This window comes from Natribacillus halophilus, from assembly GCF_900100185.1.
Lineage (GTDB): Bacteria > Bacillota > Bacilli > Bacillales > Marinococcaceae > Natribacillus > Natribacillus halophilus.
The window spans coordinates 1-51,350 of record NZ_FNEN01000011.1 but is presented as its reverse complement, the minus strand read 5'-3'; the positions used below and the strand labels follow the sequence as shown (position 1 = coordinate 51,350).

Genomic DNA, 51,350 nt, shown 5'->3' with positions numbered 1-51,350 from the left:
AGGCGGAGATGGTCCCGGCGGAGGAGACGGCCCCGGAGGTGACGGATCCGACTCAGGATCCGGTCCTGAAGGCGATGGATCTGAAGCTGGAGCCGGAACGGGATATGATGATCCATACGGTAACAACCCTTACGCAGATGGGTATTCAGAATATGAGGATCGTTATGGAACAGATATTGAAGCAACGGGTGAAATAGACAATTCTCCAGCATCTGATTTACTATCATTGCCGGGTGAGTATTGGGATATAGTGAGCCCAGGAGAAGAGGGTGACGTAATGTCCACGCCTAGTACTGTAATGGGGTCTGCAGAAGAAGGATTAAGTTTGGCTGATGATGGATTGACTCTTGGCGGTGTATTTAATGATAGAATCGGATCATTAAGTACTAATTTACGAGGTGCGGGTATAATTGGAGCAGGTTTAACTAGTGCTAGCCATATTTGGGACTATACTTTAGGAGATAGTGCCGGTGATGGGGGTACAGCCTTTGCCTCTGAAATGATTACTGATGTAGGAATAATTGGAGGAGGTACTACTGCGGCAAGCATTGGTTCGGGTGTCGCAGCAGGTGCCTTGGCAGGTTCGGCTGTCCCCGGCATCGGTACTTTAGTTGGAGCAGGAGTGGGTCTAGGTTCAACTTTATTTATGATGACCTCTCCAGGACAGCGAATGAGAGATGGCATACAGTCTGGTGTAGAATGGACCCTTGATAAAGGGGTACAAGCATGGGATGGTGCGAAAAATTTAGCTAGTGACGCATGGGACGGTACGAAGAATATAGCAGGGAAAGCATGGGATGGTGTTAAAGGTATATTTGGAGGTTAAATTAGGATGGAGGTGAAATGGTGCAAAATGAACAACAAGAAGCAAGTGAAAGTACTTTGAGAATTGCAACCCTATTTATCATTATAGTTCCAGCTATAATGGGACTCGCGGCATCCTCGGCACCAGAATTTAATGGGCTCTATGCTAGTATTCTTGGGTGCATTGTGGGGCTATTATTCATCTACAGTGTTTTCCAAGTTGTAACAAAAAGATATAACGAGGAAGCACAAAGGTTCCTGCATTTGATAATCGTTCTCAATGTTAGTGCTCTCTTTATGCTCCTAGCTGTATGGAGGGTTTATGGCGAAGTTGCATGGTTAGGGGTGGTGTTATTAGTTGTTTACCTCCTCGCTCTATTGTTTGCCATTGTCAAGAGAGAATATTTATATAATGCTATGAGACATCCTCGAAAGTATCCAGTTGGAGGGCGTATATATGGTGCCGTTTTGTTGGCAGCTGCTGTTATTGGTCCTTCAAGTTATGGTTTTGCCGTAGCGATTAGTTCCCAACAGGGCAGTGAAGTAGCTTTGTCCGTTATAGTTTCAATGATCGTTCCATTTGCTTATCTTTTTGTGTTAGTAAGCATTCCTGCATACGTAAAAGCAGAAAAAAACCAGAATTAATGTCAGGAGGGCGGTGACAATGAAAATTGTAAAGAAAGCACTTCAATTATATAATCAAAATTTAATCAATGTGCTTATTTTATCAGTGGTGATCGTCCTTCCCCTGTATATGCTAGAATTTTTAATTCGTGTCGGGGCTAGCCAATATTTCGGTATTCATAACCTCGAGGGTGTAGGTTCATTTGTCATCATCATGACAGCAATAACGATTCTGATACTAGCTCAGTTACCTTTTATATCAATGAGTGCAACGTCACTTGTGCATGAACATGTGAAAGTTTCAGATAGTATCAAAGTCTTTTTCAAGTATTTGCTTCCCGTCATTGGGAGTACCATGCTGTTTATTTTTGCAACGGTTGCAGGATTGTTTATATTCGTGTTACCGGGATTGTTTTTACTTATTTTAACTGTTCTCCATCCATATGTTGCGATCGTTCACAATAAGCATGGAGGCGGTCTTTTAAGAGCATTACTGCAGTGGAGTAGAACTTCACTTGTTGATGTCGGGATCTTTGTGCTTATGTTCATGTCACTAAATGTGTTATTAACGGCAATTCTTACTTTTGGTACGTCTCTTGCGACTGAATTATCACTAGCGACGAATATCATGCAGCTGTTTGTAAACATTCTGATCTTGCCGTTATTCGTTTGTGTTATTTCAGTTATTTATCATAATCATATACCTGAAAGCTTTGAAACATATGAAGCCGCCAATTTCTAAGTGAATTTGAAAAGGGAAGGGTAATCATGGAAGCGACTCAGCCACAAGACACGCATAAACCGAAAAAGTCCCAGGTATGGTTAATCGTTGCGCTTACGATCTTAACAGTGGGAATGTATTCTCCTTATTGGTTTCTAACGAGAAGGAAAGCATTAAACCAATTCGACGAGTTCCGTTTCATTCCTATGGGGCTTCCATTTCTAGTTTTAATTTCTTTTGGAGCCCTTACTGTTGTTTTACTTTTAAGTTTTTGGGTCTATATATTAACACCTTATGTTCTCATTTATAATGCTTTTGAAAGTTGGATCAGTTGGTTCGGATTTATATCATTAATTTATTTATCCTTAGTTACAAGGTATATTTTCAAAAAAAATGTAGCAGGAAAGGATCCAAACATCGTCCTGACAATTTTGTTTATGCACGTTTATTTACAGTATTATATAAATAGTGCTTTTCACAAGAGAGGTGAGACAGATGCTAAAGCATTGTAAAAAAGAAAGAGGATCAGCCACCATTGAATTACTCGGAGTCCTCCCCTTTATTTTCATGTTTTTCCTTATCCTGTGGCAGGCGGTCGCTTCGGGTTATGCCGTTATGAGTTCGCAATCGGCCGTGAACGAAGCTGCGAAAGTATATGCTGTAACAGAAGAGGCCCATGAGGCAGAAGATATTGCCCGAGAAGTTGTCGGGGAGAGTAGCGCACTTAGCGTTCAAAACTTTTCTATAACGCCCGATGGTTCCGGTTATTTTGAAGCGTCAATATCGGTCGATCACGGATTAATCTTTGTACCGTCGCAATGGCGAAGTGAGGCTTCCGTTACCCTCGATCATTCAGTGACGAGTAGGGTGATCCCATGATTATGAATGGCATAAAACATTTGAAAAATGAAGAAGGTAATGTGACTTACCTTACGATTGGTTTAATTATGATCATTGCTTTGATGCTTGTTTTTATCGTGAATTTTGGAAAAATATTTGCGGTTAATGAACAAGCCGGAACAGCTGCAGAACAGGCTAGTCTTGCTGCGACGAGTATTATATACGAAGAAATGCTTGATGTCATCGGTGATTATGAACGTGAGGAAGACGACGAAGACGATGAGAATGACGATAATGATGATGATGAGGATGAAGAGGAAGAGTTGGAAGAGCTCGTTGAAGACAGAAAAGATGAGCTTATGGCAGCGGAAAACTATAGTGAAAATGAAGCAGAAATCCAGGCGATTAATCAAATTCTCGAAGAAGAAATTCCTGAAGATCAGGATTTACAGGATGAAATTGAGGAAGCACTCGTGGATGCAAGTCAGCAAATTTCAAACGAAGTCTCTGAAATCATTACAAGAAATAATGGAAGCTTAGACGAGACGACGATAACGATGTTTAATGAAGAAAATCGAGTTGAGGTTACTACCGCTGTCACTTATGATCAAGTCGCTTTTGGAGGTTGGATTGATGAAGGAAGTGAGGAGGTCCATCAAAGAGGGGTTGGTTTGGAAACTTCATTTGTTGAAGTTCTATCATGGAACCATCGGAATTTATAGCTGAAGAGGTTGAGATCATGGCAAAAATGATGTTGTTTTCGCTATTTGGGATATTCCTGTTAACGGCTTGTAACGAAACGGGGGAAGAAGAATTCCTTGAATATATATATGGCCCACATGCTGAATATCGTAATATAGAAGAAGATTTAACAATGATGTATGACGAATATCAGACTGCAGCTGATTTAGGCGATGACGAGGAAATGTTCTCCATTATTATAAACGACTTACAGCCTCAGATTGAACTCATGAATAATTACCTACAAGATGTACAATTATCTCACACGGACAATCAAGATCTTCATGCCATGCTGCAAGCAGAAGCACAATATTACTTAGCAGCTATAAATGTGGAAGAAGAGGCTTTTATAGCCGCGATTGAAGATAACGATCAAGCTAGAGCTGAAGAGTTATTCCAGGAACGAGATGAATATTATGAACAGGCTTATGAGCAATCATTGCTTTTTCAAACGAGGATGGATGTACTATTGCAGCGACATGAAATTTCTGAGGAAGCGTCGTGATTTTATAACGTAGCCTGGTTATGAAGCATCCATAGAGTGAATAATTTGAGATAAGAAGTATTTTACATTATGCTTTAGAGATAAAGTAATACATATTGAGGAGGTAATCTTAATGACGAAAATGAAAGGATTTTTAACTGCATCGGCGGCAATGTTGATGTTGGCAGCTTGTGGAGATGAAGACGCGGATACTGAAGAAGTTGCAGAAGACAGTGAAGAAGAAAACGAGGCAGCGGAGGAGACTGAGGACACAGAAGCTGCAGACGAAAATGGCATGGATGAAGGCACAGAAGAGACAGAAGAGGCAGACGCGACGGAAGAAGAGATGGATGCAGAAGAGGTATTGAGCGAATCGATGGAGGCGATGGATCAACTAAACAGTTACAGCGCAGAGATGGATATGGACCAGACCATAAGCGTAGATGGTGAAGAAATGCCCATGGATATGACGATGAACATGGATGTTGTTTTGGATCCGATGTCGTTCTCGCAAACGATGATTACACCTGATCCCATGACGGAAGAAGAGATGGAAATCGAACAATACATGGATGAAGATGGCACGATTTATATGCTGGATCCGGAAATGGATGAATGGATCATGATGGATGGCAGTGATCTGGGTTTGGAAAACATTGAGGACTTGGAGATGTCCCCGCAAGAACAACTTGAGATGATGGAAACATTTGCAAGTGATCTAAATATGGAAGAAGAAGAGGACCGTTATGCTTTATCCATTGAAGGTTTCGGTGATGAGTTCATGGAGCTCATCCAGGAATTTGCAGCGATGGGAGATCCTCAGATGCAGGAAGAAATGGACCAATTCCTTGGACAGATGGACATCAACGCCCTGGATTATGTAATTTACATTGACAAAGAAACCTTCTATCAAGATGAAATAGAGATGAATATGGAATTGGAGATGGAAGAAGGAGGACAATCGATGGAGATGTCGCAAAAAATGCAAGGGACTTTCTCCGACTTCGATGAAACCGATGAAATCGACATACCAGAAGAAGCCATTGACGAAGCGATTGATATCGAGGATCTAGAAGAGGAAATGGAAGAGCCAGCAGAGGATGATTTGGATATTTAACATTGGTACCCTTTGTCAAAAATCAAAGGGAGCGCGCTTAAAGTGTGCTCCCTGTTTTTGCGCATCTAAAAATAACTCATTAGAGCATAAAATATTGGGTGAAAAATTCGTTTTACATATACATAAAAAGTTTTAAACGCGTTTATAATCAAATTCTTTTTTCAGGAGGTTATTGGACTCATGAAGATTGGACATGCCGCTTTAGCTTCGCTGTTTCTCGTGCTGGCGGCCTGCGGAGATGGCGACGAAGAGTCGACCGAAGAGGATGATAATGCCTCGGATGAAACGCCGGAGGAAGAATCTGAAGAAGCGGATGCATCCGTAGATTCTAACTGGGGAGATCTAGAACGTTTTGCTGGCGATGACCCCGAGGAATGGATGCGCGCCGAACCGGGTACGTATCATGACGAAGCTGATGAAGAAGCCATTCTTGAACCCCTAGAGGCGGCGGCAGAGAACGGTGCGGATGAAGAAGAGCTGTTTTACAAGATGCTTGATTTAACGGCTGAGGATTACCGGGAATATCAGGATTTTTTTGATGACATGGAAATAGATTATGACAGTGCAGGCGACAACCCTGAGGACTTGGAAGTCGGTGAAGACGGAACTCAGCTCAATGTTCAAGTACTCTTTGATGCCAGCGGTAGTATGGCGGAACAAATGGACGGCGGGACCAAAATGGATTTGGCCAAGGATGCTGTCGAGGACTTTGTGAGCGAAGTGCCGGAAGAAGCGAATATTTCGCTCCGAGTCTACGGCCATGAAGGCAGCAATCAACCGGAGGGTCAGGAAGAATCGTGCGCGGGAACGGAAGAAGTCTATCCGCTCGGTTCCTATGATGAAGAAGCCTTCACGGATGCCCTGGATCAATTTGAGCCGACGGGCTACACCCCGCTGGGCTCTTCCATCGAAGCTGCCCAGGAGGATTTGGAAGGCGAAGATGGTGAAGACGTTGAAAACATCGTGTATGTCGTGAGTGACGGGGAAGAAACATGTGGCGGCGATCCAGTTCAGGCAGCAGAAGATTTGAACGACAGTGGGATTGAAGCCGTTGTTAATATTATCGGTTTTGACGTACCTAATGAAGAACAGGACGCCCTGATGGATATCGCGGACGCGGGCGATGGAGATTATTTGCCGGCTGACACCGGTGAGGAACTGCGGGAAGCATTTGAGGAAGAACGGTTGGAGTTAATCGATGCGTGGTTTGAATGGGCGGATGAAAGCACAACGGAAAGTACCGAACAACAAGCGGACTATCGTGAGATATCCGAAGAGATGGAAGCAGAAATGACCGACTTGAGCGAGGAAGAAACTGCTCATTTGGAAGATATCCTGGAACAATTGAACCTCGGCGATGAAGTGAATGACCGCGAGATTGAATCGCATATTCAAGATCGGGGCAGGACACTCCGTTCCTATATGAGAGAAGAATCCAGAGATTTTAGACTGGAAGCGGTAGAGGAAGGCCGGGATGAGCGACGAGACATCATAGAGGAAGGGCAAGAGGAACGAGAAGAACTTCGTGAGCAAGACATCGACGATTAGCGATTGCTTATGAGAAGAAAATAGCTGATTTTGAAGAAAGCAGGCAATCGTTGACATACAGGATCCAGAAACCAAATAAGGATATGAGGTGAATGACCATGGAGAAGAAGCCAATGATGAGTATTCTCGGCACGATGGCTCTCACCATGATGATCACAACAACAGGATTAGCGGCAGATGAAGATAGTATGGATACGAATCTCTCCCCCCACGATGTGGAAGAGCGTGACGGAGATCCGCCCCGCATCACCGATGCTCCTCCGAATCTTGAAGGCGGGGGGAGTGGACCCGGCTCCGGAACTGGTGATGCTGGAGAAGGAAATGGCGGAGACGGTCCTGGTTCCGGGACCGGTGAAGGCGGAGAAGGAAATGGTGGAGACGGTCCTGGCTCCGGGACCGGAGATGCCGGAGAAGGAAATGGCGGAGATCGCCCCAACTCCGAATCCGGTGACGCGGGAGAAGGCGAAGGTGGAACTGGTACTAGCGACGCCGGTGATTCAGAAGCTTCCGGGACCGGAGAAAGTACCCACGCAGAATAACAGCAACCGAGCGGTCCGAATAATCGTGGCAGCAGAGGCGGCAGCGGTGAACGAGACGACGGAGAACCTGTAGGAGGCGCCGAAAGTACGGATTCAGACCAGTCCTTGATGGGCCTCTTTATGGCATACGTCACGAGCTCAGACGGATTGATGGCGGACGCTCAGGAAGCCGGTGGCGGCTTGCTTGGCAGTCTGATAGGTTCCGGTCTGGTTGCGGGAGCGATCGTAGGATTGAGTGCGTTTTTAGGGCTTGGTCTCGGAACAGGCACCTTACTCGCCGCGGGTGGTCTTGGTTTGAGTGTTGGTATGGGTTATACGTTCGGCAATGATAGCACCACGCCAACCCCGATGATGGCCGGAGGTATTGCCGGTTTAGGCGCGTTAGCGGTTGCGACGTTTTCGGCTATGGGTGGTGGAGCGCTATTAAGAAACGGCTTCCAAAATATGAGCCATACGATGAGTAGATTTAACAACAATAATTCTATTGGTGGTGCTTTGAATCGACTCGGCAATACTGGCAATGGTGGTTTTTCATCACGAATAGGTGCTGGTATTGGAAGTCTTGGAGGCATCTTAGGTGCCCGTAAGTCGTTTTCCAAAAATACCGGAAATCAGGTTAAGCAAGAAGACAACGGATTTTTGGGATGGTTGGATGACCTATCATTTAGTGGAGAATCTGATGTCATGGATCGTTCTTACACTGGATATCAGTACCATGATGAAGAGAATCAAATTTCGAAGAAAGCTTGTTTTTTGCTTATAAAAGGGTGTTACTTTAAGGCAGTCGCGCTCTTGATCAGTTTTATTACCCGCTTGCGTTATTGCTTCGCTTATTGTCTTTGGCTGCAGAAATTCATATTTACAGTTGGTGCAATTTGAAAGTTCAAGTGAGAATAAAGAACATCTTGAGGAACCGAACTCAAACAGGAAACAAACAATTTGCTTGCTCGCGTGAACGTGACGTTAAGAGAAGAGTAGCACAGAAGGACAATTGAAACATAGCATTTTGAAAAGGCAGTCCGAACCGGTACTGAAGGTGATGGATTTGAGGCTGGAGACGAACCGGCATATGATGTTCCATATGGTAACGATACTTACGCAGGTGGGTATCAAATAGAACAAATCGAAACCACGCACGATCGCATTGTCGAAACGGATTTAAGAGAGGGAGTACGAGAAATGCCGCACAAAATGACATTGATGGGGAAGGCGATCCCTTTCAAATATGTTATACTAGAGGAACAATAGAATGAGATTCTCAGGGGTAGCGTTCACCTGTCGAACCTTCGTGTCTGTGGCCGTTCGTTGCTGACGGACAGGAGGGAGGTGATCCTCCATTTCTGTTTATGAAGCCTTGATGCTCTGCGTGGTAACGTCTACGCTTGTTTATTATATTGCATCAGATGCTAACAAAAAACGAAAGTAGCTACCCCGTGAGAGTCCTAACCTCTGGGTAACTACTTCATGCAAATGCGTGAACGCTTATCCCTGAAGGATACGTTCTATTGGGAGACCGTCGGTGCAACCACACCGGTCGGTCTTTTTAGTGTATGTCTTTCCTGTATGTCCTATTCACAGTATACAACAGATCGTTATCTTATGGCAAATCAATGAGGTGAAATTTCATCAAGGGTGTATCCATCACCTTTCCCGATCATCCTGGGTGCCAAACCTTCCGTGAAACGAATGCTTTAGTTCTATGGAATGTATGGGACAACACTCGCCCTTCCATAAAGAAAACTTGGCTTATCGCCAAGCCTGGCGAAAGCCTTAGTTGCACTTATGCATGATAAGAAAGTTATACTTTTGTATGAAAACAACCATTATTGGAGCAGCGCAAACCAATCAGTATAACCAACATATGTCACGATTATACTTTTTGCGCTAAATCAGTTGTTTTCATGATAGATGGTGGCGGTATGCTCAGCCGCCATGATGGTTTCTTATCTGCTAAAAAAGCCTCTCATAAGCTCTCAAGTGCGCCCCTATGATGTATCTTCTCGTATGCTAAATAAAACGCTTTAGTCTCTTGATCGATTTTGATTAATGTTTTGCGGTGGATGCATCGCGACGGCCTCAAATCATACTAAGCCGCTCCCATTAAGGGATCAAATCCCATAATAGCCAAAGGCTTAGACATGCACCTAAAAACGTAAAAACAGTAACGACAATTCCTAATGTCTGTTCGATTTAATTTGAAAAATTCGCCATTATTATTTAAAAAAGGTGCTATAGATTATATCATATATGGAGTGGATGTATGATTGAATGAAAAATTTGGTACTGAAAGGAGTATATTTTTTGGGAAAACTCACTCATGTTGTAATCGTTTCTTTAATGGCGTTAATTTTGGTTACATATGGATGTTCGGATGATGAGGCTACTGAACAAGAGGAAAATGGCGACATCGAAGACGAAAGCACCACAGAGCAGGATCCCCAAGATCCCAATGAATGGTTGGATGAACAAGTGGCTGATGTCGATGCCCCACCTGAAGACCTGGATGAAATTCTGGAGCAAGAACCCGGACCTCTGGCTGGACAACGAATGGATGATCATGAAGAAGAATTTATGGAGGTATTGGAACCGTTAATGCAGTTTGAAGCTGACGAATGGGAGGAAACGGAAGAAACCTACGAGCAACTTTGGACACTCATTCATTCGTGGGTGGCTAATGATTTTCCCGATCCCAATAATATTGTACAGCAAATCCGGCAAACACAAATTGGACATCCTGACTTTGAAGATGAAGGGCAATTTTCGTTTGAAGATCAATTTAATGCCCAAATCATTCTCGACGCCAGCGGCAGTATGGGTGAAGAAATAGAGGGCACATCAAAAATGGAGATTGCCAAAGATTCGATCGAATCCTTCGTTGAGACATTGCCGGAAGATGCCCAAATTGGCTTACGTGTGTATGGACATGAAGGGGATAACACGAATGAAGGAAGGGAAGAGTCTTGTGAAAGTTCAGAGCTTGTCTATGATATCCAGGAGTATGATGAGGACGCATTTGCTGATGAGCTGGGCGACGTTGAACCTACCGGCTGGACGCCTATTTCGTATTCTTTACAAGAAGCGGAACAAGATTTCGAAAATTACCCTGGGGAAGAAAACACCAATATCATCTACCTCGTCAGTGATGGCATTGAAACATGTGACGGTGATCCAGTTGAAGCAGCCGAACAACTGAGTTCTTCAGAAGTACAACCTTTTCTGAATATTATCGGCTTTGACATTGATCCTGAGGGGCAAGAAGAACTACGTGAATTGGCCGACATGACGGAAGGGACATATACGAATGCGGCGAATGAAGACGAATTGACGCAGCAGCTCGAGCAATCGGAAGAGCTTTCTGAACGCTGGGAAGATTGGTTGAGTGGGGCGCAAAGCGAGGCACATAGTGATAGGTTTCAAATAAGCATGGGGGATATTCCTGCATACCGAAGTGAATGGAGAGAAGGCTATAGGGTTCAAGAAAGTGCGGTTCGTTTGGACATCGCTAATTTTCTTGAAGATGAGGATGTCATTACAGATGATGCAAGACAGTACATTCGGTCTGAAGCTGATGACTTACAAAGTATGAAAAGCGATATTGCCGATGAAATACGTGATGATTTGGATGACATTAACGATGAGAACTACGAAGAGATGGTCGAAGACATTGAAGAATTACAAGATGAATATGTCAATGATTAACACATCAAGATTGAAACATAGAGCCAAATAGAACAGTTTTGGAGGTTAAATCCCATGAGTAAAACATTCCGCAGGCTCTTTGCTGGCGTAATAGCGTTATTTCTAGCATTTTCACCCTTGTTTTCAATTACAGGTTTAGCTTTTACACCCATTAATCCTGGCAGTCCAATAGAACCGGGAGATCCTATTACTCCCAGTGACCCGATTGAGCCTGGTGATCCTATTATACCAGGGGATCCACCAGAATCGAGGGATCAACCGAACCCCGGGGATCCCATTGAACCCGGGAGTCCAATCACTCCCGCTACACCGATAGAACCTGGTAATCCTATTACGCCTGGTGATATACCTGAGGGATCTGCTCCTCGACAAGGTGATGGATCAGGCGGAGGTGACTTGCCAGGAGGTGGAGAAGCACCTGACGGAGGAGGCGGCCCCGGCGGGGCTGGAGAAGAGGATGATCTGGATATTTAATATCGGTACCCTTTGTCAAATTCAGAGGGGGCGCGCTTAAAGTGTGCTCCCTGTTCACGCATCTCCCAAAGATAGTGATCATGGTTAGTGGACAAATCCTCGGGGAATCGTACTCATATAACTCGGCATTTTTAGCCATTTCTAAAAGTGGGTTTGTCTTCTCTGCATTTTGCGCAGCATATGCACGAAGGGAATCTCTTACAATTTCAGCTTCGGACAAACCTTTACTTTGTGCCAATTCTTTCAAGACTTTTTCATTATCAATTGTCATATGAAATTGTTTTCTTTTCATGTGGTATTCCACAATGAGCACCTCCTACACATGTATTGCCGCATACATGTGTAGGAAAATCAATTTTTCACTTACCGCCACATTAAACCGCTTCATCCGTTTCCAGTTCTATATCCGAGCTCCCCTCTGGCTGATACCAAAGGCCGTCTTGATTGCAAAGAAACACGTTTAGTCTTTATTTTAATTAGCGTGCCATAGGCTGATTATATCTGTAAAAGGTAAAAAACCAGCACGCCCAGGGCGATAAATGGTGCTAATGGCACCATGGGAGCATTTTTTTGCTTACGAATGACCTTGATGTATATGAGATACGGAATGGCCCATAAGCCTGCGATGAGATAGGTGTAAATAAAGATTGTAAAGCCGGCCTCTCCGCCCATGGCAAAGCCGATCAGTGCGAATAACTTGATGTCGCCACCGCCGATTTGCCCTTGGCTGACAACGGCGAGAAAAAGATGGATGCCTCCCAATAATAGTCCGCCGAGCAAATAATGGTGAAAATGTGAAATATCGATGATCGCGTTGAAAATAAGAAAATAAACCATTCCAGGGATCGTCACTTTGTCGTAAATAAGTCTCTTTTTAAGATCAGTAAATGCAGAAAATAAAATAATAAGCGCAAAGGGGATATGTAAAAAAAAGATCGACAGCATATGACCATTCCTTTCTACTATAGGATAGGCCTCATGAGGAAAAACAACAAGAGGTGAATTTTTTTATTTTTTGAGCAGGAAAATCGGCGGTCGATGGCGAAGCCAGACACATTAGCACAAACGGGGGAGGGTCATTGATGGGGGCAAAGCAAATTTTTTTACGGCAGTTATCCGCTTGTCATGATGAAAATCACTGGTTTGCATGTCTGCAGCAGGCGCTGGCGGGGGTTACGGATGAGGAGGCGAATTGGAAGCGCGCGGATTCGGACCATAGCATCCACGAAATTGTGAATCATCTCATTGTATATAATAGCCGTTGCCTTGATCGTTTTAAGGGGGAGCCTGTGCCGCCGATCGAAGAGGGCAATGAAGCCACTTTTCAAAGCGGTGAAAATCTGGATTGGTCCGTCACCGTCGCGCAATTAACAACGATGATGGATGAGTGGCTACAAGCGATTAGCGAATCGCGGGAATCGATGTGGCTCACGCCGGTGACTGAAGAGAGCGGGGAGACGTGGGGAACCGTCCTCGCGAATATGATGATCCATACGAGCTACCATATCGGCCAAATCGTATATATCCGCAAACAACAGGGCGCCTGGGACGTGGAAGAGGAGGCGCGTTGATGGTGTTTGGCTGGTCAGTTCGGAAGAAATGACAGAATATCGGTGGAAAGCGCCAGAATATCATCGGAAAGCGCCAGATTCCATTGCGAAAGCGCCAGATTCCACTGTGAAAGCGCCAGATTATTGGTTGAAAGGTAAATCGATCTATCCGGCTGATAAAAATTTGACGCCCGTTCTCCACCATTGACGCCCGTTCTCCACCATTGTTATTATATAATAAAATAAACTCTACTGGGGGTGCCCTGCACGGGCTGAGATGAGGAAGTCCTCAAACCCTTGGAACCTGATCTGGATGAAGCCAGCGGAGGAAAGTAGATCGCGATCGAGTTAATTCTGCTGTCCTTTGCTGTCCAGAGGACGGCTTTTTGTCGTTGCTGGCAGACGAATAAGGAGGCACTAAGCATGACTTGGCATTTATTAACGACGAATAAATGGCCGTTTCATATTCAAGTGAGGCAACTGCGCCATGCCATAAAAAATATCGATATGATTCACGTCCGTGATAAAGAAGCTTCACTACAGCGATTAAAACAACAGATTGACCAACTTCGTAAAATTGGCGTCAACCGCGAGCGAATCATTCTCAACGAGCACGCAGATGCTGCCATTGCATGGGATTTGGGTGGCGTTCATTTGCCGGGCCATTCTTCCTGGAAAGGAAAAGATATCAAGGAAAAAGCTCCGGGCTTACAAGTGGGGGCATCGGTACACAGCCAAGATGAGGCCGTCACCCGTGAAGAAGAAGGGGTCGACTATCTTTACTACGGGCACGTATTCTCGAGCGAGAGCAAACCCGACACGCCACCGCGCGGGCTGGAAGCTTTGCAAGCAGTCGTTCAATCGGTCAGTGTGCCTGTCATGGCCATCGGAGGCATCACTCGCGACCGGATCGCTGAAGTTTCCCAAACAGGTGCAGCGGGAATAGCGCTTATATCAGGATTTTGGGAAGCGGAACGACCGGAGGAAGAAGCATCTTACTTCAATCATTTTGGACAGATCAACTATGAAACGACATGAACAGTACGATGTCATCATCATTGGAGCAGGGATCATAGGGCTCGCGACCGCGTTTTATAGCACCCGCGCGGGCCTGAAAACGCTCATCGTCGAGCGTGACAGCGCGGGAAGCGGCACAACCTCGGCAGCCGCGGGAATGCTCGGCGTGCAGGTGGAATTGCAATCCCGCACGCCCCTGTATCCGCTCGCGAAAGAAAGCCGAAAATTATACGAGCAGCTCCAGCCCGCACTGATGGAAAAAACGGGCACATCCCTGAGCCGAACGGTTTCCGGCGCGATTAAACCCAGCTTTTCATCAGAAGAATGGGAAAAATTAAAGCAAATCGAGCAGTGGCAAGCAGACGCCGGTGAAGCGGTGCAACGATGGGCGGTGGAAGAACTCTATGAACGGGTACCGTCATTAGCCGCTGGCGCCGAGGGAGCGCTTTATTTTCCCGAAGAAGCGCATGTGGAACCGGCGCAAGCGGCACGGGCGTTTCAGCAGGCGGCGACGCTTCAGGGTGCTGAGCTTAAAACGCATACGGAAGTGCTTTCTCTCATCCAAGACGGTGAGAGCTGTCAGGGGATTCGCACGACAACCGGCGAGACATTTTACGGCGAGCATGTCGTAATCGCCACCGGTCCGGATCCATTCATAGGCGCCGCTCATGAGAATCTTTTGCCCATCAACGGTATCAAAGGAGAGGCCGTGCGCGTGCAAGCGTACCGACCGCTCGTGACGAAGACGTTGTATCACGATCATTTCTATTTCGTGCCGAAACCGAATGGCGAGACGTTAATCGGCGCGACTTCACAACCCTCTCGGGAGCGAACGACGACGGTGCAAGGCATCGGCGAGGTCCTCCGGCACGCGCAACGATTGGTTCCGGAAGTGGCCAATGCCACGATCACGAAAATGTGGGCCGGCGTACGTCCGCAGACGAGCGATGATCTTCCGCTGCTTGGCCCTCACCCGACCATCCGCGGATGCTGGCTCAATAGTGGACACGGGCGCAACGGCATATTGCTCGCGCCCGCTTCCGGCAAAGAAATCGTCGCTGCGATCATGACCGGAAATACAGAAGCATTAACAGCGTTTGCACCTGGACGGCCAGCCACAAAGGAGGTGAGTACCCTTGAATATCACCGTTAATGAAGAAACTCTACAAGTTCCTTCAGACTTGGAAACGATCGAAGATTTTCGTACCCATTTTAACCTGGTGGAAAAAAAGGCGATGATTGAACACAACAAAGTCGCGTTACGACCGGACGAATACACGCAAACAGCACTCGCTGAAGGCGATCAAATCGTCGTGGTGCGTTTCGTGGGGGGAGGATGAATATGTTAAAAATTGGCGATCGAACGTTCCGGTCCCGATTACTGCTGGGCACTGGAACTTTTCCGAGCGTGGATGTACAGCGCGAAGCAGTAAAGGCTTCAGAAACCGAAATTCTGACCTTTGCCGTCGCTAAAATGAATATGGATGACGACGATGATGATCTTGTTGCCGAGCTTAACTCTGATTCTTTTTCCATGTTGCCGAATACAGCCGGTGCCAAAACGGCTGAAGAAGCGGTGCGCATCGCGAAACTCGCCCGGGCATCGGGTCTCAGCGACATGGTAAAAGTGGAAGTGATCGGCGATGATCAAACGCTCTTGCCGGATGCCGTTGAAACGTATCGGGCCACGGAAATGCTTTTGGAGGAAGGCTTCATCACGCTTCCGTATATAGCCGATGATCCTGTCCTCGCCAGTAAGTTGGAAGAGCTGGGCGCCCATGCCGTTATGCCGGGGGCTGCTCCGATCGGGACCGGGCGCGGCATCCTGAATCCGCTCCACTTGTCGTATATCGTGGCGCAGTCCCAGGTGCCTGTGATCGTTGATGCCGGTATCGGTGCGCCCTCCCATGCCAGTCTTGCGATGGAGATGGGGGCAGACGCGGTGTTGTTGAACCGGGCTATATCGCAAGCCGATGACCCGGTGAAAATGGCGGAAGCGATGAAGCTGGCGATACAGGCCGGACGTTTAAGTTACGAAGCCGGGCGTATTCCGGTGAAACGCTTTGCCAAGGCGAGCAGCCCCCAGGAAGGTGTTCCCTTTTATGGTTAGCCGTTATGACCGTCAAACCCGTTTTGAACCGATTGGGTCAGAAGGCCAGGAGCGCATTCGACAGGCGCACGTCTTGCTCGTCGGTTGCGGCGCTCTAGGGACGACGATTGCGGATACACTGGTGAGAGCCGGCGTGGGCAAAATCACGATCATCGACCGTGATTACGTCGAACGGCATAACCTGCATCGGCAGCGTCTTTTTACGGAAGCAGATGCGGACAATAAAGTCGCGAAGGCCAAAGCCGCTGCCCGCTATCTCAAGGAAGTGAATGCAGACGTAGATATTGATGTCTATGTCCGTGATTTCCAGGCCGAAGAGGCAGCAAAGTTCGTTCCGAAAGCGGACTTGCTCATGGACGGATCGGATAACTTTGAACTAAGGCTGCTATTAAACGATGCGGCTTATCGCTACGGCGTTCCGTGGATATGCGGGGGCGTCGTCGGCAGCTATGGCTTGTCGCGTTCCTTTATGTTGGATGAAGGGCCGTGTCTGCGTTGTCTCAGTCCGTACCTGTCCCTTGATGAAACGTGTGATTCTGACGGGGTGATTGCTCCTGCTGTGCAAATGGTTACGGCGCTGCAAAGCGCGGAAGCGTTGAAAATCATCAGCGGAAATGAGTCCGCCGTTGCCGAGCGACTCCGCTCGTTTGACCTTTGGACAAACGAAACAGCAACGATAGACGTGACTCGTTTACAAGCCGAAGATTGTCCGACATGTGGACCGCATGCGACGTATCCATCCCTGCTGAACGAGGCAAAAGGCAAGCAGGTCCGCGTTTTATGCGGCGGTGACACCGTGCATGTCCGCCCGCGAGAACGAAGAACCGTGTCGATGGAAAAGCTGCAAACGGCAGCGGACGTTTCCTTTGTTCGCATGCATGAAGACGTGGCGACGCTTGATTACGACGGTTGCCGTATCGTCCTGTTTAAAGACGGCAGAGCATTATTGCACGGTGTCGATCAAACTGATAAGGCCGAGCAAGTTTACGAACGCGTCTTGTCATTTATCGATTGAGTTTTTCTTTTCCATTTCGGCGTTGACGACCATAGCGAGATCGTTATTGCCGAACAAGGAAAGAACGTCAAGGACGGTGGCATCTTCAATGTCGCCGGCCTCTTCTTTAGAAACGGTTAATTCCAGCGTTTTTTCCAATTCGGCATTCATGGGTTGGTTCGGATATGCCCGCTTGTATAGATGATGGGGATTCAAATCGTGATTGACACACCATTGCGCAAAGACGAGGATCATCATATTCTCATCTTGCTGGTATTGTTCAATTACGCGTTTTTCAATGTCGTCACCGTTCATAGCATTGACCTCCTTCGCTTTGAGTTTAACAGCATTGACAATCAGTTCATATAGATCTAAAATAAAAATATAATTGAAAGTGAAATTCATTTTCAATGAATGCATAAACCCTCCAGATGAAAAATGCCCAGGTTTCGAAAGGGACCTGGGCATTTTTTCGTCGACTGCGAAGCAAACTAAGGGGAGTTGGAGGTGTGTTTATGCAAGCGGATGTCATGATTATCGGCGGTGGAATAGCAGGTTTGCAAGCGGCTATACAATTGGGGCGTTATGACCGAAATGTCATAGTCATTGATCAGGGAAGCGGACGGTCCACGCTCTGCCGGGAATATCGGAATCTCCTCGGCTGGCCGAACGGCGTAAGCGGGGTGGAATTAAGACAGGCAGGAAGAAGGCACGCGCAACAATACAATGTTCATTTTATTGATAAAAAAGTGACCGAGGTGCAGAAGGAGCCGGAAGGCTTTAATGCCCGAACGTCAGATGGCCAAAGCTATCGCGGCAAGAAGTTGCTTTTAGCGACAGGAGTCACGGATGCCAATCCTTTTCCGGAACTTGAACCGTGTTTTGGCATGAGTGTGTACATCTGCCCGGATTGCGATGGCTATGAAGTTAAAGGCCGTAACACGCTAATTTTGGGTTCCGGAAACGCGGGTGCGCGCATGGCGCATGAAATCGCCCCATGGACCGATCAGCTCACGTACGTGAATCACGGCGATCAAGCGCTGGCTGTTAATGAGAAAAAGAAGCTGTCAGACGCGGGCATTCGACTTTACGAGGGCAACATTGAATGCGTGGACGTTGATGGTGACCAGTTTGCCGGTGCGACACTTTCCGGCGGAGCAGCATTGCGCGCGGAGAAAGCGTTTATTGCTTTTCCAGGTAACATCGTTCATTCGGAACTGGGAAAACAACTCGGCGTTGAGCGTCTGGAAAATCATCATATTCTCGCCCATTATCGAACCAAGATGACGAATGTCCCGGATGTATGGGCAGCCGGTGACATCGGCGTTCATTCCGAACAAGTGTCGATTGCCATGGGGGATGGGACGCAGGCCGCCGTTTGGATACAGCGTTCGCTTTTGCAGGATGATTGAGTGTGCGCAACTAAGACTTTGCCGGTAAACGCTTGGCTGCCTAGTGCAAAACGAGGAGTTGTGACGCCGAAAAAGGACTTTTGAGCCCCTAACGCGCTAAACCGGAAGGCGTAAGGTCGTCAACCAAGGTCTGTGAAGCCCTAACGCGATTTGCGGAGAGTCGTTAGGTCGTCAAAAAAGGCCTATGACGCCCTAACGCAATCCACCGTAGGCCATTAAGTCGTCAACCACCTTCTAATCCGTCCGTACGGACAAAATCATTGGGAAATCGGTAAAAACTGTCTGTAAAAAGTGTCTGGGCCTGACTTCGGGATGAAATGTTCCTGTCAGAAAATACAGTTTTCCACACATGGGAAAAAGGGCATCGTCAAAGTCAATATAATCACTTATATCCGGAAGTGTAGAGACGGTGTACCTCTCGGGGTAGTGCGATCATCGTCAGAGGGATTACTTCGCGCTTCTGATCCTTCTCGAAGAGGCAATACTTCCACTTGAGGGTTCACAGAGTGGAAAGACGGACGTTATTTCTTTTAATAAATTACTGGACTTTGACTTTACCTTGACATGGAAAATGCAACCTGTTGACACTAATCTTCATTTATGGTTTAATTATAAGAATATAACGTTCCCCGGCCACTGGTTCTATATTTATTTAATATTATAAAAATAAAAAATAATCATAGGAGAGTGTGGTGCTCATAAGATAAATACATGGATAGAATGGAAGGTGAAAGAATGAAACTGTTGTGGATGTTGAGCGCAATGACCGTCTCAATATTCTTTTTGTTTTACGGACTTATGACCACAGCAGAAGTCACCGGCACGATTTCCCAGGTGCTTGGCTTTTGCGGGATTCTATTTACGTTTTTATACGGGTTGTTGAATAAGAAAACGAAGAAGCAAGTCCATGAAGATAAAAAAGAATTGCCATTATAAAAAGGTCCCTTTAGACGAGGGACCTTTTTCGTTCTAGTGCGGCATGTTGCCGGATGGAAGCTGGTTTTGCATGCCGGCATATTCCTGATGACTTTGCTGGATGGTCTGGGTCGGAGCGCCTTCAAGGGCGTACCATCCATTTTGAAACATCTTGTTAAATAGCTGCCGCGAGCATTGTTCCGTTTCGTGACAAACATTCGAAATCTGCTGGAACAACTGATCATGACTAGCTTCATTCATGGCTGTCGTATAAGAAGCGGTCATGTATTTTTCCGTAGTCAGCAGGTCGTTAAGGAAATCTTTATCCGTCATGTTTTGTGTATTGGGCACGGTCGTTTGCGGATTTTGAATGGCTTGGTTCGGCATCGTCTTAACCTCCTTGTTGGCTGTGTTGTTGTAATTGCGACAGAAACGTCTGATAATGTTGTTCATGCATTTGCGCTACACGTTGACATTCACTTTTAATATCGCTGTTCGTGCATTGTCCTGCGTAAAAATTGGCTTTCTTGGCGGCGATGAGGTTCCAATTCAACATATCAGACAGATACAGCTGATCCTTAGTGGAAAGAACCTGGGGCGGTTCCATCATCATCCCTTGTTGTCCCGATTGTCCTGGTTGTTGCTGCTGCATAGCCAATGTTCATACCTCCTTTGCTTTGCGGACTCGTCCGTAGACTGTGTAATAAAAAGGGGAACTATGACATGTAAAAAATAGCATTTTTGCTTGCTAAGCAGCCCATTATCTTTTATAGTGGAGGGAAGAGTAAATGCCACTTTTGGACACTTGCTTTACAATGAATGAACATTCATTCAAAAAAGGAGGCCAACGATGAAAAAAGATATTCAACGCGCGGCGGTTCTGGGATCGGGAGTTATGGGATCCAGCATTGCTGCCCATCTTGCCAACGTAGGGATCCCCGTATTGCTCCTTGATATCGTCCCTAACGAGCTCACCGATGAAGAAAAAGCCAAGGGACTGACCCTGGAAGACCGAGCGGTACGCAACCGCCTCGCGGCAACCAACAAAAAGCAACTGTTGAAGCAAAATCCGGCCCCGCTTGCTTCGAAAAAGAACGCGGACAAAATTGAAGTCGGAAACCTGGAAGATGACATTGAACGCTTGTCCGAGGTGGACTGGATTATCGAAGTCGTTGTGGAGAAATTGGAGATCAAACAGCAATTGTTTGCAAAAGTGGAACAATACCGTGAGCCGGGAACGGTAGTTACCTCGAATACCTCCGGTATATCGGTTAACGCCATGGTCGAAGGGCGCGGGGAAGCGTTCCGCCGTCACTTCATGGGCACACATTTTTTCAACCCGCCACGTTACTTGCACTTGCTGGAAGTTATTCCGACGGAAAGTACGGATGCTGACGTATTGACCAATATGAAAACGTTTGCGGAAGAAGTTTTGGGCAAAGGGGTCGTGGAAGCCCGGGACACACCGAATTTTATCGGCAATCGCATCGGCACATATGGGCTTCTCGTCAGCGTACAGAAAATGAAGGAAATGGGCCTATCGATCACCGAAGTCGATTCGATCACGGGAACCTTGATCGGACGGCCGAAAAGCGCCACCTTCCGAACGCTTGATGTCGTCGGGTTGGATACGTTTTTACACGTCGCCCGCAACGTTTACGATCAGGTGGAAGGCAAAGAACAGGATATTTTCGACCCTCCCCAGTTTTTAAAGGATATGGCTGACAAAGGTTGGATTGGGGAGAAAGCAGGCCAGGGCTTTTATTTGAAGAAAGGGAAAGGTGAGAACAAGGAAATTCTCGAGCTCAACCCAGAGACGATGGAATATCAACAGGGCGAGAAGTTAAAATCGCCATCCGTACAAGCAGCAGGGCAAGCGAAAGGTAAAGCGGCCAAAATTGAAGCCCTTGCCTATGCTGATGACAAAGCCGGGCAGTTTATCTGGGAAACGTTAAAAGCCACTCTCCTTTATTCGGCCGAGAAAAGCGAAGTCATTGCCAACGATATCCTGGCGATTGACAATGCCATGAAATGGGGATTCGGCTGGGATCTCGGTCCGTTTGAAGTGTGGGATGCTCTCGGGGTTGAGCGTTCCGTGAAGCGGATGGAAGAGGAAGGCGAGCGGGTACCGGCATGGGTCAAGGACATGCTCGAAGCCGGATACAAAAGCTTTTACACGGATGCCGGCGAATTTTACCATCAGCACTCGTACCAAAAGCCGGATATCAATGAAAAAGACATTGACGTCCCCTCGCTTTTACAAAAAGACAATGTGATTACGCAAAATTCCGGAGCCGTGCTCTCCGATCTTGGTGACGGGGTAGCCGCCCTTACCTTCACATCCCCGAATAACGCCATCGGGCTGGACGTCATCCAGATGATAAATAAAGCCATCGATGAGGTGGAAGCGAACTACAAAGGACTCGTCATCGCCAACCAGGGCAAGAACTTTTGTGTCGGCGCCAATCTCATGATGATGCTCATGGAAGCCCAGGATGATGCCTTTGACGAACTCGATATGGTGATCAGACGTTTTCAGGGGATGACCGCGCGGATTCGCTATAGCGCTAAGCCTGTCGTAACGGCTCCTTTCCAAATGACTCTGGGCGGCGGTGCGGAAATTTGCTTGCCATCCGCAAGCATACAGGCATCAGCGGAAACGTATATGGGTCTGGTTGAAACCGGCGTCGGACTCGTACCCGGCGGTGGCGGCAATAAAGAGCTATATATGCGTGAAATCGAGAAGTTGCCGGAGGGGGCGAATCTCGACTTGCAGCCGATCGCCAATGCCGTCTTTGAAAAAATCGCGATGGCAACCGTGGGCACATCGGCACAGGAATCAGCGGAAAACGGCTTTATGAGCGAGCGCGATGACATTATCGCCAATCATAAACACACCGTTTGGCATGCCAAGCAAAAAGTCCGGGATCTTCATGAAAAAGGATACCAGCCACCCGTACGCAAGCCGATTCCGGTGGTAGGTGAAACCGGCTACGCTACAATGTTGATGGGGGCCAAATCCATGCATATGGGTGGCCAAATCAGCGATCACGATCTGAAAATCGCGGGCAAAATTGCCTTTTTACTAGCTGGAGGCCGCGTGCCGAAAGGGACGGAGGTTGATGAAAACTACTTGCTTGACCTTGAACGAGAAGCGTTTTTGAGCTTGATTGCCGAGCCGAAATCGCAAGCGCGCATGCAGCATATGTTGAAAACCGGAAAGCCATTGCGCAATTAAGAGGTGGATGAAAAGCGCCAGATTCCAGCAAGAAAGCGCCAGAATCCAACACGAAAGTGCCAGATTCCAGCGCTAAAGCGCCAGATTACCCGGAAATATTTATACTGAGTCATTACGAAAACATGAAAATTTAGGAGGGGAAGCTGTTGAGAGAAGCGGTTATTGTATCTGGAGCAAGAACACCCGTTGGAAAAGCCAAAAAAGGAACACTCGCAACGATGCGTCCCGATGATTACGCGGCAACGACCATTAAGGAAACGTTGAAACGCGCGGGCGATTACGATGGCGCCAAAGTAGATGATCTCGTCATCGGCTGTGCCATGCCGGAAGCCGAGCAAGGGATGAACATGGCCAATAGTATTTCCGCCCTCGCCGAACTGCCGAACAGTGTGCCAGCGGCGACGATTAACCGTTATTGTGCCTCGGGTTTGCAAAGCATCGGTTACACGGCTGAACGCATCATGCTCGGGCACTCGAAGGCAGCGATTGCCGGTGGAGCCGAATCGATGAGTCTGATCCCGATGGGAGGCCACGTTATCGCCCCGAACCCTCAACTTGTCGAAGATGCGCCTGAGTATTATATGAATATGGGGCATACGGCTGAACAGGTGGCCCAGGAGTTTGATGTCAGTCGCGAGGATCAGGACGCGTTCGCGGCGGAAAGCCATAAACGGGCCGCAGCAGCGATTGAAGCGGGCCGATTTGACGATGAGATCGTACCCGTAGACGTCACACAAAGAACGGTCGGTAGCGATCATAAGCTTAAGGAAAAGACGATCACTTTCTCTCGGGATGAGGGCGTGCGCCCGGACACGACGGCGGAAAAACTCAGTGGTTTGCGCCCGGTGTTTAATCCCCAGGGGAGCGTCACCGCGGGCAATGCGTCACAAACGAGCGATGGTGCGGCTTCGGTTCTCGTTATGGATCGGGAGAAAGCAGAAGCCGATGGCTTGCAGCCGCTCGCGAAATTCCGCGGCATGGCTGTTTCAGGGGTACGCCCGGAAGTCATGGGGATCGGACCGGTGGAAGCGATCCCGAAAGTGCTTGATATCGTTGGTTTGAGCCAGGAAGACATCGGTATCTTCGAGTTAAATGAAGCCTTTGCTTCCCAATCCCTGCAAGTGCTTCGCGAGCTTAATATCGATCATGACAAGGTGAATGTCAATGGTGGAGCCATTGCCCTCGGGCATCCACTCGGCTGTACGGGCACGAAGCTCACGCTTTCCTTGATCCACGAAATGAAACGCCGAAATGAACAGTTCGGGATTGTCACGATGTGCGTCGGCGGCGGTATGGGTGCCGCAGGCGTGTTTGAATTACTTTAAAAGGGGAGATAAAAATGACAGAAACGATGAAAACAAGCATTAAAGGCGGCGGCTTCTTACTGGAAGACGTTGAAAAAAATGATGTTTTTACACCGGAAGAGTTCACGGAAGAACACAAAATGATCGCAAAAACGACCGAGGAATTCGTTCACGGCGAGGTAGCGCCGCTCATCGACCGCTTGGAGAACCATGAGTTTGACCTCTCCCGGGATCTGTTAACAAAGGCCGGCGAGCTTGGCTTGCTCGGCGCTGATGTCCCGGAAAAATACGAAGGACTGAGCCTTGATAAAATCAGCTCAACCTTGATTACCGAGAAATTTTCCGACGCAGGCGGCTTTTCTCTAAGCCACGGAGCGCACGTCGGTATTGGTTCTCAGCCGATCGTCTTCTTCGGCAATGAAGAGCAAAAGAATAGATACCTCCCGGATCTCGCGAGTGGCAGAAAAATCGCAGCTTACGCGTTGACCGAACCAAGCTCGGGTTCGGATGCCCTTAGTGCGAAAACGACAGCCGTCCTGAATGACGAGGGTACTCATTATGTACTGAACGGCGAAAAACAATGGATCACCAACTCGGCCTTCGCCGATGTCTTTATCGTTTACGCGCAAATCGACGGCGATAAGTTCACCGCTTTCATTGTCGAGCGGGAATACGAAGGCGTATCGACCGGCCCTGAAGAAAAGAAAATGGGCATCAAAGGCTCGTCCACACGTACGTTGATTCTTCAGGATGTCCACGTCCCGAAAGAAAACGTGCTCGGTGAAATTGGCCGCGGTCACATTATTGCCTTCAATATCCTTAATATGGGGCGTTACAAACTCGGCGTCGGCTGTCTCGGCGGCAGCAAGCGCGCGATCGAACTGGCGGCCAGCTACGCTACCGAGCGAAAGCAATTTAACACACCGATTGCTCGGTTCACGACCATTCAGGAAAAGCTTGCTTCTATGGCTGTGAAGACGTATGCGCTGGAGAGTTCCATCTATCGAACGGGCGGTTTGTTTGAGAAACAGCTCGGCGATTTAACCGAAGAAGAGCAAGAAGATGGATCCAGAATTGCGAAAGGCATTGCCGAGTACGCCATCGAGTGTTCATTGAACAAGGTGTACGGATCCGAGACACTCGACTACACGACCGATGAAGCCGTACAAATTTATGGCGGATACGGATTTATGGCGGAATACGAAGTCGAACGTGCTTATCGCGATTCCAGGATTAACCGTATTTTTGAAGGTACCAATGAAATTAACCGCTTGCTCGTTCCGGGCACATTGATCCGTAAAACGATGAAAGGGGAGCTTCCCTTCCTGGAACATGCCAATGGCCTTCAGGATGAACTGATGTCTTTTATGCCGGAAGAACCGGGGGATGAACCACTGGAGAAAGAAAAATATTTGCTCTCCAACGCCAAGAAAATTTTCCTCATGGGCACAGGCACAGCCATGCAAAAATACGGCGAGAAAATCGAGAATGAGCAAGAGCTGCTATTGAACACCGCCGATATTGTCAGCGAAATTTACAACATGGAAGCGGCCATCGCCCGAACGGAAAAAGCGATCGAAGAAAACGGCGTTGACAATGAAACGATGAAGCTCCTGCTTACCCAGGTCATCTGTGAAGAAGGCCTGCAAAATATTGAAGCCTACGCGAAAGAATCCCTTATTCATATGGAAGAAGGGGACACCTTGCGCACGATGCTATCCATGATCAGAAAACTGACGCGCCGGACACCGGTTAACGTCATTGGCGTTAAGCGTGATATCGCCGAAAGAGTTATCGAGAAGAAAAAATACGAAGTCTAAATAAGATGTATCATTTCACCCCTTTGGATGGCGTTTGTCTAAAGGGGTTCTTATGGTAAAAGTAGTAAAATTAGGTTGTACGGAAAAGGACCATTATCTGGAATTAATAAGAACTAACGAAGTAGGTTATTTGGGTTTGTCAATGCGAAAGATGCTTGTATCGAAAGCGATGGAACGATAACAGAAGAGCGTATCGGTTACTTGGGTTTGAGCTGGTCCGTATCTTGTGAGAACTAGTTAAAGCCTCCCGTGTCATATCCTCATACGTCATCCCTTTTATTTTTTGCTAACTTTTCGCGATCTTTCGCTCCTGGTGGTTGTTCAAGCCATTGATGCTTAATCATGATATCAGCTCCACTTTTGGCAAGCTTGGCACTTTCCAACGATAGTCGTTCATAATCCGTGACGAGATCGCTTCGCTGACTAGCTGCTGCAGCTGTCGCGTAGTTTCCTATACCTGAGGAAATGAGCAGCGACATATGGAACATCATCAATTTATCGGAAAATGGTGGCGTGGTTGAGTCACTGACACCTACATCCGGTACACTTGGAGCCTCAATCTCATCCTCCAAGAGAATATCCACAAAAATTTTTATGTGCTTCTTTGAGATGTCTTTTCCTCGCAGCATAAAATCTTGAACTTCTTTACGGGGAGAGCTTTGAGCAAATGCAATGCACAATTTCATCCCTATGGAATTAGTAAGGGTGTTGATATACAGATGGGAAATTTCAACGGCGTTTAAAGGTCGTTGGTCGCTGAAAGGATTAAATCCCTTGAAGTAAGCTTTGCTGTCCACATAATCAGTTTCTTTCGGCCCTTCAATATACGGATGTCTATAATTGAGCCCCTTAGTGAACGCAATGTCACTTGATTGATTGAAAAGGTCGCTGGCTTCGGTTAACATTTGGGTGAAGTAGGTTCGGATATCATCTCGAGCACTCATCGAAAGCATACCACTGTAGGATATCATGCCGACTTTAGCCATATGATTCACATAGGATAAACAAAACACATCCGTAAACAACCACGGTGCATTCATGTTGACATCTTGTTCACTAAAAGCATTAGGGACGACATAAGATTCATTTTCAAAAATGGTGCGTATCTGTTCTTTATTATTAGAGGAGATATCATAAGCGTATTGAACCACAGGTTGAATATCCTGGTCTGAAATGTGCTTAAGCATAAATGCCAACATACAAGTCGACATACTGTTATTCATGTAAGATGTCCAAAGGGAACCTATTTCCCCGGATGTTAGGTGAATCTTTTCCGTCATTCATGGAACCTCCTGAGAAGATGGATCTTGATTAGATGCTTCATCCAGCGATGACTACGGTAATAGTAGTATTTCCCATGTTTATCGAATTATGAGCTAAAATTACAAGCTCAGTAAAAATGTCTGAAAATAGAACTTGCGTTCCCTTATAATTGAATTAAATTCCTTTGAGAGTAGGTATAAAGTGAAGATTGACGCACCCATGATCCCTGAAAATTTAACGGAGAGAAAATTTACAGATATTTATTACGAAGAAGATCCGGAATTTGAAGTGTGCCTCGTTACAGATTCTCAATTTGATAACGAATTCATAGATCGGTTACGGCTTTATCAAACGGTTATCAAAAACAGCAATTTTGTTAATACCGATTTTGGCCGAATTGATCTTACCGATGTGCGTTTTGAGAATTGTGATTTATCTAATGCTAATTTGCGTCATGCCTCCATGAATCGCGTTGAGTTTCTTAATTGTAAGTTGCTAGGCAGCAATCTCACAGAATCTTACATCGGTAATACAAGATTTGGGAAATCAATTCTTAATATGATCATGTTCGGTAACTCAAAACTTGAAAAGGTGATTTTTGATGATGCTGCGTTAGAAAGCGCTGACCTTTTTGACTGCAAGCTCAAAAAAGTAGAATTTGTTTCATGTGATCTTAATGGCGCAAGCTTTGAAGAGACATCATTAAATGGAATTGATATAAGCACATCCGAATTTGATTCTTTAACTGTTTCGATTGAGAATTTAAAAGGATGTAAAGTATCAACGTCTCAAGCGATACAATTTGCTTCGTTGTTAGGTCTTAAAGTTAAGGGTTAAGTCATCGGATTAGCAGGTTTTACCTTGATGAACAATGTCATATCCAGTTTATCTCAGCCGTTCTCGACTAGTGATACATTAATCGTCGAGGGGATGGCGAAACACTCGAAATGCAACAGATGGTTACAAGAACGTATATATTCTTTTTAAACAAGTTGTTGTTATTTCATCTGGCGCATGCCCTTTTATGACTAAGTCATCTGGTAATTTAACTTCAAAAGGATAATCCTTTATTTTGCTCGTAATCGGAAAAATCGCTAATGAATAAATGAGGGGGGAATACAATGCCGGGTCTATGTCCTGATTGTTCATGTCTCGATTGGAGACTGAAATTCATATAAACTAAATCGCCTTTTTATTGCGCTTTGCTTGCATTGTGACAAACCTTTCATTATTTGTATATCCTAGTCAATACGGGAAAGAAAAATTTGATACATTAAGATCCTGATTAAATAAACGTTTAATTAAATAAAAACCCCGAGCCAAACTGCGGTAATAACCGCGAACAGGAGCAATATTTTTTCGCAGGTCGAGACTTGTTGGTCATCCTTGATGTTCATGTTCGCAACCAGGGTGATCGCTGCGGTGACAATCACGAGAACACCTAACGCTGCCCACAGCCGCTCCATCCCTAGCCAGAAGACACATAATCCGGTGAGCAAAAGATACAACAGGGCTGGGAAGCGACTGAAACTCTCGCCGAATTTTTCCACTGACCAGACGATACTCGTCTGTTTTGTGGGATGCGCCTGTTTATCAGCTTCCCGATCGGGAATATGGTGGACCATCACCCAGGCGACACAGATTAAGGCATTAATCGTCGCGTTTTGCAGTGCCCACACGGGGACCTCATCCAACGCAAGCCATGCACCGGCAAGCCCGAGCGCCACCATTGCCGGAAACAAACTGAATATCTCCCCGAGAAAGGGCCGGTAGCTGAGTTGCAATGGCGGAAGGGAATAGGAAGCCGCCGCCCAGACACCGATCAACAGTAATATGGAAAGTTGATAATAACCGAGGTAAACCAACGGGATGCTGATAAGAATGATGTAGAAGGCCAGCCATTTACCTATTTTTTCCATGGATTCGATGGAGATCATTCCATCCTGAGTCACGCGGCTGCCTCCGGACAGGATGGCGGGACTGAGGGCATCTGTGCCAGACTTATAATCCGAAACATCATTTAATAAATGGGTGAGTAATCCGTGAATGAAAATGGCGCCGGTGATGAGAATCAGCAAAATGAACAAAAGATTATTGGGCGAAAGCGTGTAATATAAAAAGAGAGGAAGCATTGTGGAAATAATGGTGGCAAAGCTTGAAGAGGCTACGGCAATCATGCGCAGCAATTGCCAACTTCCCTGGATGATGGATAGAGCTCGGGTGGCCATGGCCGAAAAATCTCCTTCGGGTTTGACTTTGTTTTCTATTATTATACTATACCTGTCAGATGTGTGGTTTGAATATCGAAAATAATTTTTGCCAAACTTCAAGGTATCAACAATGACAAAATTATCGTATAATGAAAGAAGTAACGGTACATAAAGGAGGTCAGCGTTTGCTTACCGTATTTAGTTATCCGCCCTGCGGCACATGCCAAAAAGCGAAGAAATGGCTGGACGAGCATGATGTGTCATATGAAGAAAGGCATATCGTCAAGGAACCGCCGTCTCGTGAGGAGTTACAGGATTTAAAATCAAAAAGCGGTCTGGAATGGAAAAAGTTCTTTAACACGAGCGGGAAAAAGTATCGCGAGCTCGGCTTGAAAGACAGGCTTCCCGATGCAGACGAAGCGGAGATCATCGATTGGCTAACATCGGATGGCATGCTCATTAAACGGCCGATCGTCACCGACGGCAATCATGTGACACTCGGATTCAGGGAGTCTGAATTCGTCGATCACTGGCAACAATAATTTTACTTAGGAGGCAGATAAAATGGCTTCACCAAAAGAGTTAATGTATTCAGAAGAACACGAATGGGTCAAGGATGAAGGTGAAAAACTACGGATCGGCATTACAGCTTTCGCACAGGATGAACTGGGCGACATCGTATTCGTCGAACTTCCGGAAGTCGGGGATCAACTGGAAGTCAATGAACCGTTCGGCAGCGTAGAATCCGTAAAAACCGTCTCCGAACTTTACGCGCCTGTAAGCGGAAAGGTCGTAGAAATCAACGAAGAACTCGAAGACTCCCCGGAATTCGTCAATGAATCCCCGTACGAAAAAGCCTGGATGGTCGTCGTTGAGCCGTCAGATAAGGCTGAACTCGATGACCTCATGTCCGCTGAAGCCTATGATGAAATGACCGACGAGGATTAAAATGCAGAGCCGCTCCCCTGATCGGGGGAGCGGCTCTGCATTTAGGGGTGGTTTTTTGCGTCGTCACCCGGGTTCCACCCGAAAAAGAAACATTGCTAATAACGGATAAATCACGATCGGGATTAATCCGACAAAAGCAGTAAACAACGGTTCTAATGGGAAATCATTCATAATATCGTAGGCGACGATACAAAGTGTAACACCTATGGCAACATAGAAAATAAATTTGGCCAGGCTGAGCAGCCCTTGATCAAGTTCATTTTCGTTATAACAGGCGGGACAAATGATAGTGGTTTCTTTGAGACGTTTTTTGGCACGCCTGCTATGGGGTATTTTTTCCTCGCAATGATTACAATTTAATCCAGCCATGCGGTTTCATCCTCTTCGAATAATCGTGTGGTCATCTCCCGGATCAATCCCGGTAATATGTGAAAACTGAACGGCTTGTACAACCGCTCCGTCCATTGGTGGGCGTCTTTGCCATATACCCCCATGTTGAGGGCGGGAATGTTCAGCTCGCGAATCTTATCCACGGGGATGTCATACTCTGACCCCCATTGCGGGAAGTTATCAACCAGTGCCGATAGTTCGTCGTCGCTTTCATGGATAGAGAGATAACTGCTGTCGGAAATAAAAGGAAAAAAGCGACGGATTTGGTATGTTTCGCCGCTCTCATTGGCAGACTTTTCAAGGGTATCAGCGAGCGCTTTCCATGCCCGCGTGCCCTCCTGTAAATAATTGTGCGGCAGGAAAGGCGGCGCATAAAAAAGAATCAACCTTGGCTTACGAGCAGGATCCAACGCTTGCAATGCTTCGATGATCTTGAAATAACGCTCGCGGATGTCAAGATATTGGTATTTTTCCGAAGTGTCTTCAATAACGGCATTAACAGGAACGTCCAACGTTTCCAGGTACGCTTTGAAATCCTTAAAAGTCGTGACTTCAATGGACCAATCGATATGCGGCTCGCCAATATAGTCTCGATATCGGGCTTCATATTTTCTTGATACCTCATCAGCCGCAGCACGGGCGTGTTTCAGCAGTTGGGCGGTGGTTTCATCTACGGTGCGTTCATACAGGCAAAAATTAAAATATATGTAAGCGCTCGTCGCTGTTTGCACGTCATACGTTTGCTTATTATCACGTTGGTAGAGGCACGTAGGCGGCAAAACAAATTCATCGTCAAGGGGCTCGGTGATGTTAACGTTGTTGTGAAGATCCAGATTGAGTGCAGAGGCAATCGAGGTCGGATTGAGCCCTGACATTGTATCACCGACATGGCTTTCTCTGCCGGCTATGTAAAAACAAGGAAGCACCTTTCCGCACGCGCCCGTGTACATGTAGCGCGTCTGATCGCCTTCATATTGCGGAGAGATGTAATCGTCATTGATCGCTGCAACGTAAGTAAGCCCCCAACGTTCGCGAAGCCGCTGCAATTCCGTAAGCACAGATTTCATCCCCACGTGTTCGCTTTCTTCATCAGCGGTGATCATCAGAAGGATGTTCCCCTCCGGTCGTTCGTTTTCGGCATAATAGAGCAAGTTTACGAGATGGACGGCAATGCCACTCTTCATATCCGTGGATCCGCGTCCGAACAACCAATCACCTGATTTGGCATCTTTTTGGGTGTCTGTATCGTCAGCGGCATGGGAAAAGTAATCGAGCAATGCCTCTGGATTAAGGGCATGAGATTTAAGTGTGCCATAATCTTCAATGCCAACGGTATCATAATGGGCGTGATAGAGGACGGTTTCCTTTGTGTCCTTTTTTCCCGGCAGAAAAGCAAAAACATTTTGACGTACATTATCAGAAGTTGTTTGTAACCAAACGTGTTCCGGGTGATGCCGGTAATATGGAAAAGAGCGAATCAGGTCATGAATGGATATGGCGATTTCCTTTTCTCCCTGCCCTCCGTTTATACTGTCGAAAGCTATAAGATATGACGTCAACCACTCAGCCCGCTCGGCTTCATTTAAGAATATTAAAGACTCATACATTAGAAAAACTCCTTTCCGTGTTTATTGTAACGTTCGACGGAGGAGGAATCCAGAGCAGAAACCCTTGTCAATTGGGTGAGGTTAAAGTATTAAGGAGTAATCCCTCAAACGGAGATCGATCCGCTCTGAAAGGAACAAGAAGGGCGAAGTAATCCCCCAGACAAAGGTCGAGCCGCTCCGAGAGGAACAAGAAGCGCGAAGTAACCCCCCAGACGAAGGTGAGCCGCTCCGAGAGGAACAAGAAGCGCGAAGTAATCCCTCAAACGAAAGCGACCCACGCCATCTCCTGTCAAACCCCGGCTGTTGACAGTTTATGAATCAGGTGCTAGAATACAAATCATTCAATGTAATGAATAAAAAATTCTTATCCGGAGAGGTGGAGGGACTGGCCCGATGAAGCCCGGCAACCGGTAATGCTGATTACAAAGGTGCCAATTCCTGCAAGGTTTTACCCTTGGAAGATGAGACAGAAATTTTTCCTGTCACCTTTCTGCTCATCGTGGGCAAAAGGTTTATTTTTTGAACAAAACTATACTGAACAGGGCAGGATAGTTGGTTTTTATAAAGAAGGGGGGTCATGCTGCTGATACATCTCAATAACGTCTCGAAAACGTTTCAATTGAAAGGCCAGTCGGTTGAAGCGGTCAAAAATGTCGACCTTGACATTGAAAAAGGTGAGGTTTTCGGGGTTGTGGGTTATAGCGGTGCAGGGAAAAGTACCCTTGTCCGTCTTCTGAACTTACTGGAAACGCCCACGACCGGGACCGTTAAGATCGCGGACTATGAAATGTTGAATCTATCGAATCGGGCGTTAAGAGCGGCGAGGCAAGAGATCAGCATGATCTTTCAACATTTTAATCTGTTGTGGTCACGGACGGTTCATGACAATATTGCCTTTCCGCTCGAAGTTGCCGGTGTAGCCAAATCCGAAAGAAACGCGCGCGTGGAGGAATTGATTAATCTGGTGGGATTAAAAGGTCGAGAGGATTCTTATCCATCGCAATTGAGTGGGGGACAGAAGCAACGCGTCGGCATTGCCCGAGCCCTCGCCAATGATCCGAAAGTTCTTTTGTGCGATGAAGCTACTTCTGCACTCGATCCGAAAACGACGAGCTCGATCCTGGAATTATTGCATGATATCAATCAAAAACTTGGGTTGACCATCGTGCTGATTACCCACGAGATGCCTGTGATTCAAAAGATTTGTTCGCGTGTAGCAGTGATGGAAGATGGCAACGTCGTCGAACAGGGAAACGTCCTTGATGTCTTTAAACACCCGCAACAGGAGATCACAAGGACATTCGTCAGACAAGTCACCGATCCGGACGATGCCAATCAAGCGATTGAAGAGCAACTCCGGGAAGAAAAAGGCACGGTCATTCGGTTGACATTTGTCGGTGGCGATGCCGGAAAGCCCGTTGTCTCCGAATTGATTCGCGCTTGTGATGTCACGGTGAACATTTTGCAGGGAAATATCGCCCAGACACAAAATGGAAGTTACGGCTCCCTTTTCGTCTCCATTGAGGGTGACGAAAAGCAGCTGCAGGACGCGATTGCTTTTCTCCAGGGTCACCAGGTGGAAGCAGAGGTGATCTCCGATGCTTGAAAATGTTGACTGGGAGAACATGCTGGAGGCCACATGGGAGACGATCTATATGAGTGGGGTCGCGATTTTGTTCACGTTTTTCTTTGGGATTCTGCTCGGACTCATTCTTTTCTTGTCATCGAAAGGGCAGCTCTGGGAGAACAAGGTGACAAACAGTATCGTGGCCACATTTGTCAATGTTTTTCGTTCGGTGCCATTTATCATTTTGATTATCCTGCTGATTCCGTTTACGAACTGGGTTATGGGAACGATGCTTGGTCCCAATGCAGCTTTGCCGGCTTTGGTGATCGGGTCATCAGCGTTTTACGCCCGGCTTGTGGAAATCGGTTTGCGGGAAGTGGATAAAGGCGTTGTGGAAGCAGCCCGCTCCATGGGCGCCAACCAAAGGCATATTATTTTTAAAGTCTTCCTGCCGGAATCGATGCCGGCGCTCGTTTCCGGGATTACAGTCACAGCGATTCTGCTTATCAGCTATACGGCGATGGCGGGAGTGATCGGTGCCGGCGGCCTGGGGGACCTCGCGTTCCGGGACGGCTTTCAACGTAACAGTACGGATGTCACGATCGTGGCGACGGTCATTATTTCCGTGATCGTCTTCATTGTTCAAGGCATCGGGGACGTTCTCACGCGAAAGATTGATAAAAGATAAAAGGGGAGAATACAGGATGAAAAAATTTTATCAACTGCTGACTTTTGGGGCATTGTCAACGGTCCTTGTGGCTTGCGGAGCCGACGAGGACGCCGGTGATGAGGAAACAGCAGATGAAAACGGTGAAGAAACGGACGCCGCTGACGACGAAGAACCGTCTGAATTAGTCGTTGGGGCGACCAACGTTCCTCACGCTGAAATCCTTGAGTTTGCCGATGATCTGCTTGCAGAAGAGGGAATTGATCTGGAAATCGAAACCTTTAACGATTATGCCCTTCCGAATCAAGCCCTCGATAACGAGGATGTAGACGCGAACTTTTTTCAGCATCGTCCTTTTCTTGCCGATCAACTGGAAGAATTTGAGGAGTATGATATCGTAGAAGTCAGTGGCGTGCATATCGAACCGATCGGTGTTTATAGCCAGGATTACGACAGCCTTGACGAATTGCCGGAAGAGGCAACCATCCTTATGAGCGATTCTGTCGCCGACCATGGCCGTGTCCTGACCATGTTTGAGGAGGAAGGTTTGATCGAATTGGCAGAAGGTGAAGGGGTAGAAGCCACGATTGACGATATCGAAGAAAACCCTCAGAATTTCCAGTTCGAGCCGGAATATGAAGCGGCCATCTTGCCACAAGCCTATGAAAATAATGAAGGGGACGCCGTTTTGATCAATTCCAATTTCGCCATTGATCATGGTTTGTCTCCACTTGAGGACTCGATTGAATCAGAATCCGCGGATGCTGATAATCCGTACGTGAATATCATAGCCGTAAATAGCGAAGACGAAGATGACGAAGACGTGGCCACGCTCGTCGATGTTCTGCAATCCGATGAAGTCCATGACTTTATGGAAGAAGAATACGAGGGCGCAGTGGTGCCTGTCGAAGAATAATAGATCGGATGAAGGAGCATTCGCACACCTGCCCATGAAGCAGGGAGCGAATGCTCTTTTTATTATGTATTTTTTTCCTGTAACTTCACATGCTAATCGATATGAAAATTCTTATCAGAGTAAAGGAGTTGTATCGATGGCACAGGATGACACTTTTATCGAAGAAGCATTACAGGAATATAAAGACGGCATGAACTATTTATCCGGGCAATTACCGAAACTTACACGCAAATACAATGCCTTCATGGATGCCTGTTTTGCAGAAGGCGAGTTGACAACCAAGGACAAACATATCATCGCGCTCGCGATTAGTGTATGTATGAATGAAGAATACAGTATTATTTCTCATACTAAAGCATGTATCGATGAAGAATGCAGTGAAGATGAAATCATGGAAGCTGTGGGAGTGGCTGCAGCTTTTGCGGGTTCGGCGGCTTTGAGCCAAGGGGTCACGGTCGTTCGTGATGCAATTGAAGCATTTGCCACAGGATCATAAGAATGGTCATTGATAATGACCGGGAAAGAGAATAACGTTTTCCCTATTTTCAACGGTTTTCGATTGAAACGAGAAGATAAAACCTTCATACTGGGGATATAACAATATTCAATGTGTTTGAAAATCTCGGTTTCAAGGGATTCTCAGTTAAAGGAGGAAAGAATGAGCAGTCAATCCCACTTGAATGAAGATTGAATTTGTTATAAACTGATAATGATGATAGATTGAGAAACATTCGCAGCGGGAGCCGCTGAATTATGATAAATGGAGGTTTTAGCATGGCAGGATCAACGTTGAAAATCCAAGATTTACACGTTGAAATCGAGGGTAATGAAATCATCAAGGGACTTGATTTGCAAATAAGCGGGGGTGAAATTCACGCCATTATGGGCCCGAACGGTACAGGGAAATCAACACTCGCTTCCGCGATCATGGGTCACCCCAGCTTTGAGATTACACAGGGAAGTGTCGAACTCGACGGTGAAGATGTCCTTGAAATGGAAGTGGACGAGCGCGCACGTGCCGGCATGTTCCTGGCGATGCAATACCCGAGTGAAGTGACCGGAGTCACAACCTCCGATTTCTTGAGAACCTCGATCAATGCCAATCGCGAGGAAGGCGATCAAATCCCATTGATGAAGTTCATCAAAAAGATGGATAAACAGATGGCCACGCTTGATATGGATGAATCTTTCTCCACCCGTTACCTTAATGAAGGTTTCTCCGGCGGTGAGAAAAAACGTAATGAAATTCTGCAACTGCTCATGTTGGAACCGAAGATCGCAATCCTGGACGAAGTGGACTCAGGCCTTGATATCGACGCGCTGAAGGTTGTTTCCAATGGTGTGAACAGCATGCGCTCCGATGATTTCGGTTGCTTGATTATCACCCACTATCAGCGTCTGCTTAATTATATTGAGCCGGATTACGTCCACGTCATCATGCAGGGACGCATCGTTAAATCCGGGGACGCGGCACTTGCCCAGCGTCTTGAAAACGAAGGATACGACTGGATTAAAGAAGAACTGGGCATCGAAGATGAGCGCGTCGGACAAAGTCAGGAAGCGTAAAGGTAAGGAGGTGCAAGACGATGGCTGTAGAGACAAAATGGACATTTGACAGTGAAACCGTAAAACAATGGGCCGAAAAGCAGGAAGAGCCTTCCTGGCTTGTCAATAAAAGATTGGATGCGTTGGCACAGGCAGAACATTTGCCGCTGCCGGATCCAGATAAAACGAGTTTGAAAAGATGGAAGTTCACAAGCTTTGAAAAGATTGATGCAGAGGAACCCGCGACGCAAAGCTTTTCCGACCTTCCCCAGGAGGTCAGTCGCCTGGCGGGCGAAGAAAGCGAAGTGCAAAATTTAATCGTCCAGCGCGATGGCAAGATAGCTTACCATAAGGTTGAACAGGAACTTGAAGATAATGGGGTTATTTTCACAGATATAGCCACGGCCGTACGTGAACACAGTGACCTCGTGGAAAAATACTTTATGAGCGATGCGGTTCGCACGAATGAACACCAACTAACAGCGTTGCACACGGCATTAATGAACGGCGGTGTTTTCATCTATGTGCCGAAAAACGTTGAACTGCAGACGCCGATTCAGACCATCTTCTGGCAAGACGATGTAAAGACCGGCCTGTTTAATCACGTTTTGATGGTCACCGAGGCAAACAGCCGACTCACGTATCTGGAGAATTACGTTTCCTTCACGGAAGAGGAAGCGAACGTGAATGTCGTGACGGAAGTTTACGGTGGGCAAGGTTCGGAAGTGAAGTATGGCGCGATCGATAACCTCGAAAGTGGGGTAACATCGTATGTGGTACGCCGTGCTTCTTTGGCGAAAGATGCCCGTATTGAATGGGCTCTCGGCCAGTTGAACGAAGGGCACACGATCTCTGAAAATACCACTTACCTCATGGGAGATGGTTCATACGGAGATACGAAGACGGTCCACGTCGGCCGTGGCAAGCAAACGCAAAACTTCACGAGTGATGTCGTGGCATACGGCAAGCGTACCGAAGGGTATATCCTTACCCATGGCGTCATGAAAGACAATGCGACGTCTATTTTCAACGGGATCAACAAGATCGAAAAAGGCGGCACGAATTCTCACAGTGAACAAACCGGGCGAGTGCTCATGCTTTCTTCCAGAGCGCGTGGGGATGCCAATCCGATTCTGTTGATTGATGAAGATGATGTCACCGCCGGTCACGCAGCGTCGGTCGGCAAGATTGACCCGATCCAGATGTTTTATATGAAAAGCCGCGGCCTTTCACAAACGGAAGCCGAGCGGTTAATCATTCACGGATTTTTGGAGCCGGTTGTCGGAGCCCTACCGATTGAAGCGGTCAAGACAAGGCTTGCTGAAGTTATAGAAAGGAAAGTTTATTAATGATAAACGTACGTGATGTGCGTGAACAATTCCCCATTCTGGATCAGGAAGTGAACGACCATCCACTCGTTTATCTGGATAACGCGGCGACCTCCCAAAAACCGGTGCAAGTCGTCGAAGCCCTTGAAGATTATTATCGCCGCTACAACTCGAATGTTCACCGGGGTGTGCATACGCTCAGTTCAGTAGCCACCGATGGTTATGAAGGGGCTCGCGATAAAGTGAAAACGTTCATCAACGCGGCGCAAAGAGAGGAAATCGTCTTTACGCGTGGCACGACAACAGCTATTAATACAGTGGCTGCCAGCTATGGGCGTGCCAATCTACAGGAAGGAGACGAGATTGTCCTCACGCCGATGGAGCACCATAGCAATTTAATCCCGTGGCAACAAGTCGCTAAAGCAACCGGTGCAGCGTTGAAATACATCCCGCTGCAACCGGATGGTACGGTTTCAGTGGAAGCGGCTCGTGCGACGATCAACGAGCGGACGAAAATCGTGGCAATGGTGCATGTCTCCAATGTTCTCGGAACGATGAACCCGATAAAGGAAGTCGCGAAGATCGCACATGAGCATAATGCCATCATGGTTGTAGACGGCGCACAAAGCACCCCGCATATGAGTGTTGATGTTCAGGATCTCGACTGTGATTTCTTTGCATTTTCCGCTCACAAAATGTGTGGACCTACCGGCATTGGCATTCTGTACGGTAAGAAGCCCCTGCTGGAGGAAATGGAACCTTTCGAATTTGGCGGAGAAATGATTGACGAAGTCGGCCTTTATGATGCAACATGGAAAGAGGTCCCTCATAAGTTTGAGGGCGGTACACCGATCATTGCCGGGGCCATTGGACTCAGTGCGGCTATCGATTTCTTGAACGATGTTGGCCTTGACGATATAAAAACCCATGAACAGCAGCTGGCTCAATACGCAATGGATCAGCTTTCGGCTCATGACGACATTGAGGTATACGGTCCTCCGGCTAATGAGCGAGCAGGCATCGTTACCTTTAATATTCACGATGTTCACCCTCATGATACGGCGACAGTCCTCGATATGAAAGGCGTTGCCATACGTGCTGGCCATCATTGTGCACGACCTCTCATGAACTGGCTGGATGTTGCAGCAACCGCCCGGGCAAGTTTCTACCTTTACAATACAGAGGCAGATGTAGATGCCTTCGTTGATGCGCTCGTATCGACAAAGGAGTATTTTGGCGATGTCTATGCAGAGTAATCTTGACGCCCTCTACCGGCAAGTGATTATGGACCATTATAAAAACCCGCGCAACCGCGGGGAAATCGTAGGTGACGCGCTAACGGTCAATATGAACAATCCTTCTTGCGGGGATAAAATACAACTTCACTTAAAAGTAGACGGTGATGTTGTGCGCGATGCCAGATTCACTGGCGAGGGTTGTTCGATCAGCCTTTCCTCGGCATCCATGATGACAGAGACGGTGATGGGAAAAACCGTTGATGAAGCACTTGAGCTTTCCGGGATTTTTTTCGGAATCGTTCAGGGGGAAGATTATGATGACGAGAAGTATGACCTTGGCGACGTTGAAGCACTGCAAGGGGTTACGAAGTTTCCTGCTCGCATTAAATGTGCAACATTGGCCTGGAAAGCCATGGAGAAAGGTTTAGATAAAGACTGAATGATGCTCGGGAGTTATTTTTATCCTGAGTTAATAAAAGGAGGTCATTCAAATGGCTAAGCAAATGCCTGAACTAGAGGAATATCAATATGGATTTCATGACAAGGATGTCTCCGTATACCGTTCTGAACGTGGCCTGACTGAAGATATCGTAAGGGAAATCTCCGAAGTTAAAGAAGAACCGCAGTGGATGCTGGATTATCGTTTGAAAGCATTAGAGGTCTTTTATAAAAAGCCGATGCCGCAATGGGGCGGCGACCTTTCAGAGTTGAATTTCGATGACATTACGTATTACGTCAAGCCCTCGGAGCGCACGGAAAAATCCTGGGATGAAGTCCCGGAAGAAATTAAGAACACCTTTGATAAACTGGGCATTCCGGAAGCGGAACAGAAATATTTGGCCGGTGTTTCGGCGCAGTACGAATCTGAAGTTGTATACCATAGTATGCAGGAGGATCTCGAGGAGCAAGGGATCATATTCAAGGATACGGATACAGCCCTTCAGGAAAACGAAGACCTTGTCCGTCATTATTTCGGAACCGTGATTCCCCCAAGCGATAATAAATTCGCAGCGTTAAACTCGGCTGTATGGTCCGGGGGATCGTTCATTTACATGCCGAAAGGCGTAAAAGCGGACTCCCCATTGCAAGCGTATTTCCGCATTAACTCCGAAAATATGGGGCAGTTTGAACGTACGCTGATCATCGCCGATGAAGGCAGTTCCGTTCACTATGTGGAAGGATGTACAGCACCCATTTACTCGACGGACTCACTGCATAGCGCCATCGTTGAGATCATCGTGAAAAAAGATGCCTATTGCCGTTACACGACCATCCAGAACTGGGCACCGAACATCTACAACCTCGTAACCAAGCGTGCCACTGCCGATGAAAACGCGACGATGGAATGGGTCGACGGCAACCTTGGCTCCAAGCTTACGATGAAGTATCCTTCGATCCTCATGAAAGGTGAAGGCGCGCGTGGCAACGTGCTGTCCATTGCCATTGCAGGGAAAAACCAACACCAGGATGCAGGCGCCAAAGCTTATCACTTGGCACCGAACACATCATCAACACTCGTGTCCAAATCGATCTCCAAGCACGGCGGAAAAGTATCCTATCGCGGTTTGGCCCATTTTGGCCGTAAAGCGCCAGGGTCGAAGTCAAAAATCGAATGCGACACGTTGATTATGGATAACGATTCGACGTCAGATACCATTCCTTACAATGAAATCATGAACGATGAGATCGCCCTCGAACACGAAGCAACGGTTTCAAAAGTATCCGAAGAACAACTCTTCTACTTGATGAGCCGCGGCTTGAGCGAGGAAGAAGCAACGGAAATGATCGTCATGGGCTTCATCGAGCCGTTTACAAAAGAACTGCCCATGGAATATGCCGTTGAAATGAACCGTCTCATCCGCATGGAGATGGAAGGAAGTATTGGATAACCCCATGTAGAAGGGGTTGAGAAGAATTGAGGATGTCGCTTGTCCGGTTTTTGTCCGGTTATGAATCCTGAAGGTAATTTTCATAAAGGGATAAGGCATCATCTTCAATCTTCTCAGTGACATGCAGATAAGTATCTGCCGTCACATTCATATTTGCGTGTCCGAGTCTTTCGGACACGTATTTTATTTGTACACCGGCCTCCAAGAGATGAACAGCGTGGGTGTGTCGCAAAGCGTGTGGAGATAAGACAGGTAGGTTCGCACGTTTACATATCTCCTTAAAATAGTCTCGTACTACATTTGTTCGTAGCCATCGACCGTCGTGTTGATAAAATATGAGGTTATCCTGAGATCTTCTGTAATTTTTGTACAGATAGTGAATTTCTTCTCGATTTGTTTGTTGCTGCTTTAAAAGCTTCATGGTGGTATTATCAACTTTAATGGTACGATCACTTTGTTTTGATTTTGGTGTCGAAACGTAAGGGCTAGAGTTGAGAGGGTACACCAGTGTTTTATTAATGGTAAGGCTTTTCTTAGCCTCATCTAAATCATCCCATCTAAGAGCAAGCGCCTCATCTATCCGAATTCCTGTTCTAGCCATTAAATTGAATAGCACGTAATATTGTATTGACTTGTTGTATTTAGCGTTTTTGACAGGTTCTTTGACAGTAGTTAAAAACGTACCTAACTCTGTTTTAGAGAAATAAGGAACCTTAGAAGTATTTTGATTGTCTTTTGGTATTTTAATTTTTTGAATAGGGTTTTCTCTAAAGATATTAAATTCAAATACTGCGTCTGTAAGAGCGGCACTCATAATACTGTGTATTCTTCTTACTGTACCTTCACTGTAGTGATCGCGTAATTCGTTGATCCATTGTTGATATTCAGTACGTGTGATGTCTTTAAGGCGATAATTCCTCCAACGGGGAAGAATATTTAATCGAACATTCCTTTCTTGGAGCGAATAAGTAATTGGTTTAACGTTTGGCTTTTTATAAGTTTCAAGCCATTTTTGAAAATAGTGGTCAATTTTTTCATTACCATTCTCACTGAATCCAAAATGATTAATTTTAGATTCTGCTTCTGTAGCGGCAATTTGGGCTTCCTTTTTTGTTTTGAACCCACCTTTTGATGTTTCTTTTGTTGTGCCACTTCGGCGATCCACATAGCTTATTCGATACTCCCATTTGTTCCCTCGTTTTCTGAAAAACGCCATACATTAACTCCTCCTAAAAGAATATACGTTCCCTTTTAAATCAAAAAATAAAAGCTCTTATTTGGCTATTTTGTTGTGTCATTTTTTATATCCAATGGTTCAAAGCAAATGATATAACCCCCAATTTCACAAGTCAAACCATATATTTCTTGATAGCGCTGTAGTGCCTTTTCAAGAAAATTTTCTGTTACTCCTAAAAATTCAGCTAGTTCATGGTGATTTTCAATATTTTGGTTATAGGCTGTAATAATTTTAGACAAAGGTACAATCTTTTCATAAGCCCAAGTACGTGCTCGTTTTTCTCTTTGTAAGTTAGCGATTTTTTGTTGATCTAGAATATTTCCACTAGTTGTGTGATAGTGTCCTAGTTCTTCTGCAAGGATACAAGCTTTTTCAGATCTTGTTGATATATCTTTGTTGATAAAAATCACATTATCGGCATATAAACCTTTAATGGATGGGGTCATTTGCTTTTCGTAGGTATCAATTTTAAGGAGCTTGGACTCCTGTAAAAGTTGGTCATAATCCATCTTATCACTCCTGTTTTCTCCCGAGCGACAATTTTTCAAATTCATTTAAACCTCCTTTTGACGATTTAAAATTATCATGGTGGTCGGCAATTGTACCTCTCCCATTTTGTTAATATCTTCCAAGTATATAATCAGTGGATATTTCAAAGTAATTAGCAAGTTTTTTTAGAGTATCATAATCGGGTTCCCTTCTATTTTTTTCATAATGGGACAGGGAGGCTCTTGTTATCCCGATTTTCTCAGATAAAGCAGTCTGTGTTAAATTGCCCTTATTTCTTAAATGAGCGATTCTGTCGCCAAATTCCATTGAATCACCACCAATTCTTTAGTGTTAATTAAATAATACACTACCAAAATATAACAATGAAATAGATGATACAAAGCGTAGCATATAGATCTTTGTTATACAGTGGCTCGATTATTCATTTTTGTCTTTATCTTTTTTTGTACGTTTTGTGCGAACAAATTCTTTAAATCTTTCAATTTCGTCTAATTCATCTTCTGTCCAATTGTAATTATCGTGATGTGCTGCAATGGTTTTTACGTCGTCCTTTTTTTTGAAACGGTGGAAGCATCTGCCGTAGCAACGGCAGAAGAAAAATATTTGTAAGGAGTCACTATTCGCTGGTGGCTCTTTTTATTTTTCGTGAAGGGTGGTGAATGTGTGCGCTGGAAAAAGATATGGATGGTAATTTTGGTTGTTATCGGAATTTTAGCTGTTCCGATCACAGGTTATGCCTGGTTTGGTGATTTTATGGATGATGACACGAGTTGGGAAGATGTGATGGATGGGGAAGAAACGATAGAACAGGGAGGCATTGAAGTTGAGAGTGAACGTTTCCCGGTTGACACTTATGCGGTAAATAATGAATCGGCTGACAATACCATACTTGGGGCGGTTGTCAGTCTTGCCAATATGGTGATCACGGTTAATGCGTATGTTGTTCATGCGGTAGACACGGTTTTAAATGAATTGTTTAGTTTGAATCCGATTGAACGTTTTTCTGGCATGGTTAATTTAGTGTCTCAATCCATCTATGATACATTACAGGAATACTTTGGCCAGTTGTTTTTTATCTTTGCGGTTGGTTATATTGTTTATCTCGCCGCGACAAAAGGAACGTTTCAAGAAGCCATACGGCGATCGGTTTTGTTTGTGTTTGTGCTTGTGTTTGCGGGATTTTGGATGCTTAATAGTGGTTACTTCTTGCAGGTTTTCAATTCATTGTCATTGGAAGCACAAGGATATTTAATTGAAGCAGGAAATGGCATGGTCAGTAACGTTGATGGTGACGGTGTTTTTGAGCAAGGCACAGAGGTAGACCGTGAAGATCCGATGGAAGGCACCATTGCACAGATGCGTAATGTCTATTTTGATTTGGCTCTAAAACGCCCCTATTTAATTGTGAATTATGGAGAAATGACTGAAGAAGATGTTAATAATAGAGCTGTTTCAGAGGAATCAGAATTAGAAAATTATGGAGGTAGTGAATTTTATCGGTATGAAAGGATGTTGGCTTTTGACCAAACAGGGGATGGTCAAGGTTTAAAGCAACAATATATTGAAGATGTAGAGACGGAAACGGAAGATTTAAATAATACTAATATGGGTGGAGGTGCTGTTTATACGCAATTAGGGCAAGCGCTTGTAGGCTTAATTGTAGCTTTGTTTTTAGCTTTCCCCTTTGGTGTATTGGGGCTTCTAAATTTTGGCTTACAGTTGGTGGCTTTAGGTTTGGCGTTTTTCCTTCCATTTTCGCTAATCATTAGCTATATTCCACATTTTGCGAATAGTGGTTTTAACGTGTTTATGAAGTTGCTAACGGTCTTTGTGGTGAAAGCAATGCTTGGCATTATCATCATGTTTGTCTATCTTTAAACGTTCGTGGTCGATACGATGCTGCCACCTGATACGTTTGGTATGTATTTAGCGAATGTGGTTGTATTGATTACCCTATTGCTTGTGATGATTTGGAAACGGGATGCAATCGTTAAGCTAGTTACAGCAGGCCGTGTCCAATCTTTGGATAAGAACTTCATGAATAATGTAAACCAACGTATGGTTAATCCTGCGATGGATAAGGCAACGAAGGGCATGTCAATGGTGAGTCCAACGGCGGGTTCTGCTTTAAATAAATTGAATCAGGCACGAAATGAGGTGACAAGGCAATCAAGCGGAGGTCAGTCACAAGGAAACAAAGTGTCACCTGAGACAGTCAATCATAATCGGGAATCAGAACGAACGCCGCAAAATGGAGAGGGTAAGGATAATGAACCGAAAAACAGTCCATCCCATGAGTCTCATTCATCCAGTCAAGAAAAAGATCGTAAGGGGGAACGGAAATCACAAAAGAAGGAGAAGAAAAGGAAAAAAGATAAGGAAGAACCATCGAAACCTTTAAGTGAGCGGTCAAGTGAACTGTCAGATAATGTAAATAAACAGAACAAAAATCATAAATTCAAAAGAACACGAGAAAAGCAAAACAAAAATCGGAAAAGTGAAGCTCCGCCGCCATCGGGTGTAAATAAAAAAGGCAAGGAAAACGTTGAAAAAAGGCGTAAGAAGGAAAAACGAGAATCTAAACCAATGAAGGAGAATGAATGGCGAGAAAAGCCGAAGCGTAAGCCGCAAACAAAAGAGTTTTAAGGGTGCTATGTAGATATAGCATCCTTTTTTAAGGGGGTGGAGGAATGAATGGCATGAAAATAGTATTTGGTATGATTGGTTTTGTGGTATTTTCGATATTTGGTGTCATTGTTCTGTTTATGATGTTTTTGAGTGCTATTTTTGCTAATCAGGATGATGAAGTAGAAGGGGGAAGTGAAGATCAAGATATGGTTTGCGAAGGAAATAGCGTGAATGAAGATGTGGAACGATATGAGCATTATTTTGAACAGTATGCGGAGGAGAATGGTATAGAGGAGCAAACGGATTTACTCATGGCGGTTACGATGCAGGAATCCCGAGGGCAGCTAACAGATATCATGCAGTCGTCAGAGTCTATAGGCGACCCCGTAAATACGATTAATGACCCCGTACGTTCGATTGAGGAAGGGGTTTCTTATTATGCGGATGTGTATGAACAGGCAGGAGGGGATACAGAATTAGCTTTGCAATCGTATAACATGGGGCATGGTTATATGGATTATGTTGAGGAAAATAACGATGGCGAATACAGCCGTGAATCAGCGTACCAATTTGGCGAAGAACAGGCGGCGAATTTAGGTTGGGATAATTATGGGGACGAAGATTATGTGGGTCATGTAATGCAGTTTTTGGAGGATTGTGAGGGAGCAGAAGAAATGGAAGGAGAAGGTGATGGTGATTGGAATATGCCGATTGAGCAAGTGCGTGTCACATCAGATTTTGGCATGAGAGATCATCCTATTCATAACGAGATGCGGTTACATGCCGGTACCGATTTTGGGTGTGATATAGGCGATAATATATATGCGGTTGCAGATGGTACAGTGACTATTGCTGTTCACCAAAATACAGGGTTAGGCAATAACATTAAGATTCAGCATGGAAGTGATGAATTAAGTTCCTATGGTCATTTAAATGCTTTGGATGTGAGCGAAGGTGACGAGGTAGAACAAGGGGAGAAGATAGGGGAGTGTGGCACAACTGGAAGTTCAACAGGCCCGCATTTGCATTTAGAACATCATACGGAAACACAGGCGACAAATGATGCAAAGGAAGATCCTGCGGAGATTCTAGGATTATAGAAGAGGAGAATAACTATGAAAATATGTTATGATCGGTCATGAAAAAAATGGTTATTGCGGTGATGGTTTTGGGGTTAGTTAGTAGTTTTTTGTGGTTGGAAAATTCGCATGTCAAAAATGAATCACAAGCCTTGCAGCAGGAATTGGAGCAGGTGCAGGATGAAGAAAGTAAATATGAATATCATGGGCAAGCAGGTGAAACAGCGGAACGATTTTTGGAGTCTTATTTTAATTATGAAGGTCAGCCAGGGCGTGAAGATGTAGAGCCTTATGCCGTTACACAGGTGTTGGATGATTTGCAGTTTCAGGAGCCAGAAATGGAATATGAGGACATGGGGCCAGTGAGATCAACAGTTGATAATGTTAATGTTTATTTCGGAGAATCAACCGAAGATATGCAGGAAGTGGTTATATTATTTGATAATATCATTGAAGTAGAGGGAACAGAATCGAGTACGTTTTCAATATTAGAAATGGATGTATCTTTGGAAGATGGAGCATGGAAAGTGCAAAAGTTATTCTTTCAACAATTAGGATAAAAGGTGATCGTATGAAAAAATTATTGGTTTTACCGGTGTTTGCTATTGTTTTGATGGGTTGTGGTTCTGAATATGATGATACGATAGATGGTGCTATAACGTATTATCATGAAGAGGGTGCATATGTAGATGATGACATTGAAACTAAAGATAATGCGGAAATTTTGGTTTGGGATGATGGACGGTATATTAGTGCTGTTTTTTTTGATGAAGAAGGAAATGAAACAGGGGATTTTGTAATGGAACAGGTGAGAGGTAATTTTACTGAACAAAGGGGTGATGTAGATCGAATGCGAGAAAATGCTGATGCTGATTATAAAGAACGATTTGGTGAGGAGATTGATTAATTTAAATGGATAAGGTGCTGAAATTGTGCTCAATATGAGGGAGCGAATATTATTGCACTAAGGACTACTGATCAACGAAGAAGGATAAGCAAGGTATGGAAGAAGGGAGGTTATTGTCATATATGACATGAATTTTTTCACAAAATAACTCATATATGATATGATGTATGGAAAGCATAAATAAAAAGAAAGCAACTGTTATTTCCTTTCCGAATGAGTACGGAAAAGATCAGTTCAGCCCATTTTTAAAAAAGCTAAGTAAAGAAACTCAATTTGACGAGCAGGCAAACGTTCGATTCGGTTTTTTGTTAAAAGCGCTTGATTACATGCAATATGTAAACTTTAATGATTTGCCAACGATGGCTGATAAACCATTTTTTGCTCAATTTGAAATAAAAATTGGGGGAGAAATTTATCAACAAACATTTGAACTGATTAAACCGTTAAATAAGAGAGATATTTATGAATTACGAATTAATATAAAAGGTTTCAATTGGCGGTTTAGAGGAATATTTTTCCCTTATAAGTATGAAACGAGACAGTATTATTGTTTTATTTTTCCTTTTGAAAAAACGCCAAACGTTAATTTTAATGTAACTGATCATTTTAGAGATCGTGCTTATCGTATCTTGAATGATTTAGAGAAAAAACCAGAAACATACCACGAATATTTTAGAGAAACACCTTTTTAAGGGAGGTGGATAAAATGGATCTCATTAATTATGGCTACCGTATAGCAAAGGGTACATCAGAGTTTGACGAAACATTTTTTAGCTTGTCAGCTCACCTAGGGAAGTTAGTATTTGCGACTAGATTGGAAAAAAAGCTGACACAGCAAGAGTTAGCTGAGCAAGCAGAAGTATCTCCAAAGACGATTCATCGAATCGAAGGTGGTGCAGGGGGAGTAACGGATAACACTTATGATAAGGTTTTTGATGTATTAGAGATCTCCGGAGAAGAAATAGGGGAATATTTTTTACAAAAAAGTCATTAGAAAAAAATTGTGCGAGCATCAACACTTTTCTGTGTTGGTGTTTTTAAAATTCGGGTTTAATGTAGAATGTAATAAGCTTATTCAAGTCTTAAGCAAACGGGCCATTTTGCTGGATAAGATTGGAGTGAAACATAATGGCAACCGTCGATAGTATAATTCAAGACATAACAAAAGAACTAGATGGACTGCCAGGTGTGGTAGGAATCGTGTTAGGTGGTTCTAGGGCAAGAGAAACTCATAGTCCGGATTCTGATATAGATATTGGGATTTACTATGATGAATCAAAAGGGTTCAATACCAATGATATTGAAAAATCATCATTAAATCTTAATGACGAAAAAAAAGACCATTTAATCACTTCTTTAGGTGAATGGGGCGAATGGATAAATGGCGGTGGCTGGATAGTTGTACATGGTTACCATGTAGACCTTATTTTTCGTGATATCAGACGAGTCAGCAAAGTTATTGATGACTGTCTGTCAGGTGCTGTATCCACTCATTATCAAACAGGGCATCCACATGGTTATTTGAATGTCATGTATATGGGAGAGTTAGCCGTTTGTAATATTTTATCTGACCCTGAGGGCAAATTAAGTGAATTAAAAAAGAAAACGGAATCCTACCCTGAGAAATTGAAAAAAGCGATGATTCAGTATTTTTCTTTTGAAGCTTCTTTTTCCCTTATGTTTATGGAAGCTAATGCTAATAAGGACGATATTTCATATGTGATGGGCCATTGTTTTCGAAGTATTTCTTGTTTAAATCAAGTTCTCTTTGCGAAAAACGAAGTGTATTGTATCAATGAAAAGAAAGCTGTGGCCATGATCCAAGATTTCCCGATAAAGCCTACGGACTATAAAAAACGAATCGATGATATTGTTTCTCTGCTTTCAACAGATGGTGAAAAGACGGGGAACGCAGTGAAGAAGTTAAAAAAACTAATCACTGAAACAGAAGCATAATAACTATTCAATAAAAGAAGCGCTTTTGCGGAATAAAAGCTGTATCAGAATCGGGGGCAGATTGTTGAAGATCGACTTATGTGATGGGAAGGTTGGAGGAAAAGAACATGAATACAGTCAAACTTAAACAATTAGCAAATAATAATGGACTAGATATCTTAGAAGATACGACAAAAATTAATGAGTCTGGTGTTGACTTTCGAGTCGCACATGCCAAAGATTCAAACGGTAATAAATGGATATTAAAGGTTCCACGTAGACCAGAATCTATGAGAAATGTACTACAAGAAAAAGAGGCGTTAGATATCATTAATAAACAGGCAAGCTTCCAAGTCCCTGACTGGCCGATCTTCTCAGAAAACTTAATTGCTTATATGCAATTAAGTGGTGTTCCTGCTGCTACTGTTGACGTTGAGCAACAAGGATATGTTTGGAGTTTTGATGAAACCAATGTACCGACTAAATATTATGACTCATTAGGAAGAATACTTGCGAATTTGCACTCAATAACTCACCAAGAATTTAAAAATAGCGGTGTCGAAATTCTTGGTGCTCATGAGTTGAGAGCTTCCATGAAACAGCGAATGGAACGTGTAAAAGAACAATACGATATTAATAAAAATTTATGGGAACGGTGGCAAGCATGGTTAGCTGAAGACTCTCTTTGGCCATCTTTTGTAGGGGTAAAACATGGAGACCTAAATCCCGGTCATATCCTTATTGATCAGAACAATTATGTAACGGGTTTAATTGATTGGTCTGAAGTGGGGGTCGCTGATGTATCTGTTGACTTCCTGTCGCATCAACTGCTCTTTGGTAAAGATGGATTAACAAAGTTAATCAATGCTTATGACAATGCCGGGGGTAAAACTTGGTCAAGAATGGATGATCATATTATTGAGCTTTTAACAACAAGTGCCATCACTGTTGCCGAATACGCTCTAGCATCAGGAATGAAAGACATGCATGAGGCAGCAGCACACATGCTTGCAAGCGAAAGCTAATGAACATGACTAGTCGTTAAGCTGAACTTCGCGATTAGTCGGCTTTATTAATTAACCTCACTGTCGGACATGATTAACACATCATAACCTCTGATACGCCAATATTTGTAATACCGATCTTAAGCAAACGAGCACTTTAACGGAAACAGGTCATTTAGTGGAATAAGACAGTGCGTTTATAGTATAGTTGGAGGATAGCGTGGATATTTTATTTTGGCTTTTAGGCGGTTATATTTTATTACTCATTCATATTTGGTTTCATGAACTGGGTCACTATACTGTAGGACGATTTTTAGTAAGAATATCAAAAGAAAATATACAAATAAGATTATTTCAATATCCACCACATGTTGCGTTAAGAGATCAAGATAAAAACTGGATAAAGCCTAATGATGAGGAAGGGTATTTTGTACGTACATACCTTACCTATGATCCAGACAGTAAAAGATCATTTCTGTTCGTTATGGGCGGGTTCATTTTACAATCATTTATTTTTCTTTGCATTGCTTT

At 45.1% G+C, this 51,350-nt stretch carries 58 protein-coding genes and 2 riboswitches; of the genes, 46 read left to right on the top strand and 12 right to left on the bottom strand.

From position 1 onward, the window contains the following. From BLS58_RS17590 to BLS58_RS12215, 13 genes are all read left to right on the top strand, one after another. A partial coding sequence (locus BLS58_RS17590) for a hypothetical protein (protein WP_176764736.1) occupies nt 1-197 on the top strand: 197 nt, incomplete at its 5' end. An 80-nt stretch (nt 198-277) separates the two neighbouring features. After that, on the top strand, nt 278-826 hold the full coding sequence (locus BLS58_RS12270) for a hypothetical protein (protein WP_090399094.1): 549 nt from the start codon (nt 278-280) through the stop codon (nt 824-826). Between the two features lie 17 nt (nt 827-843). Next, a complete protein-coding gene (locus BLS58_RS12265) occupies nt 844-1,449 on the top strand; it encodes a hypothetical protein (protein ID WP_090399093.1) in 606 nt (201 codons plus the stop codon). A gap of 19 nt (nt 1,450-1,468) precedes the next feature. Beyond that, entirely contained in the window at nt 1,469-2,170 is a 702-nt protein-coding gene (locus BLS58_RS12260) for a hypothetical protein (protein ID WP_090399092.1), read from the top strand. A gap of 26 nt (nt 2,171-2,196) precedes the next feature. Further along, entirely contained in the window at nt 2,197-2,661 is a 465-nt protein-coding gene (locus BLS58_RS12255) for a DUF4234 domain-containing protein (RefSeq protein ID WP_090399091.1), read from the top strand. After that, a complete protein-coding gene (locus tag BLS58_RS12250; RefSeq protein ID WP_090399090.1) occupies nt 2,645-3,028 on the top strand; it encodes a TadE/TadG family type IV pilus assembly protein in 384 nt (127 codons plus the stop codon). Before BLS58_RS12255 ends, BLS58_RS12250 begins: the two co-directional genes overlap by 17 nt. Before the next feature lie 2 nt (nt 3,029-3,030). Continuing rightward, a complete protein-coding gene (locus BLS58_RS12245; protein WP_176764734.1) occupies nt 3,031-3,711 on the top strand; it encodes a Tad domain-containing protein in 681 nt (226 codons plus the stop codon). Between the two features lie 17 nt (nt 3,712-3,728). After that, nucleotides 3,729-4,235 (top strand): hypothetical protein, encoded by a 507-nt coding sequence (locus BLS58_RS12240; RefSeq protein ID WP_143018913.1) that lies wholly within the window; start codon nt 3,729-3,731, stop codon nt 4,233-4,235. Nucleotides 4,236-4,347: 112 nt separating this feature from the next. After that, nucleotides 4,348-5,331, top strand: a complete 984-nt coding sequence (locus BLS58_RS12235) for a DUF6612 family protein (protein ID WP_090399087.1) — start codon at nt 4,348-4,350, stop codon at nt 5,329-5,331. 180 nt (nt 5,332-5,511) lie between these two features. Continuing rightward, nucleotides 5,512-6,879: a VWA domain-containing protein gene (locus tag BLS58_RS12230; RefSeq protein ID WP_090399086.1), complete on the top strand. Its 1,368-nt coding sequence runs from the start codon at nt 5,512-5,514 to the stop codon at nt 6,877-6,879. A gap of 98 nt (nt 6,880-6,977) precedes the next feature. Further along, a complete protein-coding gene (locus BLS58_RS12225; protein WP_143018912.1) occupies nt 6,978-7,418 on the top strand; it encodes a hypothetical protein in 441 nt (146 codons plus the stop codon). A gap of 120 nt (nt 7,419-7,538) precedes the next feature. Then, the gene (locus tag BLS58_RS12220; RefSeq protein WP_143018911.1) at nt 7,539-8,297 is read left to right on the top strand and encodes a hypothetical protein; all 759 of its coding nucleotides are present in this window, start codon (nt 7,539-7,541) and stop codon (nt 8,295-8,297) included. 1,422 nt (nt 8,298-9,719) lie between these two features. Beyond that, the gene (locus BLS58_RS12215; RefSeq protein WP_176764733.1) at nt 9,720-11,117 is read left to right on the top strand and encodes a vWA domain-containing protein; all 1,398 of its coding nucleotides are present in this window, start codon (nt 9,720-9,722) and stop codon (nt 11,115-11,117) included. A gap of 331 nt (nt 11,118-11,448) precedes the next feature. On the opposite strand, the gene BLS58_RS12210 is transcribed toward BLS58_RS12215, so the two are convergent. Then, nucleotides 11,449-11,895, bottom strand: coding sequence for a hypothetical protein (locus tag BLS58_RS12210; RefSeq protein ID WP_090399082.1), 447 nt, complete (start codon nt 11,893-11,895; stop codon nt 11,449-11,451). Nucleotides 11,896-12,086: 191 nt separating this feature from the next. Further along, nucleotides 12,087-12,536 (bottom strand): prepilin peptidase, encoded by a 450-nt coding sequence (locus tag BLS58_RS12205; RefSeq protein WP_090399081.1) that lies wholly within the window; start codon nt 12,534-12,536, stop codon nt 12,087-12,089. 137 nt (nt 12,537-12,673) lie between these two features. On the opposite strand from BLS58_RS12205, the gene BLS58_RS12200 reads away from it, so the two are divergent. From BLS58_RS12200 to BLS58_RS12175, 6 genes are all read left to right on the top strand, one after another. Further along, nucleotides 12,674-13,162 (top strand): DinB family protein, encoded by a 489-nt coding sequence (locus BLS58_RS12200; RefSeq protein WP_090399080.1) that lies wholly within the window; start codon nt 12,674-12,676, stop codon nt 13,160-13,162. Between the two features lie 223 nt (nt 13,163-13,385). Beyond that, nucleotides 13,386-13,489: riboswitch (TPP riboswitch) on the top strand. 75 nt (nt 13,490-13,564) lie between these two features. Then, a complete protein-coding gene (locus BLS58_RS12195) occupies nt 13,565-14,179 on the top strand; it encodes a thiamine phosphate synthase (RefSeq protein ID WP_090399079.1) in 615 nt (204 codons plus the stop codon). Beyond that, on the top strand, nt 14,166-15,311 hold the full coding sequence (thiO, locus tag BLS58_RS12190; protein ID WP_090399078.1) for a glycine oxidase ThiO: 1,146 nt from the start codon (nt 14,166-14,168) through the stop codon (nt 15,309-15,311). The genes BLS58_RS12195 and thiO overlap by 14 nt, the downstream gene beginning before the upstream one ends. Then, on the top strand, nt 15,295-15,498 hold the full coding sequence (thiS, locus tag BLS58_RS12185) for a sulfur carrier protein ThiS (protein WP_090399077.1): 204 nt from the start codon (nt 15,295-15,297) through the stop codon (nt 15,496-15,498). Before thiO ends, thiS begins: the two co-directional genes overlap by 17 nt. 2 nt (nt 15,499-15,500) lie before the next feature. Continuing rightward, on the top strand, nt 15,501-16,268 hold the full coding sequence (locus BLS58_RS12180) for a thiazole synthase (RefSeq protein WP_090399076.1): 768 nt from the start codon (nt 15,501-15,503) through the stop codon (nt 16,266-16,268). Next, the gene (locus tag BLS58_RS12175; protein ID WP_090399075.1) at nt 16,261-17,283 is read left to right on the top strand and encodes a ThiF family adenylyltransferase; all 1,023 of its coding nucleotides are present in this window, start codon (nt 16,261-16,263) and stop codon (nt 17,281-17,283) included. The genes BLS58_RS12180 and BLS58_RS12175 overlap by 8 nt, the downstream gene beginning before the upstream one ends. Here the strand turns inward: BLS58_RS12175 and BLS58_RS12170 are convergent. Beyond that, on the bottom strand, nt 17,269-17,577 hold the full coding sequence (locus BLS58_RS12170) for a hypothetical protein (RefSeq protein WP_090399124.1): 309 nt from the start codon (nt 17,575-17,577) through the stop codon (nt 17,269-17,271). The two genes, BLS58_RS12175 and BLS58_RS12170, sit on opposite strands and share 15 nt — an antisense overlap. A gap of 200 nt (nt 17,578-17,777) precedes the next feature. Here BLS58_RS12170 and BLS58_RS12165 point away from each other — a divergent pair, with 200 nt between their 5' ends. Next, nucleotides 17,778-18,674, top strand: coding sequence for an NAD(P)/FAD-dependent oxidoreductase (locus BLS58_RS12165; RefSeq protein WP_090399074.1), 897 nt, complete (start codon nt 17,778-17,780; stop codon nt 18,672-18,674). A gap of 735 nt (nt 18,675-19,409) precedes the next feature. Next, entirely contained in the window at nt 19,410-19,610 is a 201-nt protein-coding gene (locus tag BLS58_RS12160; protein WP_143018910.1) for a hypothetical protein, read from the top strand. 33 nt (nt 19,611-19,643) lie between these two features. On the opposite strand, the gene BLS58_RS12155 is transcribed toward BLS58_RS12160, so the two are convergent. Together BLS58_RS12155 and BLS58_RS12150 are read right to left on the bottom strand one after the other, a co-directional pair. Then, nucleotides 19,644-19,976, bottom strand: coding sequence for a spore coat protein (locus BLS58_RS12155; RefSeq protein WP_090399072.1), 333 nt, complete (start codon nt 19,974-19,976; stop codon nt 19,644-19,646). 4 nt (nt 19,977-19,980) lie between these two features. Beyond that, on the bottom strand, nt 19,981-20,241 hold the full coding sequence (locus tag BLS58_RS12150) for a hypothetical protein (RefSeq protein WP_090399123.1): 261 nt from the start codon (nt 20,239-20,241) through the stop codon (nt 19,981-19,983). Nucleotides 20,242-20,439: 198 nt separating this feature from the next. Between BLS58_RS12150 and BLS58_RS12145 the strand changes: the two genes are divergently transcribed. From BLS58_RS12145 to BLS58_RS12135, 3 genes are all read left to right on the top strand, one after another. Further along, nucleotides 20,440-22,827, top strand: coding sequence for a 3-hydroxyacyl-CoA dehydrogenase/enoyl-CoA hydratase family protein (locus BLS58_RS12145; RefSeq protein WP_090399071.1), 2,388 nt, complete (start codon nt 20,440-20,442; stop codon nt 22,825-22,827). A 146-nt stretch (nt 22,828-22,973) separates the two neighbouring features. Beyond that, nucleotides 22,974-24,152, top strand: coding sequence for an acetyl-CoA C-acetyltransferase (locus BLS58_RS12140; RefSeq protein ID WP_090399070.1), 1,179 nt, complete (start codon nt 22,974-22,976; stop codon nt 24,150-24,152). Nucleotides 24,153-24,166: 14 nt separating this feature from the next. Continuing rightward, nucleotides 24,167-25,951, top strand: coding sequence for an acyl-CoA dehydrogenase family protein (locus tag BLS58_RS12135; RefSeq protein ID WP_090399069.1), 1,785 nt, complete (start codon nt 24,167-24,169; stop codon nt 25,949-25,951). A 260-nt stretch (nt 25,952-26,211) separates the two neighbouring features. On the opposite strand, the gene BLS58_RS12130 is transcribed toward BLS58_RS12135, so the two are convergent. Next, nucleotides 26,212-27,231 (bottom strand): DUF3231 family protein, encoded by a 1,020-nt coding sequence (locus BLS58_RS12130; RefSeq protein WP_090399068.1) that lies wholly within the window; start codon nt 27,229-27,231, stop codon nt 26,212-26,214. A gap of 184 nt (nt 27,232-27,415) precedes the next feature. On the opposite strand from BLS58_RS12130, the gene BLS58_RS12125 reads away from it, so the two are divergent. Then, complete coding sequence (locus BLS58_RS12125; RefSeq protein ID WP_090399067.1) at nt 27,416-28,051, top strand: pentapeptide repeat-containing protein; 636 nt, start codon at nt 27,416-27,418, stop codon at nt 28,049-28,051. A gap of 464 nt (nt 28,052-28,515) precedes the next feature. Here the strand turns inward: BLS58_RS12125 and BLS58_RS12120 are convergent, their stop codons facing one another. Beyond that, entirely contained in the window at nt 28,516-29,442 is a 927-nt protein-coding gene (locus BLS58_RS12120) for a prenyltransferase (RefSeq protein ID WP_090399066.1), read from the bottom strand. Between the two features lie 167 nt (nt 29,443-29,609). On the opposite strand from BLS58_RS12120, the gene BLS58_RS12115 reads away from it, so the two are divergent. Together BLS58_RS12115 and gcvH are read left to right on the top strand one after the other, a co-directional pair. Next, complete coding sequence (locus BLS58_RS12115) at nt 29,610-29,966, top strand: arsenate reductase family protein (RefSeq protein ID WP_342705698.1); 357 nt, start codon at nt 29,610-29,612, stop codon at nt 29,964-29,966. A gap of 22 nt (nt 29,967-29,988) precedes the next feature. Then, nucleotides 29,989-30,372, top strand: a complete 384-nt coding sequence (gene gcvH / locus BLS58_RS12110; protein WP_090399064.1) for a glycine cleavage system protein GcvH — start codon at nt 29,989-29,991, stop codon at nt 30,370-30,372. 63 nt (nt 30,373-30,435) lie between these two features. Here gcvH and BLS58_RS12105 read toward each other — a convergent pair whose 3' ends face one another. Both BLS58_RS12105 and BLS58_RS12100 read right to left on the bottom strand, forming a co-directional pair. Further along, nucleotides 30,436-30,741, bottom strand: a complete 306-nt coding sequence (locus tag BLS58_RS12105; RefSeq protein ID WP_090399063.1) for a hypothetical protein — start codon at nt 30,739-30,741, stop codon at nt 30,436-30,438. After that, nucleotides 30,729-32,369 carry a M20/M25/M40 family metallo-hydrolase gene (locus BLS58_RS12100; protein WP_090399062.1) on the bottom strand — a complete coding sequence of 547 codons (1,641 nt, stop codon included), beginning with the start codon at nt 32,367-32,369 and terminating at the stop codon, nt 30,729-30,731. The genes BLS58_RS12105 and BLS58_RS12100 overlap by 13 nt, the downstream gene beginning before the upstream one ends. Before the next feature lie 361 nt (nt 32,370-32,730). Continuing rightward, a riboswitch (SAM riboswitch) is annotated at nt 32,731-32,837 on the top strand. Nucleotides 32,838-32,952: 115 nt separating this feature from the next. Here BLS58_RS12100 and BLS58_RS12095 point away from each other — a divergent pair. From BLS58_RS12095 to sufB, 9 genes are all read left to right on the top strand, one after another. Beyond that, complete coding sequence (locus tag BLS58_RS12095) at nt 32,953-33,975, top strand: methionine ABC transporter ATP-binding protein (RefSeq protein ID WP_090399122.1); 1,023 nt, start codon at nt 32,953-32,955, stop codon at nt 33,973-33,975. After that, complete coding sequence (locus BLS58_RS12090) at nt 33,968-34,624, top strand: methionine ABC transporter permease (protein WP_090399061.1); 657 nt, start codon at nt 33,968-33,970, stop codon at nt 34,622-34,624. Before BLS58_RS12095 ends, BLS58_RS12090 begins: the two co-directional genes overlap by 8 nt. A 16-nt stretch (nt 34,625-34,640) precedes the next feature. Then, nucleotides 34,641-35,519 (top strand): MetQ/NlpA family ABC transporter substrate-binding protein, encoded by an 879-nt coding sequence (locus BLS58_RS12085; RefSeq protein ID WP_090399060.1) that lies wholly within the window; start codon nt 34,641-34,643, stop codon nt 35,517-35,519. Nucleotides 35,520-35,655: 136 nt separating this feature from the next. Continuing rightward, the gene (locus BLS58_RS12080) at nt 35,656-36,015 is read left to right on the top strand and encodes a carboxymuconolactone decarboxylase family protein (protein ID WP_090399059.1); all 360 of its coding nucleotides are present in this window, start codon (nt 35,656-35,658) and stop codon (nt 36,013-36,015) included. A 278-nt stretch (nt 36,016-36,293) separates the two neighbouring features. Next, complete coding sequence (gene sufC, locus BLS58_RS12075) at nt 36,294-37,085, top strand: Fe-S cluster assembly ATPase SufC (protein WP_090399058.1); 792 nt, start codon at nt 36,294-36,296, stop codon at nt 37,083-37,085. A gap of 20 nt (nt 37,086-37,105) precedes the next feature. Further along, nucleotides 37,106-38,413 carry a Fe-S cluster assembly protein SufD gene (sufD, locus tag BLS58_RS12070; protein WP_090399057.1) on the top strand — a complete coding sequence of 436 codons (1,308 nt, stop codon included), beginning with the start codon at nt 37,106-37,108 and terminating at the stop codon, nt 38,411-38,413. Beyond that, on the top strand, nt 38,413-39,648 hold the full coding sequence (locus BLS58_RS12065; protein ID WP_425433693.1) for a cysteine desulfurase: 1,236 nt from the start codon (nt 38,413-38,415) through the stop codon (nt 39,646-39,648). Before sufD ends, BLS58_RS12065 begins: the two co-directional genes overlap by 1 nt. After that, nucleotides 39,638-40,069 carry a Fe-S cluster assembly sulfur transfer protein SufU gene (sufU, locus tag BLS58_RS12060; RefSeq protein ID WP_425433694.1) on the top strand — a complete coding sequence of 144 codons (432 nt, stop codon included), beginning with the start codon at nt 39,638-39,640 and terminating at the stop codon, nt 40,067-40,069. The genes BLS58_RS12065 and sufU overlap by 11 nt, the downstream gene beginning before the upstream one ends. A 52-nt stretch (nt 40,070-40,121) precedes the next feature. Continuing rightward, a complete protein-coding gene (gene sufB, locus BLS58_RS12055; RefSeq protein ID WP_090399055.1) occupies nt 40,122-41,519 on the top strand; it encodes a Fe-S cluster assembly protein SufB in 1,398 nt (465 codons plus the stop codon). Nucleotides 41,520-41,577: 58 nt separating this feature from the next. Here the strand turns inward: sufB and BLS58_RS12050 are convergent, their stop codons facing one another. The 3 genes from BLS58_RS12050 to BLS58_RS12040 form a co-directional block, all read right to left on the bottom strand. Beyond that, nucleotides 41,578-42,735 carry a site-specific integrase gene (locus tag BLS58_RS12050; protein WP_090399054.1) on the bottom strand — a complete coding sequence of 386 codons (1,158 nt, stop codon included), beginning with the start codon at nt 42,733-42,735 and terminating at the stop codon, nt 41,578-41,580. Between the two features lie 65 nt (nt 42,736-42,800). Next, the gene (locus BLS58_RS12045; RefSeq protein WP_245723163.1) at nt 42,801-43,310 is read right to left on the bottom strand and encodes an ImmA/IrrE family metallo-endopeptidase; all 510 of its coding nucleotides are present in this window, start codon (nt 43,308-43,310) and stop codon (nt 42,801-42,803) included. 64 nt (nt 43,311-43,374) lie between these two features. Further along, nucleotides 43,375-43,572 carry a helix-turn-helix domain-containing protein gene (locus BLS58_RS12040; protein WP_090399053.1) on the bottom strand — a complete coding sequence of 66 codons (198 nt, stop codon included), beginning with the start codon at nt 43,570-43,572 and terminating at the stop codon, nt 43,375-43,377. Nucleotides 43,573-43,929: 357 nt separating this feature from the next. Between BLS58_RS12040 and BLS58_RS12030 the strand changes: the two genes are divergently transcribed. The 10 genes from BLS58_RS12030 to BLS58_RS11985 all read left to right on the top strand — a co-directional run. Next, nucleotides 43,930-45,144 (top strand): CD3337/EF1877 family mobilome membrane protein, encoded by a 1,215-nt coding sequence (locus BLS58_RS12030; RefSeq protein ID WP_090399052.1) that lies wholly within the window; start codon nt 43,930-43,932, stop codon nt 45,142-45,144. An 18-nt stretch (nt 45,145-45,162) separates the two neighbouring features. Then, on the top strand, nt 45,163-45,912 hold the full coding sequence (locus BLS58_RS12025; RefSeq protein WP_090399051.1) for a hypothetical protein: 750 nt from the start codon (nt 45,163-45,165) through the stop codon (nt 45,910-45,912). 53 nt (nt 45,913-45,965) lie between these two features. Beyond that, nucleotides 45,966-46,994: a lysozyme family protein gene (locus BLS58_RS12020; protein WP_218126230.1), complete on the top strand. Its 1,029-nt coding sequence runs from the start codon at nt 45,966-45,968 to the stop codon at nt 46,992-46,994. A gap of 38 nt (nt 46,995-47,032) precedes the next feature. Then, a complete protein-coding gene (locus tag BLS58_RS12015; RefSeq protein ID WP_090399049.1) occupies nt 47,033-47,533 on the top strand; it encodes a hypothetical protein in 501 nt (166 codons plus the stop codon). Next, a complete protein-coding gene (locus tag BLS58_RS12010; RefSeq protein ID WP_143018909.1) occupies nt 47,494-47,880 on the top strand; it encodes a hypothetical protein in 387 nt (128 codons plus the stop codon). The genes BLS58_RS12015 and BLS58_RS12010 overlap by 40 nt, the downstream gene beginning before the upstream one ends. A gap of 167 nt (nt 47,881-48,047) precedes the next feature. After that, nucleotides 48,048-48,572 (top strand): hypothetical protein, encoded by a 525-nt coding sequence (locus BLS58_RS12005; protein ID WP_090399047.1) that lies wholly within the window; start codon nt 48,048-48,050, stop codon nt 48,570-48,572. 14 nt (nt 48,573-48,586) lie between these two features. After that, nucleotides 48,587-48,874, top strand: a complete 288-nt coding sequence (locus BLS58_RS12000; RefSeq protein ID WP_090399046.1) for a helix-turn-helix transcriptional regulator — start codon at nt 48,587-48,589, stop codon at nt 48,872-48,874. A 134-nt stretch (nt 48,875-49,008) separates the two neighbouring features. Then, a complete protein-coding gene (locus tag BLS58_RS11995; RefSeq protein WP_090399045.1) occupies nt 49,009-49,836 on the top strand; it encodes a nucleotidyltransferase domain-containing protein in 828 nt (275 codons plus the stop codon). 107 nt (nt 49,837-49,943) lie between these two features. Further along, the gene (locus tag BLS58_RS11990; protein ID WP_090399044.1) at nt 49,944-50,840 is read left to right on the top strand and encodes a macrolide 2'-phosphotransferase; all 897 of its coding nucleotides are present in this window, start codon (nt 49,944-49,946) and stop codon (nt 50,838-50,840) included. Nucleotides 50,841-51,039: 199 nt separating this feature from the next. Continuing rightward, on the top strand, nt 51,040-51,350 hold a 311-nt coding region (locus tag BLS58_RS11985; protein WP_218126228.1), incomplete at its 3' end, for a hypothetical protein.

Bases quoted from the DNA above. Each gene is read 5' to 3' on its own strand.
- BLS58_RS12010 (WP_143018909.1), top strand. From the start codon at position 47,494: ATGGAAAGTGCAAAAGTTATTCTTTCAACAATTAGGATAAAAGGTGAT.
- BLS58_RS12135 (WP_090399069.1), top strand. From the start codon at position 24,167: ATGACAGAAACGATGAAAACAAGCATTAAAGGCGGCGGCTTCTTACTG.
- BLS58_RS12120 (WP_090399066.1), bottom strand. From the start codon at position 29,442: ATGGCCACCCGAGCTCTATCCATCATCCAGGGAAGTTGGCAATTGCTG.
- BLS58_RS12100 (WP_090399062.1), bottom strand. From the start codon at position 32,369: ATGTATGAGTCTTTAATATTCTTAAATGAAGCCGAGCGGGCTGAGTGG.
- BLS58_RS12235 (WP_090399087.1), top strand. From the start codon at position 4,348: ATGACGAAAATGAAAGGATTTTTAACTGCATCGGCGGCAATGTTGATG.
- BLS58_RS12080 (WP_090399059.1), top strand. From the start codon at position 35,656: ATGGCACAGGATGACACTTTTATCGAAGAAGCATTACAGGAATATAAA.
- BLS58_RS12155 (WP_090399072.1), bottom strand. From the start codon at position 19,976: ATGCCGAACCAAGCCATTCAAAATCCGCAAACGACCGTGCCCAATACA.
- BLS58_RS12255 (WP_090399091.1), top strand. From the start codon at position 2,197: ATGGAAGCGACTCAGCCACAAGACACGCATAAACCGAAAAAGTCCCAG.
- BLS58_RS12225 (WP_143018912.1), top strand. From the start codon at position 6,978: ATGGAGAAGAAGCCAATGATGAGTATTCTCGGCACGATGGCTCTCACC.
- BLS58_RS12000 (WP_090399046.1), top strand. From the start codon at position 48,587: ATGGATCTCATTAATTATGGCTACCGTATAGCAAAGGGTACATCAGAG.
- BLS58_RS12025 (WP_090399051.1), top strand. From the start codon at position 45,163: ATGCTGCCACCTGATACGTTTGGTATGTATTTAGCGAATGTGGTTGTA.
- BLS58_RS12205 (WP_090399081.1), bottom strand. From the start codon at position 12,536: ATGCTGTCGATCTTTTTTTTACATATCCCCTTTGCGCTTATTATTTTA.
- BLS58_RS12180 (WP_090399076.1), top strand. From the start codon at position 15,501: ATGTTAAAAATTGGCGATCGAACGTTCCGGTCCCGATTACTGCTGGGC.
- BLS58_RS12165 (WP_090399074.1), top strand. From the start codon at position 17,778: ATGCAAGCGGATGTCATGATTATCGGCGGTGGAATAGCAGGTTTGCAA.
- BLS58_RS12160 (WP_143018910.1), top strand. From the start codon at position 19,410: ATGAAACTGTTGTGGATGTTGAGCGCAATGACCGTCTCAATATTCTTT.
- BLS58_RS12260 (WP_090399092.1), top strand. From the start codon at position 1,469: ATGAAAATTGTAAAGAAAGCACTTCAATTATATAATCAAAATTTAATC.
- BLS58_RS12050 (WP_090399054.1), bottom strand. From the start codon at position 42,735: ATGGCGTTTTTCAGAAAACGAGGGAACAAATGGGAGTATCGAATAAGC.
- BLS58_RS12045 (WP_245723163.1), bottom strand. From the start codon at position 43,310: ATGAATTTGAAAAATTGTCGCTCGGGAGAAAACAGGAGTGATAAGATG.
- BLS58_RS12020 (WP_218126230.1), top strand. From the start codon at position 45,966: ATGAAAATAGTATTTGGTATGATTGGTTTTGTGGTATTTTCGATATTT.
- BLS58_RS12105 (WP_090399063.1), bottom strand. From the start codon at position 30,741: ATGGCTGGATTAAATTGTAATCATTGCGAGGAAAAAATACCCCATAGC.
- BLS58_RS12200 (WP_090399080.1), top strand. From the start codon at position 12,674: ATGGGGGCAAAGCAAATTTTTTTACGGCAGTTATCCGCTTGTCATGAT.
- BLS58_RS12090 (WP_090399061.1), top strand. From the start codon at position 33,968: ATGCTTGAAAATGTTGACTGGGAGAACATGCTGGAGGCCACATGGGAG.
- BLS58_RS12220 (WP_143018911.1), top strand. From the start codon at position 7,539: ATGGCATACGTCACGAGCTCAGACGGATTGATGGCGGACGCTCAGGAA.
- BLS58_RS12250 (WP_090399090.1), top strand. From the start codon at position 2,645: ATGCTAAAGCATTGTAAAAAAGAAAGAGGATCAGCCACCATTGAATTA.
- BLS58_RS12130 (WP_090399068.1), bottom strand. From the start codon at position 27,231: ATGACGGAAAAGATTCACCTAACATCCGGGGAAATAGGTTCCCTTTGG.
- BLS58_RS12015 (WP_090399049.1), top strand. From the start codon at position 47,033: ATGAAAAAAATGGTTATTGCGGTGATGGTTTTGGGGTTAGTTAGTAGT.
- sufC (WP_090399058.1), top strand. From the start codon at position 36,294: ATGGCAGGATCAACGTTGAAAATCCAAGATTTACACGTTGAAATCGAG.
- BLS58_RS12240 (WP_143018913.1), top strand. From the start codon at position 3,729: ATGGCAAAAATGATGTTGTTTTCGCTATTTGGGATATTCCTGTTAACG.
- BLS58_RS12040 (WP_090399053.1), bottom strand. From the start codon at position 43,572: ATGGAATTTGGCGACAGAATCGCTCATTTAAGAAATAAGGGCAATTTA.
- BLS58_RS11995 (WP_090399045.1), top strand. From the start codon at position 49,009: ATGGCAACCGTCGATAGTATAATTCAAGACATAACAAAAGAACTAGAT.
- BLS58_RS12195 (WP_090399079.1), top strand. From the start codon at position 13,565: ATGACTTGGCATTTATTAACGACGAATAAATGGCCGTTTCATATTCAA.
- BLS58_RS11990 (WP_090399044.1), top strand. From the start codon at position 49,944: ATGAATACAGTCAAACTTAAACAATTAGCAAATAATAATGGACTAGAT.
- BLS58_RS12145 (WP_090399071.1), top strand. From the start codon at position 20,440: ATGAAAAAAGATATTCAACGCGCGGCGGTTCTGGGATCGGGAGTTATG.
- BLS58_RS12265 (WP_090399093.1), top strand. From the start codon at position 844: ATGGTGCAAAATGAACAACAAGAAGCAAGTGAAAGTACTTTGAGAATT.
- BLS58_RS12085 (WP_090399060.1), top strand. From the start codon at position 34,641: ATGAAAAAATTTTATCAACTGCTGACTTTTGGGGCATTGTCAACGGTC.
- thiO (WP_090399078.1), top strand. From the start codon at position 14,166: ATGAAACGACATGAACAGTACGATGTCATCATCATTGGAGCAGGGATC.
- BLS58_RS12245 (WP_176764734.1), top strand. From the start codon at position 3,031: ATGAATGGCATAAAACATTTGAAAAATGAAGAAGGTAATGTGACTTAC.
- gcvH (WP_090399064.1), top strand. From the start codon at position 29,989: ATGGCTTCACCAAAAGAGTTAATGTATTCAGAAGAACACGAATGGGTC.
- sufB (WP_090399055.1), top strand. From the start codon at position 40,122: ATGGCTAAGCAAATGCCTGAACTAGAGGAATATCAATATGGATTTCAT.
- BLS58_RS12230 (WP_090399086.1), top strand. From the start codon at position 5,512: ATGAAGATTGGACATGCCGCTTTAGCTTCGCTGTTTCTCGTGCTGGCG.
- BLS58_RS12150 (WP_090399123.1), bottom strand. From the start codon at position 20,241: ATGCAGCAGCAACAACCAGGACAATCGGGACAACAAGGGATGATGATG.
- sufU (WP_425433694.1), top strand. From the start codon at position 39,638: ATGCAGAGTAATCTTGACGCCCTCTACCGGCAAGTGATTATGGACCAT.
- BLS58_RS12175 (WP_090399075.1), top strand. From the start codon at position 16,261: ATGGTTAGCCGTTATGACCGTCAAACCCGTTTTGAACCGATTGGGTCA.
- sufD (WP_090399057.1), top strand. From the start codon at position 37,106: ATGGCTGTAGAGACAAAATGGACATTTGACAGTGAAACCGTAAAACAA.
- BLS58_RS12270 (WP_090399094.1), top strand. From the start codon at position 278: ATGTCCACGCCTAGTACTGTAATGGGGTCTGCAGAAGAAGGATTAAGT.
- BLS58_RS12065 (WP_425433693.1), top strand. From the start codon at position 38,413: ATGATAAACGTACGTGATGTGCGTGAACAATTCCCCATTCTGGATCAG.
- BLS58_RS12170 (WP_090399124.1), bottom strand. From the start codon at position 17,577: ATGAACGGTGACGACATTGAAAAACGCGTAATTGAACAATACCAGCAA.
- BLS58_RS12005 (WP_090399047.1), top strand. From the start codon at position 48,048: ATGGAAAGCATAAATAAAAAGAAAGCAACTGTTATTTCCTTTCCGAAT.